The organism is Streptomyces sp. NPDC059008, from assembly GCF_042749045.1.
In the GTDB taxonomy this organism is placed as follows: Bacteria; Actinomycetota; Actinomycetes; order Streptomycetales; family Streptomycetaceae; genus Streptomyces.
In genome coordinates this window covers 1-57,671 of the sequence record NZ_JBHYJC010000029.1, presented here as the reverse complement: position 1 = coordinate 57,671, position 57,671 = coordinate 1, and the positions used below count along the sequence as shown (strand labels likewise).

The 57,671-nt window shown below is 71.6% G+C and carries 42 protein-coding genes; 25 read left to right on the top strand and 17 right to left on the bottom strand.

What is annotated here, in order from left to right:
• Positions 1-73: 73 nt before the first annotated feature.
• Genes ACFWZH_RS27735 through ACFWZH_RS27705 form a run of 7 tightly spaced genes read left to right on the top strand, consistent with a single transcriptional unit; the run spans position 74 to position 9,461 of the window.
• The gene (locus ACFWZH_RS27735) at positions 74-1,267 is read left to right on the top strand and encodes a pyridoxal phosphate-dependent aminotransferase (RefSeq protein ID WP_384436825.1); all 1,194 of its coding nucleotides are present in this window, start codon (positions 74-76) and stop codon (positions 1,265-1,267) included.
• A complete protein-coding gene (locus ACFWZH_RS27730) occupies positions 1,257-1,775 on the top strand; it encodes a DUF6190 family protein (RefSeq protein WP_384436823.1) in 519 nt (172 codons plus the stop codon). Before ACFWZH_RS27735 ends, ACFWZH_RS27730 begins: the two co-directional genes overlap by 11 nt.
• Positions 1,776-1,815: 40 nt before the next feature.
• Positions 1,816-2,631: a dihydrodipicolinate synthase family protein gene (locus ACFWZH_RS27725; RefSeq protein WP_384436820.1), complete on the top strand. Its 816-nt coding sequence runs from the start codon at positions 1,816-1,818 to the stop codon at positions 2,629-2,631.
• Positions 2,628-3,503 (top strand): iron-containing redox enzyme family protein, encoded by an 876-nt coding sequence (locus ACFWZH_RS27720; protein ID WP_384436817.1) that lies wholly within the window; start codon positions 2,628-2,630, stop codon positions 3,501-3,503. The genes ACFWZH_RS27725 and ACFWZH_RS27720 overlap by 4 nt, the downstream gene beginning before the upstream one ends.
• Complete coding sequence (locus tag ACFWZH_RS27715; protein ID WP_384436814.1) at positions 3,500-4,810, top strand: methyltransferase domain-containing protein; 1,311 nt, start codon at positions 3,500-3,502, stop codon at positions 4,808-4,810. Before ACFWZH_RS27720 ends, ACFWZH_RS27715 begins: the two co-directional genes overlap by 4 nt.
• 44 nt (positions 4,811-4,854) lie before the next feature.
• Entirely contained in the window at positions 4,855-8,718 is a 3,864-nt protein-coding gene (locus ACFWZH_RS27710; RefSeq protein ID WP_384436811.1) for a multicopper oxidase domain-containing protein, read from the top strand.
• Positions 8,715-9,461, top strand: coding sequence for a DsbA family protein (locus ACFWZH_RS27705; protein ID WP_384436808.1), 747 nt, complete (start codon positions 8,715-8,717; stop codon positions 9,459-9,461). Before ACFWZH_RS27710 ends, ACFWZH_RS27705 begins: the two co-directional genes overlap by 4 nt.
• A 43-nt stretch (positions 9,462-9,504) precedes the next feature.
• Here ACFWZH_RS27705 and ACFWZH_RS27700 read toward each other — a convergent pair whose 3' ends face one another.
• On the bottom strand, positions 9,505-10,746 hold the full coding sequence (locus tag ACFWZH_RS27700; RefSeq protein WP_384436805.1) for an alpha/beta hydrolase family protein: 1,242 nt from the start codon (positions 10,744-10,746) through the stop codon (positions 9,505-9,507).
• A 308-nt stretch (positions 10,747-11,054) separates the two neighbouring features.
• Here ACFWZH_RS27700 and argJ point away from each other — a divergent pair, with 308 nt between their 5' ends.
• Positions 11,055-12,251 carry a bifunctional glutamate N-acetyltransferase/amino-acid acetyltransferase ArgJ gene (gene argJ / locus ACFWZH_RS27695; protein ID WP_384436802.1) on the top strand — a complete coding sequence of 399 codons (1,197 nt, stop codon included), beginning with the start codon at positions 11,055-11,057 and terminating at the stop codon, positions 12,249-12,251.
• Between the two features lie 127 nt (positions 12,252-12,378).
• On the opposite strand, the gene ACFWZH_RS27690 is transcribed toward argJ, so the two are convergent.
• Together ACFWZH_RS27690 and ACFWZH_RS27685 are read right to left on the bottom strand one after the other, a co-directional pair.
• Positions 12,379-13,740, bottom strand: coding sequence for a (2,3-dihydroxybenzoyl)adenylate synthase (locus ACFWZH_RS27690; protein WP_384436799.1), 1,362 nt, complete (start codon positions 13,738-13,740; stop codon positions 12,379-12,381).
• A 239-nt stretch (positions 13,741-13,979) separates the two neighbouring features.
• Positions 13,980-16,259: a protein kinase gene (locus ACFWZH_RS27685; protein WP_384436796.1), complete on the bottom strand. Its 2,280-nt coding sequence runs from the start codon at positions 16,257-16,259 to the stop codon at positions 13,980-13,982.
• 551 nt (positions 16,260-16,810) lie between these two features.
• Here ACFWZH_RS27685 and ACFWZH_RS27680 point away from each other — a divergent pair.
• The gene (locus ACFWZH_RS27680; RefSeq protein ID WP_384436793.1) at positions 16,811-24,502 is read left to right on the top strand and encodes an SDR family NAD(P)-dependent oxidoreductase; all 7,692 of its coding nucleotides are present in this window, start codon (positions 16,811-16,813) and stop codon (positions 24,500-24,502) included.
• Between the two features lie 19 nt (positions 24,503-24,521).
• Here the strand turns inward: ACFWZH_RS27680 and ACFWZH_RS27675 are convergent, their stop codons facing one another.
• Positions 24,522-25,313 (bottom strand): SDR family NAD(P)-dependent oxidoreductase, encoded by a 792-nt coding sequence (locus ACFWZH_RS27675; protein ID WP_384436790.1) that lies wholly within the window; start codon positions 25,311-25,313, stop codon positions 24,522-24,524.
• A gap of 158 nt (positions 25,314-25,471) precedes the next feature.
• Between ACFWZH_RS27675 and ACFWZH_RS27670 the strand changes: the two genes are divergently transcribed.
• The gene (locus ACFWZH_RS27670) at positions 25,472-26,038 is read left to right on the top strand and encodes a TetR/AcrR family transcriptional regulator (RefSeq protein ID WP_384436787.1); all 567 of its coding nucleotides are present in this window, start codon (positions 25,472-25,474) and stop codon (positions 26,036-26,038) included.
• 25 nt (positions 26,039-26,063) lie between these two features.
• Here ACFWZH_RS27670 and ACFWZH_RS27665 read toward each other — a convergent pair whose 3' ends face one another.
• Positions 26,064-26,885 (bottom strand): SDR family NAD(P)-dependent oxidoreductase, encoded by an 822-nt coding sequence (locus ACFWZH_RS27665; RefSeq protein WP_384436784.1) that lies wholly within the window; start codon positions 26,883-26,885, stop codon positions 26,064-26,066.
• A 95-nt stretch (positions 26,886-26,980) separates the two neighbouring features.
• Here ACFWZH_RS27665 and ACFWZH_RS27660 point away from each other — a divergent pair, with 95 nt between their 5' ends.
• The gene (locus tag ACFWZH_RS27660; RefSeq protein WP_384436781.1) at positions 26,981-27,400 is read left to right on the top strand and encodes a MarR family winged helix-turn-helix transcriptional regulator; all 420 of its coding nucleotides are present in this window, start codon (positions 26,981-26,983) and stop codon (positions 27,398-27,400) included.
• Positions 27,401-27,518: 118 nt separating this feature from the next.
• Here the strand turns inward: ACFWZH_RS27660 and ACFWZH_RS27655 are convergent, their stop codons facing one another.
• A complete protein-coding gene (locus tag ACFWZH_RS27655; RefSeq protein WP_384436778.1) occupies positions 27,519-28,250 on the bottom strand; it encodes a glycosyltransferase family 2 protein in 732 nt (243 codons plus the stop codon).
• Between the two features lie 340 nt (positions 28,251-28,590).
• Here ACFWZH_RS27655 and ACFWZH_RS27650 point away from each other — a divergent pair, with 340 nt between their 5' ends.
• From ACFWZH_RS27650 to ACFWZH_RS27630, 5 genes are all read left to right on the top strand, one after another.
• Entirely contained in the window at positions 28,591-29,304 is a 714-nt protein-coding gene (locus ACFWZH_RS27650; protein WP_384436775.1) for a hypothetical protein, read from the top strand.
• On the top strand, positions 29,301-30,590 hold the full coding sequence (locus tag ACFWZH_RS27645; protein WP_384436773.1) for a sensor histidine kinase: 1,290 nt from the start codon (positions 29,301-29,303) through the stop codon (positions 30,588-30,590). The genes ACFWZH_RS27650 and ACFWZH_RS27645 overlap by 4 nt, the downstream gene beginning before the upstream one ends.
• 730 nt (positions 30,591-31,320) lie before the next feature.
• Entirely contained in the window at positions 31,321-32,541 is a 1,221-nt protein-coding gene (locus ACFWZH_RS27640; RefSeq protein ID WP_384436769.1) for an acyltransferase family protein, read from the top strand.
• A 403-nt stretch (positions 32,542-32,944) separates the two neighbouring features.
• Entirely contained in the window at positions 32,945-35,110 is a 2,166-nt protein-coding gene (locus ACFWZH_RS27635) for an alpha/beta fold hydrolase (RefSeq protein ID WP_384436939.1), read from the top strand.
• A 155-nt stretch (positions 35,111-35,265) separates the two neighbouring features.
• Positions 35,266-35,775, top strand: coding sequence for a Rieske (2Fe-2S) protein (locus ACFWZH_RS27630; RefSeq protein ID WP_384436936.1), 510 nt, complete (start codon positions 35,266-35,268; stop codon positions 35,773-35,775).
• Positions 35,776-35,833: 58 nt separating this feature from the next.
• Here the strand turns inward: ACFWZH_RS27630 and ACFWZH_RS27625 are convergent, their stop codons facing one another.
• The 3 genes from ACFWZH_RS27625 to ACFWZH_RS27615 form a co-directional block, all read right to left on the bottom strand.
• Positions 35,834-36,574, bottom strand: coding sequence for a class I SAM-dependent DNA methyltransferase (locus ACFWZH_RS27625; RefSeq protein WP_384436766.1), 741 nt, complete (start codon positions 36,572-36,574; stop codon positions 35,834-35,836).
• 167 nt (positions 36,575-36,741) lie between these two features.
• Positions 36,742-37,242 carry an RICIN domain-containing protein gene (locus tag ACFWZH_RS27620; protein WP_384436763.1) on the bottom strand — a complete coding sequence of 167 codons (501 nt, stop codon included), beginning with the start codon at positions 37,240-37,242 and terminating at the stop codon, positions 36,742-36,744.
• Between the two features lie 622 nt (positions 37,243-37,864).
• On the bottom strand, positions 37,865-38,512 hold the full coding sequence (locus ACFWZH_RS27615; protein ID WP_384436760.1) for a cysteine hydrolase: 648 nt from the start codon (positions 38,510-38,512) through the stop codon (positions 37,865-37,867).
• 207 nt (positions 38,513-38,719) lie between these two features.
• Here ACFWZH_RS27615 and ACFWZH_RS27610 point away from each other — a divergent pair, with 207 nt between their 5' ends.
• From ACFWZH_RS27610 to ACFWZH_RS27600, 3 genes are all read left to right on the top strand, one after another.
• Positions 38,720-39,184: a pyridoxamine 5'-phosphate oxidase family protein gene (locus tag ACFWZH_RS27610; RefSeq protein WP_384436757.1), complete on the top strand. Its 465-nt coding sequence runs from the start codon at positions 38,720-38,722 to the stop codon at positions 39,182-39,184.
• 166 nt (positions 39,185-39,350) lie between these two features.
• Positions 39,351-40,811: an acyl-CoA synthetase gene (locus ACFWZH_RS27605; protein WP_384436754.1), complete on the top strand. Its 1,461-nt coding sequence runs from the start codon at positions 39,351-39,353 to the stop codon at positions 40,809-40,811.
• Complete coding sequence (locus ACFWZH_RS27600; RefSeq protein WP_384436751.1) at positions 40,804-42,240, top strand: carboxyl transferase domain-containing protein; 1,437 nt, start codon at positions 40,804-40,806, stop codon at positions 42,238-42,240. The genes ACFWZH_RS27605 and ACFWZH_RS27600 overlap by 8 nt, the downstream gene beginning before the upstream one ends.
• A 36-nt stretch (positions 42,241-42,276) precedes the next feature.
• Here ACFWZH_RS27600 and ACFWZH_RS27595 read toward each other — a convergent pair whose 3' ends face one another.
• A complete protein-coding gene (locus tag ACFWZH_RS27595) occupies positions 42,277-43,185 on the bottom strand; it encodes a LysR family transcriptional regulator (RefSeq protein ID WP_384436748.1) in 909 nt (302 codons plus the stop codon).
• A 74-nt stretch (positions 43,186-43,259) separates the two neighbouring features.
• On the opposite strand from ACFWZH_RS27595, the gene ACFWZH_RS27590 reads away from it, so the two are divergent.
• Positions 43,260-44,372 carry an EamA family transporter gene (locus ACFWZH_RS27590; protein ID WP_384436746.1) on the top strand — a complete coding sequence of 371 codons (1,113 nt, stop codon included), beginning with the start codon at positions 43,260-43,262 and terminating at the stop codon, positions 44,370-44,372.
• Between the two features lie 204 nt (positions 44,373-44,576).
• Here the strand turns inward: ACFWZH_RS27590 and ACFWZH_RS27585 are convergent, their stop codons facing one another.
• Positions 44,577-45,908 (bottom strand): aminotransferase class I/II-fold pyridoxal phosphate-dependent enzyme, encoded by a 1,332-nt coding sequence (locus ACFWZH_RS27585; protein WP_384436744.1) that lies wholly within the window; start codon positions 45,906-45,908, stop codon positions 44,577-44,579.
• Positions 45,909-45,943: 35 nt separating this feature from the next.
• On the opposite strand from ACFWZH_RS27585, the gene ACFWZH_RS27580 reads away from it, so the two are divergent.
• A complete protein-coding gene (locus ACFWZH_RS27580; protein ID WP_384436741.1) occupies positions 45,944-46,609 on the top strand; it encodes a pyridoxamine 5'-phosphate oxidase family protein in 666 nt (221 codons plus the stop codon).
• Between the two features lie 9 nt (positions 46,610-46,618).
• Positions 46,619-47,281, top strand: coding sequence for an FMN-binding negative transcriptional regulator (locus ACFWZH_RS27575; RefSeq protein ID WP_384436739.1), 663 nt, complete (start codon positions 46,619-46,621; stop codon positions 47,279-47,281).
• Between the two features lie 73 nt (positions 47,282-47,354).
• On the opposite strand, the gene ACFWZH_RS27570 is transcribed toward ACFWZH_RS27575, so the two are convergent.
• The 3 genes from ACFWZH_RS27570 to ACFWZH_RS27560 all read right to left on the bottom strand — a co-directional run bounded on the left by ACFWZH_RS27570 (position 47,355) and on the right by ACFWZH_RS27560 (position 50,249).
• The gene (locus tag ACFWZH_RS27570) at positions 47,355-48,332 is read right to left on the bottom strand and encodes a DMT family transporter (protein ID WP_384436736.1); all 978 of its coding nucleotides are present in this window, start codon (positions 48,330-48,332) and stop codon (positions 47,355-47,357) included.
• Between the two features lie 176 nt (positions 48,333-48,508).
• Positions 48,509-49,669, bottom strand: coding sequence for a DMT family transporter (locus ACFWZH_RS27565; RefSeq protein WP_384436734.1), 1,161 nt, complete (start codon positions 49,667-49,669; stop codon positions 48,509-48,511).
• Between the two features lie 49 nt (positions 49,670-49,718).
• The gene (locus tag ACFWZH_RS27560) at positions 49,719-50,249 is read right to left on the bottom strand and encodes a Clp protease N-terminal domain-containing protein (RefSeq protein ID WP_384436731.1); all 531 of its coding nucleotides are present in this window, start codon (positions 50,247-50,249) and stop codon (positions 49,719-49,721) included.
• 335 nt (positions 50,250-50,584) lie between these two features.
• Here ACFWZH_RS27560 and ACFWZH_RS27555 point away from each other — a divergent pair, with 335 nt between their 5' ends.
• On the top strand, positions 50,585-51,013 hold the full coding sequence (locus ACFWZH_RS27555) for an SRPBCC family protein (RefSeq protein ID WP_384436728.1): 429 nt from the start codon (positions 50,585-50,587) through the stop codon (positions 51,011-51,013).
• A 74-nt stretch (positions 51,014-51,087) separates the two neighbouring features.
• Here the strand turns inward: ACFWZH_RS27555 and ACFWZH_RS27550 are convergent, their stop codons facing one another.
• Complete coding sequence (locus tag ACFWZH_RS27550; protein ID WP_384436725.1) at positions 51,088-51,714, bottom strand: PadR family transcriptional regulator; 627 nt, start codon at positions 51,712-51,714, stop codon at positions 51,088-51,090.
• Between the two features lie 186 nt (positions 51,715-51,900).
• Here ACFWZH_RS27550 and ACFWZH_RS27545 point away from each other — a divergent pair, with 186 nt between their 5' ends.
• The gene (locus tag ACFWZH_RS27545; protein ID WP_384436722.1) at positions 51,901-52,722 is read left to right on the top strand and encodes a PhzF family phenazine biosynthesis protein; all 822 of its coding nucleotides are present in this window, start codon (positions 51,901-51,903) and stop codon (positions 52,720-52,722) included.
• Between the two features lie 66 nt (positions 52,723-52,788).
• Here ACFWZH_RS27545 and ACFWZH_RS27540 read toward each other — a convergent pair whose 3' ends face one another.
• The gene (locus ACFWZH_RS27540) at positions 52,789-53,604 is read right to left on the bottom strand and encodes a CPBP family intramembrane glutamic endopeptidase (protein ID WP_384436718.1); all 816 of its coding nucleotides are present in this window, start codon (positions 53,602-53,604) and stop codon (positions 52,789-52,791) included.
• Positions 53,605-53,797: 193 nt separating this feature from the next.
• Between ACFWZH_RS27540 and ACFWZH_RS27535 the strand changes: the two genes are divergently transcribed.
• A complete protein-coding gene (locus ACFWZH_RS27535) occupies positions 53,798-55,585 on the top strand; it encodes a substrate-binding and VWA domain-containing protein (protein ID WP_384436715.1) in 1,788 nt (595 codons plus the stop codon).
• Between the two features lie 28 nt (positions 55,586-55,613).
• Here ACFWZH_RS27535 and ACFWZH_RS27530 read toward each other — a convergent pair whose 3' ends face one another.
• Entirely contained in the window at positions 55,614-57,167 is a 1,554-nt protein-coding gene (locus ACFWZH_RS27530) for a glutamate-cysteine ligase family protein (RefSeq protein WP_384436712.1), read from the bottom strand.
• Positions 57,168-57,671: the final 504 nt, after the last annotated feature.

Genomic DNA, 57,671 nt, shown 5'->3' with positions numbered 1-57,671 from the left:
CCGACGGGGCGCTGACGCACCTGCTTGCGCCGCGCCGCCGCGCCCAAGAGCACCGTGTGTGACTGGAGGAAGCATGAACCCGCACGGCACCATGCGCACCACCACCGAACCGCAGCAGGAACTGCTCGACCTGACGCAGCACGAGATCCAGGCGCTGCGCGCCACGTTCAACCTCGGCGACGCCCACACCCACCAGCGGCAGTCCGCGAGCCAGCACCGTATCGTCGGCCGGCTGCCCGAGCTGTGGTACGAGGCCGAGGAGGGCCTGCAGGCCACCTTCGAGCAGAAGTTCACCGAGGCGTTCTTCCGGTTGCACCGGCAACCCACCGCCCTGGCCAAGAACAAGACCCTGCTCTCCTACGCCGCGTCGATCTCGACCATGGTCGTGGGGATGTACCTCAAGCGGCGGCGGATGGCCGTCACGCTCGTCGAGCCCTGCTTCGACAACCTCTACGACGTCCTCGCCAACATGGACGTACCGCTCTACCCCCTCGACGAGGCCGCGCTGCACGACCCGGACCGGATCTACTCCGAGCTCAAGCGCCGGGTCCGGACCGACGCGCTCTTCCTCGTCGACCCCAACAACCCGACCGGCTTCAGCCTGCTCCAGCACGGACGCAAGGGCTTCGAGGAGGTCGTCCGCTTCTGCAAGGACCACCACAAGCTGCTGGTCATCGACTTCTGCTTCGCGTCCTTCACGCTCTTCGACCCCGAGCTGGCGCGGTTCGACATCTACGAGCTGCTGGAGTCCTCCGGAGTGTCGTACCTGGCCATCGAGGACACCGGCAAGACCTGGCCCGTCCAGGACGCCAAGGCCGCGATGGTCACCGCCAGCGACGACATCCGCGAGGACATCTACAACCTCCACACCAGCGTCCTGCTCAACGTCTCGCCGTTCGTACTGAACATGCTCACCCAGTACGTCGAGGACTCCGCCGCCGACCAGCTCGCCTCGGTGCGCGAGGTGCTCACCGCCAACCGCGACGCGGTGCGCAAGGCGCTGGACGGCACGATCCTGGAGTACCAGGAACCGGTCGCCAAGGTCAGCGTGGCCTGGGCCCGGATCGACCACCCGGAGCTGACCGCCACCGAACTGCAGCGGCTGCTGAGCGCCGAGCAGGTGTACGTCCTGCCGGGCCGGTACTTCTTCTGGAGTCAGCCGGGCAAGGGCGAGTCCCATGTGCGCCTGGCGCTGGCCCGGGAGCCCGAACTGTTCGCCGACGCCATGGTGCGGATGCGTGAGGTGCTGGACCGTTATGGCCGCTGACGCCACGTCGGACACGTACGCCGACGCCGCGCTGTTCCTCGGGATGAACAGCGCTGACGACCGGCTCCGGCGCGCCTGCAAGGCGTTCTTCACCACCCGGTTGAACGGCCGGGTGGTGATGAGCCAGGAGCAGGTCGGCCGCTGCGACGACGTCATCTGGCGGTTCGACCGCGAACTCCAGGACGCCTACTACCCGTTCATGGACAATCTGCACACCGTCATGGACATCGCGCGCCCGCCGTACGACGAGGCCGATGTACGACGCGGACTCGACGGGGAGCCGCCCGGCACGCTGCCCGTACACGAGCGGTTGCTGCTGGGCATGGTCCTCAACCGGCACGGACGGCTGCACTCGGCCAGCGCCCGGCTGCTGGACCACGGCGCGCGCGGCGGGCTGCCCGTCGAGGCTCCGGCTTCGGTCAGCGGCCCCGAGCCGTCCTTCCCCGAGCCGCTGGAGAAGCTGTACCAGCAGTCCCTGGCCCTGCGCATACCGGTGGAAGGCCCGTGACGACCCTACGGAAACCCGTACCGAAGGAGGCGAGCGCGGCGTGTTCCCAGGAGTGACCGTCGCGCTGGTGACGCCGCTCACGGCCACCGGAGAGGTATCCGAGCCCGCCGTCGCGCGCCTGGTCGCCTCGGTACGCCCGCACGTCAGCGCTCTGCTGCCGACCCTCAGCACCGGCGAGGGCGGCAGTCTGACGGAGCGTCAGTGGGAAGCGATGGTGTCCGCCACCCTCCGGCACGCCGACGGGCTGCCGGTGGTGGCGGGCGTCCTTCGGCCCACCACGGCCGAGGTCGCCGCCCGCGCGCGGACCGCCGAGCAGCTCGGCGCCCGCGCCGTGGCGGTGACCACCCCGTACGGGCCCGGGGTCACCCAGGAGGAGATGTACCGGCACTACGAGCAACTGGCGCGGGCGACCCGGCTGCCCCTGGTCGTCTACCACGAGTCCGCGGTCTCCGGAAACGCCCTCGAACTCGGCACTCTGCTGAGGATCTGCGCGCTGCCCGCCGTGGCCGGCGTCAAGGACTCGGCGGGCAGCGGCCGGTTCACCCGGCAACTGGTCGCCGCCCGTCCCGGCGTGCCCGTCCTCCAGGGCCTGGAGCATCTGCTGCTGGAGTCCGGGCCCGTCGACGGGTACGTCCTGGCGCTGGCCAATGTCGAACCCGCCCTGTGTGCGGCCCTGTTCACCGATCCGACGGCGGACCGGGCCGCCGAACTCACCGCGGCCTGCGTGCGGTTCGGGCTTGAGCGCGACGACTGGTACCGCGCGCTCAAGACCGAGCTGTGCCGGCGCGGCGTACTGGAGACCGACCGTACGGCCGATGCCGACCCGGCCGTCGATACCGGAGAGATCCCGTCATGAGCATCACGACACCGACACCGACACGGACACCGACACCGACACCGACACCGCAGAAGACGGGCAGCGCACACCGGCGCCTGTTCGTCCTCAACCGCTCGCGCGTCACCTCCGAGGTCCTCGCGGAGATCGAGGAGCTGGAGGAGGGCTGGATCGAGCCACGGATCGCCGGGCTCGCCGCCCGCTCCGAGCCGCTCGTCTCCCGCGCCCAGTGGATCGCGCACCTGGACGCCCTGCTCGCCGAGGAGCGCGCCGGCGGCCCGGCCGGGAAGTATCTCGCCGAGGAGGCCACTCGTGAGGAATTCACCTGTGTGGTAAGGGAGTTCGCCCTCGACGGTCTGACCGAGGCGCAGAACTTCTTCCCCGCGATACCCCGCCTCCCCATCAAGGCGCAGATGGCCGTGATGCGGGTGCTCATCGACGAGTTCGGCTGCGGCAACCTCCAGCAGGCGCACTCGCAGCTCTACCGCGACCTTCTCGCCGAGCTGGGCCTCCCTCAGGAGACGGAGTCCTTCCTCGACACCACCGGCGACGAGACCTTCCAGTTCCTCAACGTCTTCTACTGGCTCACCCAACGCGCCCCGGATGTCGAGTACTTCCTCGGCGGACTGGCGTACCTGGAAGCCAGCATCCCCGACGCCTTCCAGGTCCAGGCCCGCGCCTGCTCCCGCCTCGGGATCGCCAACGGCCGGTACTACACCGAGCATCTGCACATCGACACCTTTCACATGAAGGAGATGCAGCAGGCCGTCAAGGAGTACGAGGCCGTGCACGGTCTCGACCCCACCAAGGTGTGGATCGGCGCCCAGCTGCTCTCCGGCCTGATCGGGGACGCCTTCGACGCCGCCGTACAGCGGGCGAGGGAGGCGGTATGACGGACGCGGTCCTCGAAGAGCTGCCCGGCGACCGGGTCCGCGTACGGGTCGCCGGGCGGGAGTTCGTCATCGACGCTTCCTGCCCGCACCGCAAGGGCCGGCTCGTCCACGGCTTCGTCAACCCGCGCACGCTGCGAATCACCTGCCCGCTGCACCGCACCGGCTTCGACCTGGCCACCGGCTGCCCGGTGGCCGGGCCCGCCACCGATGCGCTCACCGTCCACCGGTCCGGTGTCCTCGGGCAGGACTACGAGCCCGAGCAGATCTGGCTCCCGGCGTCGGAGCAACTGCTGGAGTGGGACGACGGATTCCACGACCTGATGCTGGGCGACCACGTACGGATGGCGGCGTTCCGGGCTGCTGTCTTCGAGGCCGTACGCCCCGGGGACACCGTCCTCGACCTCGGCACCGGCACCGGCATCCTGGCCCGCTGGGCCCTGGAGGCCGGCGCCGACCGGGTCTACGGCATCGACCTCAACGAGAAGATCCTCGACACGGCCGCGGACCGGCTCACCGCCGCCGGATTCGGCGACCGCTTCCACCCCCTCGCCGGGCTCTCCTTCGGGCTGGAGCTGCCCGAGCGGGTGGACCTGGTCATCTCCGAGATCATGGGCAATCTCGCCGACAACGAGAACTTCGCCGCGATCCTCGCCGATGCCCGGCGCCGCTTCCTCAAGCCCGGCGGCACCATGCTGCCGCGACGGGTGGAGAGCTACCTCGTCCCGGTGGCCGCCGAGCGGGCCCATGCCCAGGTGGCCCGAGGGGTGCCCGAGGACGCGGGCAGCGCCGCCGACTTCGCCGCGCTGTTGCGCCGACGCGGGGCCCGGAGCCCGTTCGACCTCTACTACGACGCGGTCCTCCCGGTGGGGGCATACCTCGCAGCGCCCCGGCCGGCCAGGGTGTACGACCTCGGAGACGGGGCGGCGGACACCGACTACCGGCTGCCGCTGGTCTACACCGTCCGCCGGGACGGCCTGTTCACCGGATTCAAGGGCTACTTCGTGGCGACCCTGTCGGACTCCGTCGCCCTGGACATCTCCGGTGACGACACCGGCGGCGCCGACCGGGCCCGTACGACCTCCGACAGCTGGAAGCACTGCTATCTGCCGGTCGCCGAGGCGGTACCCGTACGGCGCGGCGACCGGATCGCGCTGACCTTCAGCCGGGACGCCGGACCGGACGACTCCTTCGGGCAGCGCTACCGCTGGGAGGGTCGGGTGCTCTCCGGCGACACCACCCTCGCCCGCTTCTCGCACAGCACCCGCCCGCACGGAACACCGTCGACGGGAGAACGCCCACAACCCTGAGCACAACGGACACCAGCACGATCAGCACAACGGGGGAGCACATCATGAGCACCGCATTCACACCAGGCGAGCAGACCCGCGACGGCCGTCCCATCAGGACGTACGACGTGGTCGCGCTCCAAGTTCCGATCGCCTACAACGAGTACGGCGATCACGACCGAGACGGGGCGCTGTACACGCTGGCCCGTGACGCCCACGAGCTGCGTGAGGTGGCGGCCACCTGGCCCGAGCCCTTCCCCAGCTACCTGGAGGAGCCCGAGCTGGTACCGCGCCCGCATCCGCTCGCCCGGCCGCTGGTGCTGCGCGTACGCAAGGGCGAGCGGCTGCGGGTACGGCTGAGCAACGAGTTGTCCCGCCCGGCCGGGATCACCATGCAGGGCGTGCGCTACGACGCCCGCGCCATGGACGGGTCGGCGGTCGGCGCCAACCCTGACAGCAGGGTGCAGCCGGGCGAGGCACGGGTCTACGAGTGGGTGTGCGAGCACGAAGGCGTCTTCCACTTCGGCGACATGTCCGACGCCCGGGGTGAGGGGACCCAGAGCCACGGGATGGTCGGCGCGCTGGTCGTCGAGGCGCCGGGAGCCACCTGGACCGACCCGGAGTCCGGCAGTCCGCTGGCGACCGGGCTCTACGCGGATGTGCACCTGCCCGGGCGGAGCTTCCGCGAGTTCGTGGTCTTCATGATGGAGTATCCGAGCAATGCCAACCCCGCCACCGCGCCGCCCATGCCGGGGCACGGGCACGGCGGCGGTCACGGCGGTGGGCACGACGGCGGGCACGATGGTGGACACGACGGCGGGCACGGAGGCGGGCACGATCACGGTGGTATGGGCGATACGGCCGCCCCGGCGCCCGACCGGACGCGGACGCTGCGCATCCCCCGTGCCGACCAGCTCGCCAAGCCCGGGAGGCCCGCGCCGGCCGAGCAGTCCGAAGAGTCCGACAGCCTGGCCGACCTCACCCCGCCCAACGTCGCGATGCTCCCGGTCAACCTCCGCATCGAGCCGATGGAATGGCGGATGTACCGCTACCAGAAGATGGTGAAGGACGGGGTGCTCGACGCGGAGCGTGATGCCACCTACGGCGAGGAGATGCACCACAGCTCCTGGATGTTCGGCGACCCCTCCACCCCGGTCCTCCGGGGCTACGCGGGCGACCCCGCCGTCATCCGGCTCGTCCACGGCGGCATGCGCGACACCCACGTCTTCCACACCCACCTCCACCAGTGGCGGCGCGACCCCGACGACGAGCACTCCCCGATCGTGGACTCAGTCAGCATCAGCCCGCAGGAGGGCATGACCCTGGAGCTGATCGGCGGCCTGGGCTCCACACAGCACGCGGCCGGCGACTCCCTGTGGCACTGCCATATGTACGTGCACTTCCACATGGGCATGTGGGGCATGTTCCGGATCTTCGACACCCTCCAGAACGGCACCGGACGCTACCCGGACGGCAGCCGGATCCAGCCGCTGGTCCCGCTGCCGCACCGCGACGCCCCGCCGCTGCCCACCACCGGACGACCCGGCTTTCCCGGGTTCCTCGCCCAGTCGGCGACCTATCCGCAGAAGAACCCCCGGCCGCCGCGGACGCCGCTGCAGCCGCCGGGCATGGGGCGCGAGCCCACCGCGCTGGAGGCGCTGGCGTTCTGCGCGAACCCGCAGCCCGGCGAGGCGTTCACCAAGATCGGCCCGCCGGACGCACCGGTGCGCCGTTACCACCTCGTGGTCACCAGCGGCATGCTCGTCTACCACGGCGACCCGACGAAGCCGCATGCCGAGACCTGGCATGACCACAACGGCATCTTCTACCTCCTCGCCGAGGAAGTGGAGGAGGCCGGCGGGCTCGACGCCTTCAAGAGCCAACTCGCCAAGGGCGAACGGCGGTTGGAGCCATTGGTGATCCGCGCCAACAAGGGCGAGATCCTGGAGATGACCCTCACCAACGCCCTGCCGTCCGGCCCGCAGAAGGCGACCGTCTTCGACCCGCCGCTGCCGTTCCAGCCCGAGGCCGGTCTCCACACCCACCTGGTGAAGTACGACCCGCTGGTCTCCGACGGCTCCGCCATCGGCTGGAACTACCTCTCCGCGACGACCACCGCCGACCAGGGCAGGGAGGCGTACGGGCAGTACAACTCGTGGACGTACCGCTGGTACCTCGACGAGGAGTTCGGCACCGTCTTCTTCCACGACCACCTGCTCGCCAACTACCGCCAGCGGCATGGACTGTTCGGTGCGCTGATGGCCGAGCCGGAGGGTGCCACCTGGGTCTCCCCCGCCGACCACGCCACCGAACTGCGCCGCGGCAGCCAGGCCGTCATCAAGCTGCCCAACGGCCACGCGTACCGCGAAATGGTCCTGGCGCTCGGTGACTTCGTCCCCCTGGAACGGCACACCGGACACCCGCACGGCGAACCCGTCAACCCGCCGCCGTTCCCCGGCGCCCCCGACGACCAGGGCGGCATGGGCGTCAACTACCGCTGCGAGCCGCTCGGAAGCCGGGAGGGCGAACCGGCCCACTGGTTCTCCAGCGGTGTCCACGGCGACCCCGGCACCCCGCTGCTGCGTGCCTACCCCGGTGAAGACCTGCGCCTCCACGTCCTGCAGGGCTCGCACGACCTCCAGCACAGCTTCACCCTCAGCGGCGCCCGCTGGCGCGAATGGCCCCGCCGCCCCGACACCGCCTGGCGCAACCAGCAGACCCTCGGCATCTCCCAAGTGGCCCAGCTCGCCCTGGCCCCCACCCTGAGCGCCGGCGACCACCTGTGGTCCTTCACCTCCGGCAGTGAGCTGTGGCTCGGCTGCTGGGGCCTGCTGCGGATGCACGGGCGCAGACAGCGGGACCTGCCGGCGCTGCCCGGCGCGCACACCCCGCCCGCCCCGCCCGGCCCCGGCCCCACCCGCCGCTACACGGTCCGCGCCCGCTCCCGCACCCTCGACTACAACGACCGGCGCACCGACCCGTACGGCCTGGTCTACGCGGTCGACGGCGAGGACGGCGAAGGGCCCCTGGTCCTCCGCGCCCGGGCCGGCGAGTGGATCGAGGTCACCCTGATCAACGAGCTCGGCGGGCCGCCCCCGGCCAGCGCGTTCGACCCCAGGCTGATGGGCGAAGAGGACCCCGGCGCCCGCACCGTCTCCGGCCGGGTCTCCCTGCACCCCACCCTCCTCTCGTACGACGTACGCACCGACGACGGCGCCCACGTCGGCCACAACGAGGACAGCACGGTCAAGCCCGGCGGCTCCCGCACCTACCACTGGTACGCCGACGAGCCGGGCGTCTGCCTGCTGCGCTCGCACGCCGACGTGGTCTCCCACATGCGCCGCGGCCTGGTCGGCGCACTGGTCGTCGAGGAGCCGGATGCCACCCCGTACGACCCTGCCACCGGCCGCGAACGCTGGACCGGGGAGCAGGCCGTGGTCCGTCGCCCCGACGCCGAATCGGTGCGCGAACTGGTCCTGATCACCCAGGACGGCCTGCGGCTCTACCACGGCGGCGACCTCACCCAGCCGGTCACCGACCTCTTCTCCGACAGCCCCGACGACTCCGGCCAGAAGGCGTACAACTACCGCACCGCCGCCCTGCACCCCCTGGCTCCGGACCTGTCCGACCCCGAGCCGCCGACCCCGCTGCTGCACTGCCGCCCCGGCGACCAGGTGGCCATCCATCTCGCCATCGGCGCCGCGCGGATGCGCAACCAATGCTTCACCGTGCACGGCCAGGTCTGGGACGCTTCCGAGACCGGCCGCGGCGCCTTCGTCTCCACGATCGGTGCCCTGGCTTCCGCCAGCACCCGCACCGTCCGTTTCCGTGCCAACCATCCCGGCGACTACGCCTACCGCACCGGCAACCTGCACTGGGGCGTCAGCGAGGGATGGTGGGGCCTGATCCGAGTACAGGAGAAGCCGTGACCCCAAAGGACGCAGTCGACGCGACGTCCGCCACGCCCGGCGCCGAGGACCCCCGGCTCCCGGACACCCCGGACACCGTCGCCGTCTTCACCGACCTGAACTGCTCCTTCGCCCATGTCGCCGTGCACCGCCTGCACGAGACCCGCAAGCGGCTGGGCCTGGAAGGGCAGCTGTGGTTCGACTTCCGCGCCTTCCCGCTGGAACTGTTCAACCGCGAGGTCAACGCCCGGCCCGGCGTCGACTCCGAGATCTCGGTGCTCGGCGCCGTCGAACCCGAAGCGGGCTGGCGGCTCTGGCAGGGCCCGGACTGGACCTACCCCGTCACCACCCTGCCGGCCCTCGAAGCCGTCCACGCGGCCAAGGCACAGGGCTGGCACACCAGCGAACAGCTCGACCGGGCGCTGCGCCGGGCCTTCTGGGCGCAGGGGCGCTGTATCTCGCTCCGGCACGTCATCCTCGACGTCGCGGAGCGGACGGGTGTGGTGGACGTGACCGCGCTGGCCGACGCGCTCGACACCGGGTCGGCCCGCGCGGCCGTGATGGACCAGTACCGCGCGGCGAGCGACGGGCGGGTCAACTGCAGCCCGCACGTCTTCCTGCACGACGGGACCAACAGCGCCAACCCCGGTGTCCAGGCCCACTGGGTCAACGGTGACTTCGGCATCGGCTCGCCGGTCATCGACAAGGACCGCGGCCCCGAGGTCTGCGAAGAACTCCTCATCCATGCCGCAGGGCTGAGGTGATGATGGCCCGCCGGCTCGCTCATCGCCACACTCGTCGCCGTACTCATCGGACGAAGCTCATCTCTGGGTAGGACGGGGAAGGCCCGTCCAGAATGTGTCGCGGTCGGCCCCTTAGGTGCTGGTCGAAGAAGGCCGTGATGTAGGCGCGCTGGGCGGTGGTGCTGCGCTCGGGGTCCACGGTGCCGATGTACTGCTCACGGGTCTGTGCCGGGATGTCCAGGCGTTCGTCCAGAGCGGGCACGAACGTCTGGGCATCCGTGTAGCTGAAGTGGCTGCCCCGCTCCAGGCTCAGGTCGAGTCTCCAGCCCGTCGAGTGGTCCCAGAACGACTGCCAGGACGGCTTGTTGAGGTGTGTCTGGCTCGCCTTGCCCATGAGCATGAACGGACGGTCCAGCCCTTCCCGGGCCACCGGAAGGAATTCGCTGCCGCTGTACTGGAGCGTGCCGTCCATGTTGATGCCCGCATCGATACGGCGGTCCACGCGCATGGCTTCGGCCGCGGTGGCGCCGCCGCCCGAGTGGCCGTACATGCCGATCCGGTCCAGGTCGAGCGCCGTGCCCAACCCCTCGGGCAGGCTGCGCCCCTCGGCATCCGGGTTTCGGCCGTCCCGCAGCACAGCGAGCTGGTCAAGGACGAACCGGGTGTCGCGCACCCGGGTGTCCACCGCCTTCTTCAGCCCCTCGACTCCGGACATCTGCTGTTGCCGCTCGATCCGGCCGTTCGGGAATTCCACCGCGGGGGCCTCATAGGTGTGGTCCACGGTGACGACGACATAGCCGCGGCTGGCCAGTTCCACTGCCGTTGAGGTGCCGAGCGTGCGGGAGGTCTGCAGGCCCGGCGAGTACAGCACGATCGGCCGCCTGCTGCGGTTGTCGGCCGGAGCCGCCCTGGCCGCGTCCGTCCGGATGGCGGCCCAGTCCACCTCGCCGGGTCGGGCAAGCCCGAACGAGCCGGATGCGTCCACGGAGCGCGCGACGCCCGGCGGCATGTACGGCCGGCGTGGGTATCCACTCGCCGAACGTGCCGGATACCAGATGCTGACCATCAGCTCCCGGTCCCTGTCGGCGACCCAGGGGTCGCGCCGGCCGTGGTCGACGAGATGGATCTCCGTGCTCCCGACCTGGTGCCGCCCCGTCGGCTCCGGCAACGCAAACCGCAGGCCCCCATGAGCGGTTGAGGGGTGCGCGTCGGACGAGGCGGTGGCCGAGGCCGCAGTCCCCGCCCCTCCGATCGCCAGGGAGAGGGCAAGAACCACCGCGGTGGTGATGGCTGTGTGGATTCGCATGTCAGCAATGTCGCCCGGATCCAGCACCTGGGACATCCGTCGCCGGAGGTAGCCGACCCTGACATTCCACCGAGCGTCTCCCACCCACTCGTCAGGGTCGTGCGGGGCAACGGATCACCGCAGCGTGGGCCCCCAGAAGGCCGTTGCGCCCAGGCCGCCGAGCGCGGCGGGGACGATGACGGCCGCGAAGGGCGGGCTGCGCCTTCCCCCGACAACCGGCAGCCATCACCGGCCGACCGGCCGACCGACCGCGACCACCCCCGCATAACGGATGGACAGCCCGCACCCGAGCTGCAAACATATGCGCCATGACGCATGATCATGCATCAACTCAAGACCCTTCCCCCCTTGCATGGCCGACAGGCTTCCGGGCCTACACAGGGCACGGTGGACTGCGCGAGCACGGCGACGACATCTCCATCGTCACGTCGGACCAGCCGGCCATCAGTGCCGCGATGTTCACCCAGAGCCTCTTCGCCGGTCCGGCCGTAGTCCTCAGCCGTGCCCACGCCGCGGCACAGAACCTGCGTGCCGTGACGACGCTTGCGCAGAACGCGAACGTCGCCACCGGGCGCCAGGGCGCAGAGAACGCCGCCGAGGTCGTCCGCCGCGTCGCCGGGATTCTGGGTATGCCCGAGGACGAGGTACTCATCGGCTCCACGGGCGTCATCGGACGCCCGCTGCCGATGCCCACCATCCGTACGCACTTCGACGAGGCTGCCCGGCGCGGACTCGCGGCGTTCACGGCCGGCCCCCTGGATGTGGCCCGCGCGATGATGACCACCGACACCCGCCCGAAGACCGCCATACGGACCGTCGGGCCGGCCCGCATCGTGGGCATCGCCAAGGGTGTCGGCATGCTGGAACCCAATATGGCCACGATGCTGGCCTACGTGTTCACCGACGCCGGCGTCTCCCCGGCCGACCTCGACAGCGCCTTGCGCACAGCGGTGGATCGCACGTTCAACTGCCTGAGTGTCGATACGGACACTTCCACCTCCGACACGGTGGCGGTCATCGCCAACGGCGCGGCAGGACCGGTCGATCCGGCGGAGTTCTCCGATGCCCTCGCCGACCTGTGCCTGGATCTCACCCGGCAGATGGCCGGTGACGGCGAAGGTGCCACCAAGCTCTTGCGCGTCACGGTCGCCCAGGCCGGCGACTACAAACAGGCCAAACGCATCGCCAAGAGCGTGGTGAACTCTCCTCTGGTCAAGACCGCCGTTTACGGTGCCGACCCCAACTGGGGTCGGGTACTGATGGCCGTCGGCAAGAACACCGACGACACCGACATCGCGCCGAGCAACGTCACCGTGAGATTCGGCGGCGTCGAGGTGTACCCCGAAGAGCCCAAGGCCGACACCCTCGGCAAGCTCGTCGACATCATGCGCCGGGACGAGGTCGACATCGCCATCACGCTCGGCCTCGGGCAGGCCGAAGCCACGGTCTACGGCTGCGATCTTTCCGCCGACTACATCCGCGTCAACGCGGACTACACGACATGACCGGGCTCGACCGTGGCAACGCCTCCAAAGGATCCTCAGCAACATGGCTTTCCTCTAGGCATGGCCCGTGCCGGTTGGTCACCGTGATGGATCGCTGATCACTGCGCAGGATCGCCGAGCAGGTCGCTCAGCTCCCCGTCTCACGCGGAAGGCGGCCGGTCACCACCAGGTTGCCGTCCGAGGTGCGCCGCACGAGGTCGCCGGTGCGGAAGTAGCCGCCGGTGGTGAAGGAGCGTGCGTTGTCGTCGGGCGCCCGGTAGTAGCCCCGCGGGGTGTACGGACCTCGGGCGAGGAGTTCGCCGGGTTCCCCGTCGGGCACGTCCTTGCCGTCGACGTCGACGATACGGATCTCATCGTCGGGCGAGAGCGGGCGACCCTGCGTGGTGAGCACGGTCTCGTCCGGATCGGCGGGATGGGTGAGAGTGAGCAGCCCCTCGGCCGTGCCGAGGACCTGCTGCAGGCGGCAGCCCCATTCGGGACCTATCCGTTCGGCGGTGGACCGGGGCAAGGGCGCACCACCGATCTGCACGAGGCGCAGACTGCTCAGATCCGCCTGGACCGTGGGAAGTACGTCGAGCCAGCGCTGGGCGGCGGCGGGCTCCAGCGAGGTGAGGGTGACCCGCTCTCGCCCGATGGCCGGAAGGCATTCGGCGGGGTCCGGGGTCGCGGCCAGGGCGACGGTGCCACCGGCGGAGAGCGTGCCGACGATGCCGGGGCAGCCGAAGGCGAAGTTGGACTCGGCGGGCAACGCGGCGAGATATACGTCGTTCTCGGTGAGCGACACCAGCTCGGCGGCGGCCCGCGCCTGGTAGGCGTAGTCGTTGTGGGTACGAGGAATGAGCTTGGGCGGCGCGGTGGTACCGCCGGAGAGCAGGAAGAACGCCACCTGGCCGGCGCTCTGCCCGAGCGCCGGCTCGGGCGCGGCGTCGGTGGTGCCCAGCGGGTAGTACTGGCAGCCCGCCGGGTCGGTCGTCAGACCGCCGTACCCCGACGAGGCACCTGGCGCCTCATAGGTGAACACCCGCCGCAGGAAGGGCCATCGGGCCGCGATGTCCGCGGCCATCGCCGTGTGGTCGAAACCCTCGTACGTCGAGGGACCGACGTAGCCGACCGCCTCGGTGACCCGCACGAGGTGGGAGACCTCGGACGCGCGGTACGACACCGGGCAGAGCACGGGGACCGCGCCCGCCCTCATCAGCGCGAACGCGGTGATGACGAACTCGGGGACGCTCGGCAGCTGCACGACGACCCGTTGCCCGGGCCGGAGGCCGCGCAGCCGGAACCCGGCGGCCATGCGGTCCACGCGCCGGTTCAGGTTCGCGTACGTCATGCGGGTGCCGCCGTGCACGAGCGCGGTCCGCGGTCCGTACTGCAGGGCCCAGCCGCGCAGCAGGTTGTCCAGCGTGTTGCCACGCCAGTGCCCGGCCGCCCAATAGCGGTCGACGAACTCCTCGGGCCAGGGCGTGCAGCCGTCGAGCATGGATGTCATGAACTTCCTTCGGTACCAGTTTCCGACCCGGAAGCCGTGCGGGCCGTGTGACGCGGTGACGGGGCCGCTGCCTTGATCTTGACGATCCAATCCGTCGACACCCCTACAAGCAATGTGCTTTCCCGACCATGGAGGGTGAACTCCGTCAGCGGAATGTCCAATGAGCGCTGCTGACCAGGAGAAATGATCGGGGCGCCGAACGGATGAGTGGCTTCGAGGGCCTCCGGTGGGAACGCCTCTCAGTCGTACGCCTTCAGGCACAGCAGCGTCGCGCCGTCGTCCACCTTCGTGGACCAGTAGGTGTTGGGGTCGTACTGCCCGTGGCGGCAGACCTCGGTGCCGGTACCCGGCGTCGCCCGGTAGACGTCCGTGACGACCAGGATCTCGTTGTACGCGGCGGGAACCCTGCGGTCCGTGCAGTTCGGGGACGACAGCATCGCGATGCTGCTGACGTAGTTGCCGTCGTGCTTGGCGAGCAGGCAGTCGCCCTGGCGGTACTGGCCGGTGAGGCAGAGCGCCGTCCGCTCACCGCTGCTGGTGGAGTAGTACGACCAGGTCGCCTTGCCCACCCCGGACGCGCAGTTGTCGGTGGTGCCGGTGACCCTCACGCGCGTCCCGTAGCCGCAGGACGCCGTGTTCGGTTCCGTCTCGCTCCAGTCGTATCTGCGGAGGCCGCCGTACCCGGTGTCGACGACGTCCAGACAGTCCCCGGCCGAGACGGCCTTGAAGGCGTCTTCGGTGGGGTCGGGCTCGGGGGAGCTGGTCTCCGGTTCGGGTTCGGGTTCGGTCGCGGTGTCGTCGGAGCCGCCGCCGGACGAACTGGATGAGCTGGAGGAACTGGACGAGCTGTCGGTGTTGCTGTCACCGAGTGCGTCGCCGCCACCGAGGCCGCTGGTGCTTCCGCCGCCGCTGGACAGGGTGAACCGCGGGGTGGGGCTGCTCGTCGGGGTGTCGTCGCTCTTCTTGTCCCAGGGCTGCCAGATCAGGACCCCGATGACGAGGACGACCAGGAGCAGGCCGCCGCCCCAGCCTTCCGAGGAACTCGACGCCGTGGTGGGTTTCTTGGCCGCTCCGGACTTCGGCGTGGTCGTGGATGTCGGTTTCGTGCCGGTGCTCTTGTTCTTGGTGGAGGTTTCGGTCTTCTCGCGCGCTATGCGCTCACGTTCCCTGCGCTGCCTCTCCTTTCGCTCACGTTCCTTTCGCTCACGTTCCTTCTGCTCCCTCTCCTTCTGCTCCCTTTCCTTCCGCTCGCGTTCCTTCTGATCCTTTTCCCTCTGCTCCTTTTTCCTTCTCTCTTGTTCCTTGCGCTCCCGCTCCCTGCGTCCTGCCTCGTCCCTCCGCGCTTGTTCCCTGCTCCTCCGCTCCTCCTCTTCCCGGCGCGCCAGCTCCCGCGCCTCCGCCTCCGCCTGCTCCTCGGCCTGCGCCCGCGCCAAGGCGTCCCGCTGCTTGCGCAGCGCCTCCAGTTGCTCGCGCATCTCACTGATCGCCTCGCCCGAACCCTCCGGGGCGCCGTCGGGCTTCAGCTCCGTCGGCGCTTCGGTCGCATCGAAGTCGACGGTCCCGTCGCGCAGTTGGCGCCCCTGTTCGGCGTACTCCTCGATCAGCGCGGTCCACGCCGTCGGCAGCCACCGCTCGGCGCCCCCGTCCACCGCCACCTGATCGAGGTCGGCGAGGAGGTCCCGCAGCACGTCGGACGGCGCGGGACGCCTCGCGGGGTCGACCTCCAGCAACGGCAGGATCAACGGTTCCAGTTCCGGCGGCAGCCCGCTCGTGTCCAGCTCGCCGCGCTGGACGAGGGCGAGGACCCCGATGGAGCGGTCGGTCTGCTCGTACGGCGGGCGGCCGACCGCGAGGAAGAAGAGCGTGGCGCCCAGGGAGTACATGTCGGACGCGGCGGTGGACCTCTTGCCGCACGCCTGCTCCGGCGACGTGAACGCGAAGGTGCCGATGGTCGTCGTCGAGCTGGTGTGGTCGTGGGCGTGCGAGATGCCGAAGTCGATGAGGCGGGGGCCGTCGTGGGGAAGCAGGATGTTCAGGGGTTTGACGTCCCGGTGGACGACCCCCAGGCCGTGCAGCTCGACCAGCGCCCGCGCGGCCCCGGCCGCGACCCGGCGCACCGCGTCGACGGGCAACGTCCCGGCACTGACGACGAGTTCGGCCAGGTTGGGGGCCGGTATGAACTCGATGGCGAGCCATGGGCGCTCCGCCTTCGCGTCGGCGTCGAGCACCGTGGCGGTGTACGCGCTGTCGACCCGCCCCGCCAGCTCCACCTCGCGGGCGAACCGCGCCCGGTCCGGCCTGCTCACCATCCCCTCGGCAAGGAGCGTCTTGACCGCGACGAGCCCGTGGTCCACCACGGTGCCGGTGGGCCCGGCGGCGCTGGCGGGTGTGCCCGGCGCCTCCTGGCGGGCGAGGTAGATGCGGCCCATGCCGCCGGTGGCGATCCTCCGCAGCAGCCGGTAGGGGCCGAGCCGGCGCGGGTCGTTGGATTCGAGTGAGTAGAGCTTCATTCCGGCCATGCGGCGTCACTCCCCATGCGCGTCCCCCGTCTGTGCTGTTGTCCGCATGTGCCACGTGCCACCTACGCGGCGGAGCCATTCTGCGGTCAAACCGTGGCATGGCGAAGGGAGTTGGGGAAGTCCGCCGCGGCTGGGGGCACCTGGGGAACCCGGCTCCACGAGGGGGCCGCCCCGGGGCGTGCGGGGCGTTCGTATGGGCCTTTCGGCCAGTAGGAAACCACACGAATCCGCAGGACCAAGAGGTTCGAATGAATTGACGCAGCGCATTTGTTCCATTCGATATCGGCGCGCGTGAAAAGGGCGCCGACGCCCGGCTTTCGAGCTGCTCTCATCGAAATGGGCACGAGCCGTTGACGGAATGCCGGAGGTGTGACTTCATGAGGTGACGGGTTTCCTTGGCACCTCTTCCATGCCGGGATCACCGCACCGGCTCATCTGACGAGTGCCCGCAAGCATGGCCGCGAATACGCGATCTCACCGCATTCCTGAACCAGTTCCTCAGCCATGGTGACCGAAGGCCGCTGGTCTCCCTGCGGGAAAGTGGGTAGTTCATGCCTGACCACACGACGGACAACAGGGCTGCCGACAGGGCTGGCAACAGGACTGACGACGAGGGAGTGCCACCGGACCGGGCGATCGCGATCGTCGGGGCGGCATGCCGTCTGCCGGGCGGCATCAATGATCTCGACGGATTGTGGGCCGCTCTGGAGGAGGGCCGCGATGTGGTCGGCGAAGTGCCGGCGGACCGCTTCGAGGCCCGTCGGTTCGTCGACACCTCGATGCCGCGCGCCGGCAAGAGCTACACGGCCGCGGGCGGTTTCCTTGCCGACATCGCCGGCTTCGACGCGGCCTACTTCGGTATATCGCCGAAGGAGGCCGCGCACATGGATCCCCAGCACCGGCTGCTGCTGGAACTGGCCGTCGAAGCACTGGACGACGCCGGTATCGCCGCCGAACGACTGGCGGGTTCTGATGCGGCCGTGTACGTGGGGGTGTCCGACACCTCTTACGGGGCCCTGCAGATGGGGATGCCGGAGGCCGTCAACGCGTACACGATGACCGGTGGCGCGTCCTCGATCGCCGCGAACCGGCTGTCCCACTTCTTCGATCTGCGCGGTCCCAGCATGGCGGTGGACACCGCCTGTTCCTCGTCGCTGGTGGCTCTGGACCGGGCCTGTCGCACCCTGCTCGACGGCAGCAGCCGGGTGGCGCTGTCGGCCGGTGTCAACGCGCTGCTCAGCCCGTACCACTACGTGGGGTTCTCGCAGGCGGCCATGCTGTCGCCGACCGGTCGATGTGCCGCGTTCTCAGCGAATGCCGACGGGTTCGTACGTGCCGAGGGCGGTGGCCTCGTCGTCCTGAAGAAGCTGGCGGACGCCCTGGCCGACGGCGACCGGATCCACGGGGTCATCCTGGGCACCGCGTCCAACTGCGACGGCAGGACCATGGGACTCGCGCTGCCCAACGCGGACGCGCAGGAGGACCTGCTGCGCTCGGTGTACGCGCAGGCGGGCGTGGCGCCGGACGAACTGGTCTACCTGGAGGCCCACGGCACCGGCACCCTGGTGGGCGACCCGCTCGAATGCCGGGCCGTCGGCCGTGCGCTGGGCAGCCGACGCGCCGGCGGGGCACTGGCGATCGGCTCGGTCAAGAGCAACATCGGGCACCTGGAGCCCGCTTCCGGGATGGCGGGGCTGCTCAAGGCGCTGCTCGTGCTCCGGCACGGGATGATCCCGCCTTCTCTCCACGCCTGTCCGCCCCACCCCGACATCGACTTCGCGGGGCTCAATCTCGCGCCCGTCACCCGCTGTCGTCCCGTGGACGCCGTCGACCGGCCGGTCGTCGGAGTCAACTCCTTCGGCTTCGGCGGCTCCAACGCCCATGCCGTACTGACCTCTTCGCCGGCACCGCCGCCGGCCCCACCCGAGAGTTCCGGTACCGAGGGGGCGGCGGGGCACGCGGAGGCGGCCTACCCGGTGATCGTCTCCGCACGTACGCCGGAGGCCCTGGTCGAGGCCGCGTCGCTGCTCGCCGACCGGCTGCGGACCGCCGCCCCGGGGGAGTTCTACGACATCGCCTACACCACCTGCCGGCGCCGCGGCGTGCACCCGTACCGCGCGGCCGTGCTGGCGCCTCGCCGCATCGCCGCGGAGCGGCTGCGTGCTCTCGCCGGGCCGCGGACCGCCCCCGGCGAGGCGGCGGATGCCCCGCCCACGACGGACGCGCCGCCCACTACGGGCGAGCCGGGACGGCGCGCGCTCACCCCTGCCCCCCGCGACCACGAGCGCGACTGCTCGCTCGGTACGACCGTCCGGGCCGTCCGCGAGGGGCGGATCGCCTTCGTCTTCTCCGGCAACGGCTCACAGTGGGCGGGCATGGCGGCCGATCTCCTCGCGGGCAGTGCGACCTTCCGAAAGGCCCTGACGGCGGTCGACGCCGCCCTGGCCCCGCTGCTGGGCTGGTCGGTCACCGAGGAGCTCACCGTGCCGGCGGACCGAGCGCGTATCGACCGCACCGAGATCGCCCAGCCGCTGCTGTTCGCCGTACAGGTCGGTGTGGTGCGGATGCTGGAGGAACAGGGCGTCCGCCCGCACAGCGTGCTGGGGCACAGCGTCGGGGAGGTGGCCGCCGCCCATGTCGCCGGGGCGCTCGACCTGCGCCAGGCCGCCCAGGTGATCGCCGAGCGCAGTCGCTGCCAGGCGGCCACCGCGGGCAGCGGCCGGATGGCCGCCGTCGCGCTGCCGCCGGCGGAGGCCGAGGAGGCGGTGGCCGCCTTCCCTGGGGTAGAGGTGGCGGCGGTGAACAGCGGCCGCGATGTGACGGTCGCCGGTCCGGCGGCCGCCGTGCGGGAATGCACCGAGAAGCTGACCCGGCGCGGCGTGGGCTGCAAGGAACTCGACCTGGACTACGCCTTCCACAGCGCGGCGATGGACCGGGTCGAGGAGCCGCTGCGCCGTGGGCTGGCCGGCCTGCGGCCCGCGGCCACGAGGGTCGCGATGGTCTCGTCCGTGACCGGTGGCCGGATCGAGGGCCTCGACCTCGGCGCGGACTACTGGTGGCGCAACGTCCGTGAGCCGGTTCGGTTCGCCTCAGCGGTGGAGCGGGTGCTCGACGACGGCACGGACGTCCTCGTGGAGATCGGGCCGCACCCCGTCCTGAGGTCCTACTTGCGCCGGATCGCCAACTCCCGCCCCCGGGCGGTGATCGCGGTGACGGCGACACTGCGGCGCGGTCTCGACGGGCGGGACGCGATGCACCACGCCGTGACCACGCTCATGGCCGAAGGGGCCCGGCTGGACTGGAGCGGGTACTTCCCGAGGCGGGGCCGGGTGGCGCGACTGCCGGCGTACCCCTGGCAGCGCGAGCGGCACTGGAGCGGCACCCCGCAGACCTGGTTGCGGACCAGTGGCCAGGGCGAATTGGATCATCCGCTGCTGGGCGAGCGGCTGCCGTCCCCCGTACCGACCTGGCAGGGGGCCGTCGAACCCGCGCTGGCGCCGTGGCTGGCCGACCACAAGCTGGCGGGCTCGGTCGTGTTCCCCGCGACGGCCTACCTGGAGATGGCGATGGCCGCCGGCCGCCTCACCCTCGACACGTCGGTGGAGGTGGACTGCCTGGAGGTCACCCGCCCCCTGGTCGTGCCCTGGGCGGAGGCCTGCAGTGTCCGCCTCCAGCTGGCCGTCAGCCCGGACGACGGGCTGGTGAGCATCACCAGCACCGACGCGCAGGCCCGACGGCCGCGCCAGCACGTACGCGCACGGGTCCGGGCCCTGGTCGGTCGGCCGCCGGCGGACCTCGACGTCCCCGGCGTACGGGCACGCTGCTCGCGCCCGCTGAGCGGGGCGGAACACTACGAGACGGTGGAGCGCGCCGGTCTCCACTACGGACCCGCGTTCCAGGTGCTGAGCGAACTGCATGTGGGCGACGGCGAGGTACTGGCGGCCTACCGGCACGAGGCGCCCGGTGAGGAGTACGTGGCGCACCCCGCCCTGCTGGACGGGGCGCTGCAGGCGGGCGCGCCGCTGATCGGAGCGGACGTGGCGGCCGGCACGGTGTACCTGCCGGCCGCCGTCGGGGCCGTCCGCGTGTGGCGCACGCCGGCTGCGACCGGGTGGGTCCATGTGCGCCGGCGCGCGTTCTCGGCGGGCGAGGCGTGCTGGGACGTTGTCGTCACCGACCAGGACGGAACGGTCAGCGTCGAACTGCGGCGCTGCCGGCTGCGCCGGCTCGCTGCCGCCGGCCGCACGATGCTGACCACGCATCACACCGAGTTGCGCGCCCTGCCCGGCGGCTGCGAACCGGCCGTGGGCGAGCCGCCCGCGGCCCCTTCGGACATCGCGGCGGCGGCCGGCGACCGTATCGCCGCGCTCCGCGCGGACTGGCACGAGATCCACCGCTCCCCCCGTGAGCACGGTCACGAGGGCGGCTATGCGCGGTTCGTGGCCATGTTCAAACAGGCCGCCGCGCATCGCCATGCGGCCGCCGTCGCGGACCTGCTCACGGACGTCACCGCCCCCTTCGAGGTGACCGACCTCATCGCCGCGGGCATGGCTCCCCGGCGCAGGCCGTACCTCATGTGCATGATCCCCGAACTCGTCCGGCACGGACTGCTGGAACAGGACGGCGAACGGCTCAGGCTCACGCGATCGGTCTTCGACGACCGGGAGCTGCTGCGCCGGCTGACACTGGACTTCCCTCAGGCGTCCGTCGAGAGCCGGCTGGCCATCAGCAGCTTGCGGGACGTGCTCACCGGCGACGGCCGGGACCCCGTCGAGATCCTGGTGTCCGACGGCAGCCTCACCGACGCGGAGCAGCTCTACGACACGGCCGTCACCCTTCGTTTCCACAACCGGGTCGCACAGGCCCTCCTGCGGGAGACGGTACGGAGGTGGCCCGCCGACCGGCCCCTGCGCGTCCTGGAGGTGGGGGCGGGCACCGGCGGCATGACCGCGGCCCTGCTTCCGCTGTTGCCGGCGGAGCGTACCCGGTACGTGTACACCGATGTCTCACCGGCCTTCCTGGCACGCGCCGAACGCCGCTTCGCCGCATACGACTTCGTCACCTACCGGCCGTTCGACCTCGATGCCGATCCGGCCGGCCAGGGGCTGTGCGAGGCGGGCTTCGACCTCGTGATCGCCGCCAACGCCCTGCACACCGCGAAGCACCTCGCCTCAGCGGTGCGCCGCGTCGCGACCCTGCTGGCGTCCGGCGGACTGCTGCTGGGGATCGAGAGCCACGATCCGTACCTGCTGGCGCCCTACTTCGGCACCCTTGACAGTTTCTGGGACCGCGCCGACCTCGAAGAGCGCCCGGACTCCCCGCTGTTGCCCGCGGACCGGTGGCCCGCTCTTCTGGAGCGGTGCGGCTTCACGGACATCGTCCGCACCGGCGACGACGCGGGCCCCTGCCGCGAGGACTTCTCCGTCCTCCTCGCCGCCGCCCCCAGGCGCACGGTCGTGGCGCCGCCGCTCCCGGCGGCCCGGCCGGGCCGCCGGTGGGTCGTCGCCGCGGAGACGGCCGCGGAGCTCGGCTTCGCACGGAGCCTCGCGGCGCTCGTGCCGCCGCCGGACGGCGGCGCCGCAACTCCGGTGCGCCTGTTGGAGGAAGGCCCCGTCGACTGGACGGCGGAGTTCGGGGAGGACGGTGCGGAGGTCTGCGTCATCCTCGGCGAGGCCGCCCGGCCGGACCCCGACCTGGCGGTGGAGCGGGCAACCCGGCGCGCCGCGCTCATGCGTGCGGTCACCGCTGCCTGCGCCCACCTCGCGGACGGCGGACACGCCTCGCTGACCATGGTGACCCGCCCCAGTGGCGCGCTGCCCCCGCCCGAGCGTGCCCTGTCGCCCCAGGACGCCGCCGTGTGGGGCATCGCGCGGGCCCTGGCCAACGAGGAACCACGGCTGTCCGTCCGCGCCGTCTCACTGGACCGCGGCGGCGAAATCCTCACCGCCAACGCCCACCGTGTCGCCCGCGAGCTCCTCTCGGACCACGCCGAGACCGAAGTCGTGATCACCGCGAGTGGTGGCCGGTTCGTGCCCCGTGAGCTGGCGGTGCCCGCCGCCGGCCCGACGAGGGCGGCCGCACCGGTCGCGGACGCGTTCGCGCTGGACGTGCGCTCCCCAGGGCTCTCCTACCAGCTGGCGTGGGTGGAGAACACACCCGTCACGCCGGGCCCCGGCCAGGTCGCCGTGACCGTACGGGCGGCCGCCCTGAACTACCGGGACATGATGCAGGCGGTGGGACTGCTGCCGGCCGAGGCGATCGAAGGGACGTACAGCGAAGCGGGCCTCGGCCTGGAGTGCGCCGGCGTCGTCACCGCCGTCGGCCCGGACGTCACCGGCTTCCGGCCCGGCGACCGCGTGTACGGACTGGCGCCCGCCGCCCTCGCCTCGCACACCGTCACCGTCCACCAGGCCCTCGGGCACATCCCCGAAGGGATGGGCTTCACCGAGGCCGCCACCCTGCCCGTCGCCTTCGCCACGGTGCACTACAGCCTCGACCGACTGGCCCGGCTCGAAGCCGGGGAGACGGTGCTGCTGCACGGCGGCGCGGGCGGAGTGGGACTCGCCGCCCTCCAGTACGCGCACACGTGCGGGGCCCGTGTGATCGCCACCGCGGGCACTCCCGCGAAGCGGGAACTGCTGCGGCACCTGGGCGTCGATCATGTCCTGGACTCACGCAGCCTGGAGTTCGTCCCCGGAGTCATGGCGGCCACCGGCGGCCAGGGGGTCGATGTCGTCGTCAACTCCCTCGCGGGCGAGGCGATCACGCGCAGCCTGGAACTGCTGCGCCCCGGCGGCCGCTTCGTCGAGTTGGGCAAGCGCGACATCTACGAGAACAAACCGCTGCTCCTGCGCCCCTTCCGCAACAACATCGCCTTCTTCGGCGTCGACCTCAGCACCCTTGCCTTCGACCCCGTCCACGGTGCCGCGCTGTTCGCGGCCGTCACCGCACGCGTACGCGACGGGTCCTACCGCCCGCTTCCGCACAGTGTGTATCCCGCCGCACGCGTGGCCGAGGCGTTCCAACTCCTGCAGCACTCCCGTCATGTGGGCAAGGTCGTCGTCGCGTTCGACCCGCTGGACGAACCCGTCCCCGTCGAACGGCGCGTGCCGGCGCCGCGCCTGGACCCGGAGGGTACGTATCTGGTCACCGGCGGCCTCGGAGGCTTCGGCGCCGCGAGCGCGGGCTGGCTCGCCGAGCGGGGCGTGCGCCACCTCGCACTGGTCGGCCGCCGCGGCGCTCAGGCACCCGAGGCCCCGGCCGTGCTGGCCGAACTCGCGGCGCGCGGCGTACGGGCCACCGCGTACGCCGCCGATGTGACCGACCTCCCGGCCATGCGGCGCGTCGTCGAGGACATCGACGCGGGCGGCCACCCGCTGCGCGGCGTCGTCCACTGCGCGATGCAGCTGGAGGACGATCTGCTGACCGAACTCACCGACGAACGGTTCGCGGCCGCGCTGTCCCCGAAGGCGGCGGGCGCCATGGTGCTCGACCAGCTCCTCGCCGGGCGCGAGCTGGAGATGTTCCTGACGTATTCGTCGGGCACGACCGTCATCGGCAACATCCGCCAGGCCAACTACGCGGCGGCCAACCTCTGGCTGGAAGCCCTGGTCCGCCACCGCCGCGGCCGCGGGGCCACCGGGCAGGCGATCGTCTGGGGAGCCATCGGCGGAGCCGGCTATGTCGCCCGCAACGAGCTGACACAGACACTCGCCTCCGCCGGGATCGAACCCGTGTCGCTCCACGAGGCCTTCACCGCTGCCGACCTGCTGACGGGCAGTGGCCTGGAAGTGGCAGGTGTGGGCCGTTACAACTGGGGGCGCCTGCGCCGTCTGCTGCCCGCTCTCGCGGCACCCCGGCTCTCCCTGCTGTTCCCCGAACACATGAAGGAAGCCGACTACACCCGGGAGGAGATCCTGCGGGCACTGGCGGCGATGTCCGTCCAGGACGCGTCGCGCGCCGTGGCCGATGCGCTCGCGCATCTCATGGCCGAGGTCCTGCACATGGACGCCGGGGAACTCGACCACCATCGGCGGCTGGACGAGTACGGCCTGGACTCGCTGATGATCGCCGAGCTGCTGGTCTCCGTCCGCAGACGCTTCGACATCGACATCCCGCCCATGGAACTGCTGCGCAGCGGCGGCACCATCACCGACATCGCCCATCTGATCCTGCTGCGCCTCGGCCTCGCGGGGGATTCCAGGGCGGCCGCCGGCGACGACACGACCGCACCCGCCTCCTGAGCGAGGTGCCGCCCGGCGGCTACCGCCTGTCCCGCTGGGCCGCCACGACCTCGCGGATGGTGCGTTCGGCACTGGAGCCGCGCTGCACCTTCTCCGCGAAGCCGGGGAACTGTCCGGCGATGGCGCTGAGCGCCTTCAGCTCCACCGGCGCGACATTGACTTCGCACAGATCGCGCTCGACGGCCCGAACCACCCCCGTCACCACCTGGTCCGGGGAGACGGTGCGCACACCGGCCGGCGGGGTCGCGCCCGTGGCGGCGAACATCCCCGCGTCGCGTACGGCGCCGGGCTGGACGAGAGAGACCCCCACCCCCGTACCGTGCAGGTCCTGTCGGAAGGCGAGCGCGAAGCCGCGCAGCCCGAACTTGGTCGCGCTGTAGAGCGAGGAGTGCTTGGTGGCCGCCTTCCCGGAGATCGAGCCGACGAGCACGATCTGGCCCCGCCCCGCCGCGACCATCCGGGGCGCGAGGGTGCGGGCCAGCATGACGGGGGCACGCAGGTTCACGGCCAGTGCGCGGTCGATCTGCTCCGGCGTGTAGTCGAGCAGATCGCCGCTGGAGGGCAGCGCGGCGTTGGCGATCAGGATGTCCGGGTCGGGGCATTCCGCGGTGAGGTGGTCGACCTGGTCCGGGTCGGCGAGATCGGCGGCGACCACTCGGGCACCGAGTTCGTCGGCGAGCGCCTCCAGGGCATCGGCGCGGCGCCCGGAGAGGACCAGCTTGGCCCCCTTGGCCGCCAGACCGCGGGCGACGGCCTGACCGATGCCACCCGCGGCCCCGGTCAGGAGAACGGTTGATCCTGCGATGCGCATGGGGCGCCCCTTCCCGAGGACTGTTCGTTCGAACGAACAGTATGGAGGGTGGACGGCCGTGTCAACGGCGGAACCTCCACTGGAGGGCGGTGTGCGCGGTCGGAGCGGCCCCGGCCCTTCCTCCTTGCCGGAAGGGCGCCGCTGGCACAATGACTGCCATGTCCAAGCACCCCGGAACCCGGCAGAGCATCATCGACGCCGTCCTGCGCGTCATCGGTGAGGACGGCGTCGCCGGGGTCACCAACCGGCGGATCGCCAAGGAGGCCGGGGTCTCCCTGGGTTCGGTCACCTACCACTTCGCGACCCAGCACGAGATGCTGCGGGAGAGCCTGCTGCACTTCGTCGCGGAGGAGACCCGGCGCCTCACCGAGCTCGCCGCCCAGTGCCAGACCGACGGAATGGACGCCGATCGGGCCGCCGCCACAGTCGGCCAGGTCGCCGGGGGGACGCCGTTCGACAGCAGGCACATCGCGCCGTTCGAGCTCTACATCCAGGCCGGCCGCGACGAACGCCTGCGCACCGCGGCCGACCAGTCCTTCGCCGCGTACGACCAGTTGGCCGCCCGGGTCCTCACCGGTCTCGGCGTGCCCGACGCCGAGCGGCTGGCGAGCAGCGCCGTCGCGCTGATCTTCGGACTGCAACTGCGCAGCCTGGCCACCGGCCTGCCCGCCGAGGAACTCGTCGACGCGCTCATGCTGCTGGCACGCGGGGCGCAGCACTCCTGACCCCCGGAGACCGAAGAGACACCCCCTAGGCGACCCACGCGCCGGTCGCGGTCTGCACGGCCGCACCGTCGAGGTCCTTGAGCTTCGCCCGGACGAAGTCGCGGGCGGCATCCGAGGTGAGCACCCGGAAGGCGGGCCGCTCGGCCGCCAGCAGTTCGACCATCAGCGCCGCCACGTCCTGCGGCGGCTGCGCGTTGGCGAAGGCGCCGCGGGTGCGGTCCAGATAGGCGGACAGTGCGGGGGCGTACGGCCCGGCCTGTTCCAGTACGTCGTCGCCGACGCCCACATTGCTGACGAACTCGCTGGCCACCGCCCCCGGCTCGACCACGCTGACGGACACGCCGGCCGTGGCCGCAACCGGCGCGAGGGACTCCATGAAGCCCTCGACCGCGAACTTGGCGGCGCAGTAGGCCTCGTTGAAGGGCTGGCCGATCACGCCACCCACACTGGTCACGGTCACCACGCGACCGCCGCTTGCCCGCAGCAGGGGCAGGGCCGCCTTGGTGACGTGCAGCACGCCGAAGAAGTTGACCTCCATGACGGCGCGCACGTCCTCGACGCTCTCCTGCTCCAGCGTGCCGAGGTGGCCCGCGCCTGCGTTGTTGACCAGTGCGTCCAGCCGGTCGAGGCCGGCCAGGCAGGCCGTGACCGAGGCCGGGTCGGTGACGTCCAGCGTCCGGACGTCGAGGGCGACCCCGGCCTCCTCGGCCGCCGCCAGCAGCGCGCCCGCCTTGGTGGTGTCGCGCATGGTGGCGATCACTCGCCAGCCGCTCCGCGCTGCGGCGACGGCGGTGGCCAAGCCGATACCGGAGGAGGTGCCGGTGATCAGGACGGTCTTGGTGCTCATCTTCAGCGCCCATCTACTTATGCTTCATAACTAAGGTTGTCCATAACTATGAGGGCGACTATTTCACTTGTCAAATACATCGGTAGACTGGTGCCATGTCCCACGCACCGGATGAGCTGACCAGGCAGATCGTCGGCCTGTTCGCGGCCATCAACCGCCGATACAGCCAGGAGTCGGAGGCCGCCGCGACAGCCCACGGCCTGACCCCGCTCCAGGCCAAGGCGCTGCTCGCCGCCGAGGAGCCGGCCCCGATGCGCCACATCGCCGACCGGCTGCACGCGGAGCCCTCCAACGTGACGACGATCGTCGACCGGCTGGAGTCGCGGGGCCTGGCCGAGCGCAGCCCCGATCCGGACGACCGTCGCGTCAAGCGCGTCGCCGCCACCGAGGCCGGCCGGACCGTCGCCGTCGACCTCCGCACCCGCATGCCCTTCGCCGCCGCCCCGCTGGCCCGACTCACCGCGCAGCAGCGCGAGACCTTGCGCGAGTTGCTGCAGCTGGTACTGGACACGTGACGAGCGGCGGCCCATGGTCGGGTTGCTACTGAAGGTGGAGCGCCCGACGACCTACTACCGGAGGCGAGCCGTCACCCACTCGCCCCCGCCCCGGGACGCGCGCCCGGTAGCGGTGTTCCTACTGCCACTTCCAGCCCGACTCCCGCAGGGCACTGGCGCGTTGCAGGAGCGCTTCGATCCGGGTGGCCGCTTCGGTCGGTTCCCAGTAGCGATCGGATGCGGTCGTCTGCTGGGGATGCTTGCGATAGAAGACGCTCGGCTCCGCTATGAACTCACCGGGCGCCACAGCCTCCGCGGCAAGGAGCAGCGCGACCGTCTCGGCTCCGGACAGCGCCTGCCAGCCACCCAGCGCCAGCACCAGGCGACGGTGGGCGGCGAAGGTGGTCGCCTGAACGGACAGCCGGCGCTCCAGCATCTCGCGATAGAAGCGGGCGGGCTCCAAGGGGCCGTCCGGAGGGTCGTACGGACCTGGCGCCGTGCTCCCGTCCTCGTGGAGGTCGATGCAGGCGGATACGCACCATGGCACACGTTCCAGGGTCTCGATGTCCCGCTCCAGCGCCCCCGGCAGCAGCACGTCGTCCGCGTCCAGCGTCCGGACGAGGTCGCCGGTCGCACGCGCGAGGGCGTGTGTGCGCGTCACCGCTATGCGCGCGCGCAGTCCCGTCCCGAGTCTGATCCGGGGGTCACTGGGCAGGCTGCTCGCAGGGATACCCGAGGTGCCGTCCTCCTGCACACACCACTCCCATTCCCAGTCGTCGGGGAGCTTCTGTTCGCGCAGGGATTCATAGGTGTCACCGATGAAGTGGTGGCCGCCCTCGTGTACGGCGGTGATGACGCTGATGGTTCGCATGGAACGGGTCCTGTCGGAGAGGGGTTATCCCGCCCGCGATCATGACATGGCCCATGGCCATGGTTTCACTCTTGGTACCCCTCGCATCCTCCCCGCCGCGAGCCCGAAGAGCCTCCGCCCAACGCCCCCCACCCGACAGGGATGCCGATCGCCGGGCGGCGCCGGGCCAGCCGACGGGGCACGCCTCCAGGGCCGCACAACTCGAACGGGCGACCGAATCGGCAACGGCACTGTGGGGCCATCTACGGGACACCGTTACGCAACCGTCGGATTGCCGTAATGCGGGGCAGGGAACATCATCGTCCCCGTGCACTGCCGCCCCGCGCTGTCTGGAAGTCCCGTGCTCCTGCTCCGTTCCCTGCCGTTCCCCCGCCGGGTACGGCCCGCCTGGTTCGCTCTTTCGGCGGCGGGCGCGGCGACGCTGCTGGTGGCGGGGTGTACGGGGACCGGGCAGCCGAAGAGCGCGGGGCAGACCCCGATCGCCTCGGCTCCCGCACGGCTGTGGCCCGACCGGCCGCCCGCGCCCCCGCCGCCGCCCGACAAGAGCGGCCAGGACGGACCGTCGCCCCTCCCCGGGCTTCCCCGCGTCCCTTCCGGCAACATCCGTACGCTGGGCGCGATCGACGTCGTCAAGGCGCAGATCGCCGAGGACGCCCGCCAGCAGACGCCGGCCTTCGACAAGGCCACCGAGCGCAGGATCGCCCGGTGCGCCGCCGAGCCGAAGCGCTGCCCCGTACGGGCCCCCGAATACCAGGACCTGACGCACGACGGAAAGGACGAGCTGATCGTCGGTATCGAGGGGAGCGAGCACACGGTCGCCATATGGGCCTACATGATCCGGGGCGGGGTGGTGAACCGGATCCTGGACACTGCCGGCACACCGCTGTCGGTGGAGGTGTCGGACGGCGACCTGATCATGCGGGAGCCGACCAGTTCGTCCGGGTACGAGATGCGCACCGTCCACTCCTGGGACGACAAGCAGCAGACCATGGAGATCCGGGCGATGGAGTTCGACCGGGCGGTCTCCTCCCCCGTGCCGAGGCGTACGCGGTGAACACCGCCCGGCGGCGGGCCGCACTGCGGCTGCCTTCCTGGACGGCGACCCTCTACTGGAAGTTCGCCGTCTTCATCACCGTCATGTGCTGCACCCTCGCCGCGCTGCTCGGCATCCTGGTGCACGTCCTGGTCGGCCAGCAGACCGAGAGCCAGGCCCGCGGCGCCGCCCTGGACGAACTGGACGGCGCGGTGGCCACCTACGTCGCCGGGGAGCCCCTCGGCCGCAATGCCGCGGTGGATCCGCCGGACCTCCCCCACAACCTCCGCGAGATGGCCGTACACCACAAGGAGCGCGGCACGCAGCTCGCGGACCACCAGGGCCGGCCGGTGATGTGGGCCGTCGCCCCCGTCGACGGCGGCCGGGTGCTGGCGGTACGCCTGGACTACGGCGACCGGGCCGCCGCCATCCGCGGACTGGACCGGGCCATCATCGGCTCCTCCGCCGCCGCGATCGGCGTCACCCTGCTCGTCGGGCTGTTCGGCGTCTCCCGCATCACCCGCCGGCTGCACCGCACCGCGCGGGTCGCCCGCCGGATCAGCACCGGCGACCTCGACGCACGGGTGGGCGACCCCCGCGCCCTGCGGCCCGACCTCGCCCAGGACGAGGCCGCCGCGGTGGCGGCCGCGCTCGATGCGATGGCCGCCACCCTGCAGAACAAGCTGCACAGCGAACAGCGCTTCACCGCCGACGTGTCCCACGAGCTGCGCACCCCGCTCACCGGACTGCACGCGGCCGCCGAGCTGCTGCCTCCCGGCCGTCCGACGGAGATGGTGCAGGAGCGCATCCAGACCATGCGCCGGCTGACCGAGGACCTGCTGGAGATCTCCCGGCTCGACGCCCAGGTCGAACGCGCCGACCTCGACATCCACCAGCTGGGTCCGCTGGTCGAGCGCGCGGTGCGGGCCACGAGGCTGGCGGCGGACGTCGACGTCATCCGGGACGCCCGCGTGGAGACCGACCAGCGCCGGCTCGAACGCGTCCTGGGCAATCTGATCGCCAACGCCCACAAGCACGGCCGCCCGCCGGTGGTGCTGACGGTCGACGGTCCGGTCGTCACCGTGCGGGACCACGGCGACGGCTATCCGGACGACCTCCTCGACCACGGCCCCCAACGGTTCAAGACCCGCTCGGGCGGCAGCCGCAAGTCCGGCCACGGCCTGGGCCTGACCATCGCCGGCGGCCAGGCCCGGGTCCTCGGCGCCACCCTCTGCTTCTCCAACGCCCCCAGCGGCGGCGCGGTCGCCACCCTGCGCCTGACGCCCGAGCGGCAATCGCAGGAGTAGGGCACCACTACGCGCTCCCCCGGTCCTGGGTGACGATGACGCGAACGGCGCAGCCGTGAACGCCGATGAGCGCGGCGCGCTGCCGGGAACCGAAAAAACCTTCCCGGACTGAACCGAATGCCTGGGCTCCCCGTCTTCCCACGCGGCAACCGAAACCGATGAATCGCCTGACCCGACGAACCGCATGTATTTCCCCGAACGCACCACAGCGGGGATCCCTGTCGGCGCTCTCTGACCGCCTTCACGGCGAGGGAACTCCCCCACGTTCCGCGCCATATGACCCCGCGTTAACCCCCCACTAAAGGTAGCCCGATGCAACGAGCGTTTCGACGTGTGAGCGTCGCCGCGGTCCTTACCACACTCGCAGCCGCGATGCCGATACTCGTAGCCAGCCCGGCGGAAGCCTCCGCCAAACCCTGCGCCGCCTACCTGAAGTCGCAGGGATATGCCGTAGGGTCAAGAATTCACCATGCCTGTCAGCCTGGGAACGGCTGGTTGGCGAAGCCGGCCTGCGTCGTGCAACTCAGCCGGTTGGGCGTGACGATGCGGCAAGCCGTCAGCGCCTGTGACAGAGCGACACATTAGCGAATACCGAGCTGGCCCCCAGGGGATGCAGCGGGACTCGTGCCCGAGTTCCCGTCTCGCCGGCCATGGCGTGACCCGCCATCACGGCATCAGCACGCGTCCCCTCTTGCTGAAGACGCTTTGAGAAAGAACAAGGAATCGCTGTATGCGCTTCGTCGCGCTATCCGCCTCTCCGGCAACCTTGGAAAAGGGGCCGGGGCCGCCCAGACTCTATGTGCTCGACGGGTTGCGCTTCGTGGCGTCGCTGATGGTTCTGTGCTACCACTACATAGCGCTTCGCGACGGTTGGGGCCGAGATCCCAAGGCCTTCTCACCGGAGCTCTACCACGTCGCGCAGTTCGGCTGGCTGGGCGTTGAGGTCTTCTTCCTGATCAGCGGATTCGTCATCTGCATGAGCGCATGGGGACGTCCGCTCGGCGATTTCGTCAAGTCACGGGTCGCCCGCCTCTACCCCGCGTATTGGGTCGCCGTCCTGATGACGGCGACCGTCCTGACGTTGTGGCCACGCGTGCGCAGTGCGGACAGCCTGGAGACCGTACTGACCAACCTCACCATGCTGCAGCAGGGTGTGGGAGTGTCCGACGTGGATGACGTCTACTGGTCGCTTTTCGTCGAGCTGAAGTTCTATCTCCTCTTCGCGCTCGTCGTGTACAAGGGGGTCACCTACCGCAGATGCGTACTGTTCTGCGGCCTGTGGACGGTCGCCGGCGTCATCGCGTTCAAGGCCGAGAGCAACTTCTTGTCCGTGTGGGCGGTCGCCCCGTACTCCCCCTACTTCATTGCGGGAATCGCCTTCTACCTGATGCATCGCTTCCGGCCGACCCTGCTGCTGTGGGCGATCGTCGCCGTGGAATTCCTCCTGGCCCAGCACTACGTGCGAGGGCGACTGGTGATGAACCTGGGCGACAAGGCCGCGGTGACGGACACCTGGCCGGCGCGCCTGGGAATCATCGTCGCTTTCGCTCTCATGGCGGCCATCGCTCTCGGCGCGTTCGACAAGGTGCGCTGGAGCTGGCTGAGCACGGCCGGATCCCTGACGTACCCGCTCTACCTTCTGCACATGTACATCGGATTCACGCTGATCGGCCTCCTGCGGGATCGGATGTCCGCTCCCGTTCTCCTCACGGCGATCGTCACCCTCATGCTGCTGCTCTCGTACGCCGTCAACCGACTGGTGGAACGACCCGTGGGCAACTGGTTGCGCAACGGGATCGAAAAGGGAATGCAGGAGATGCGCCGCGGCTCCCATAAGGAGCAGACCGAAGTACGGTCCTGGCGGCGGGGGGACCGGCAGGTCGGCGCCGTGGAGAACGGGGGCGCCGGCGTCGCGGAGAAGGAGGGCGCAGGCGTCGGCACACGTACCTGACGGGACTGCCTCGCGGCATCCTCTCGTCGGCTGGGTGATCCGTGCTGGGTGATATAAGTACCGAGGTCGTCGACCTCGAAGACGCCCCGGAGCGATCTCGACGGTTCCCGGGGCGGTCCGCCCGTACACAAGGGCGTGACACGGCGGGTCGTCATGACGTCGGTCGACACCCCCGCAGGCCACGGCGGCTCTCCGCCGGTCGCTTCCCCTCTTCCGCCCCGGTCCGGTACCGGCCCGTTGTGCTGCGCGGATACGGATCGGATCCCCCCTTTTCCAGGGATCTTCTCCGTGCCTACGTTGTCTCGGGCGAGCGCGGGTGCGAGCGCCTGTCGGAGCGCACTACCGGTACACCGCAGAACCGGATCCCACTCCCTTGGAGGACAGCACCTTGGACGCCAGCACCGTGAACCCCGCACCCCCCGTGAACCCCACGGTCTCTTCGAAGTCCCCCGACTCCGCTGCATTTCCACGGCAGTTCGCCCGCACGCGTCGGTTCTCCCTGGGAGTGCCCCGGCACTTCACCGTCTCCCCCGACGGCCGTCGCGTCCTGTTCGTCCGTACGGGCTCGGGCACCGACCCGGTGGGCCGGCTGTGGCAGTACGAGGACGGCACGGAATGGCTGTTGGCCGATCCGGGGCTCCTGATAGGAGCGGCGGCCGATGCCGTGCCGGAAGAGGAGCGGCTGCGCCGGGAGCGGGCCAGGGAGCGTTCGGCGGGGGTGGTGTCGTACGCGACCGACGACGCCGCCCGTCTCGTGGCGTTCGCGCTGTCCGGCGCCCTGTGGGCGGTGCGCACGGACGGCGGTGCACCGTTCCCGGTCCCCGCGGCCGGCCCGGTGGTCGACCCCCGGCCCTCCCCCGACGGCCGGCACATCGCTTATGTGAGCAGCCGCTGCCTCCACGTCGTCGGCCTCGCCGGTGACGACCGCCGACTGGCCCGTGCGGAGGGGCCGGACATCTCCTACGGGCTGGCCGAGTACGTCGCGGCCGAGTCCATGCACCGGATGCGCGGCTACTGGTGGTCGCCGGACAGCACCCGCCTCCTGGTGGCCAGGGTCGACACCGGTCCCGTGGCACGGCGCTACCTCGGCGACCCCGCCGACCCGGCGAAGCCGCCGCGGGCGGTCGCCTATCCCGCGGCGGGGACCCCCAACGCGGAGGTCACCGTGCAGCTGCTCTCCCTGGCGGGCGAGCGGGTGGACGTGGCATGGGACCGCGGGGCGTACGAGTACCTCGTCGACGCGGGCTGGGACGCACACGGCCCGTTCGTCGCCGTCCAGAGCCGCGACCAGCGCACCCTTCGGACGCTCGCGGTCGACCCGGCGACCGGGGCCACCGGGGTGCGGCACGAGCGGACCGATGCGGCCTGGGTGGAGCTGGTGCCGGGCACTCCCGCCCGTACCGCCTCCGGCGCGCCGGTGCTGCCCGAGGACGACGGCGGCACCCGGTTCCTGACCGTCGGCGGTCGGCGGGTCACCCCGGACGGGCTGCAGTTGCGCGCGGTCCTGGGGGTCGAGGGCGAACAGGTGCTGTTCACCGCGAGCGAGGACCCGTTGGAGACCCATGTGTGGCGCTACGTTCCCGACCACGGCATCCGGCGGCTGAGCCGGGGCCCCGGCAGGTACTCGGGCGTGGCGCGGGGTGGCACGGTCGTCCTGGAGGGAGTGACGCCGCACGGCAACGAGGTGCGGGTGGTCCGCGGCGCGGATCCGGTGGCGGATGCGGGGACGGGCGACGGCGCGCCGGGCGGGGTGATCACCTCGCTCGCCGAGGAACCGGCCCTCGCCCCGCGGCCGCTCCATCTCACGCTCGGCGAACGGCAGTTGCGCGGGGCGCTGTTCCTGCCGTCCTGGCACCAGGAGGGCACAGGCCGGCTGCCGGTGCTGCTCGATCCGTACGGCGGGCCCGGTATGCAGCTGGTGGGGCGGGCCCGGGGGTGGTTCACCTGTGTGTCGCAGTGGTTCGCCGAGCAGGGCTTCGCGGTGCTGGTGGTGGACGGACGCGGAACGCCCGGGCGGGGTCCGGCCTGGGAGAAGGCCGTGCACGGCGACCAGCTCACGCCGGCGCTGGAGGACCAGGTGGACGCCCTTCAGGCGGCCGGGGCGCGGTGCGCCGACCTGGATCTGACGCGGGTGGCGATCCGCGGCTGGTCCTTCGGCGGGTTCCTGGCGGCGGCCGCGGTGCTGCACCGCCCGGACGTCTTCCACGCCGCGGTCGCCGGCGCCCCGCCCACCGATCAGCGGCTGTACGACACCCACTGGAAGGAGCGGTTCCTGGGCCACCCACAGGAGCGGCCGGAGAACTACGCGCGCTCCTCCCTGGCCGGCCATGGCCACCTGCTGAGCCGTCCGCTGCTGCTCGTCCACGGGCTCGCGGACGACAACGTGGCGGCCGCACACACCCTGCGCTTCTCGGCGGAGCTGCTCGCGGCGGGCAAGCCGCACAGCGTGCTGCCGCTGCCCGGCGCCACCCACGCCCCGGCCGACGACACGGTCAATGAGCAGCTGCTCCACTTCCAGCGGGACTTCCTGCTCGACGCACTCCGCGGGCGCGCGGGAGAGCCCGCGTAGGCAGGGAACGCGTACGGCGTTGAACGCCCGCGGCCGCCCCTCCGTATGGATCTGTGCAACGTCCTTGGAGCACCTCGCACACCGAAGGCCCCACCAGGAACCGGAGGCACACCATGGCCGGACACGCGGCATCACGACAGATCCAGACCGAAGCGATGACGGAGGAGGCGGGCGCGGCGCCGGCCGGTCAGCAGACGGCGAGGCGTGGGGCGACCCGGCGCAACGTGGTCGCGGCGGTCGGGGCGGCCGGGCTGACGGCGGCGCTCGCGGCCTGCGGCAACGGCATGGCGGGCGGCGGCTCGGCGGACCCGGGCGCGGGCGGCGGCGCCCCCGCGGACCCGGGCGCCGGCGGCAGCGGTACGGCGGGTGCGGGTGCGGGCGGCGCGCTCGCCAAGACCTCGGAGATCCCCAAGGGCGGCGGCAAGATCTTCAAGGCCGAGAAGGTCGTGGTCACCCAGCCGCAGGACGGCGAGATCAAGGCCTTCTCGGCGGTCTGCACCCACGCGGGCTGCCTCGTCGGCGAGGTCGCCGGCGGCACCATCAACTGCATGTGCCACGGCAGCAAGTTCGACATCACCGACGGCAGTGTGAAGGACGGTCCGGCCACCAAGCCGCTGGCGCCCGCCAAGGTGAACGTCAAGGGCGGCTCGGTCAGCCTCGGATGAGGGCGCGGCGGCCCGGCCCGCCTGGGCTCTGGTGGTCGCCGCGCGACGAGGGGCCGCCTCAGGCCGGCTTGCGCCACACGGAGATGTGCTTGGCGGAGTCCTGGGTGAACGGCGCCCCGTCCCAGTCCGCGACCCGACGTTCCCGTTCGAGCCCCGCGATCCGTGCCATCAGGTCGAGCTCCGCAGGCCAGGCGTACCGGTGCCGGGAGGCACCCCGGCGGTAGCGACCGTCGTCGCCGTCGCGCGTGAGGTGGTGCGAGACGAGCATCTGCTCGACCAGGTCGAAGGTGTCGAAGCCGAGATGCCGTTCGGAGACGTCGAACGGCACCGCGACCTGTCCGGGAGGCAGGAACCGCAACGGCGGCACGCCCAGCTCGATGACGAATCGTCCGCCGGGCGCCAGGTGACGTGCGGCGTTGTGGAAGCACGCGACCTGCTCGTCCTGCGTGAGCAGGTTCGTGATGGTGTTGTAGACGAGATAGACCAGGGTGAACTCGCCGGGAACGGTGGTCGTGGCCATGTCCCCGATGACGACCGGGAGCGTGTCCTCGTCGATCTTGCGGCGCAGGACCGCTGCCATGTGCTCGGACAGTTCGATGCCCACTACCGGCACGCCGTGTTCCCGGAGCGGGATGCCCACGCGTCCGGTCCCGATGGCGAACTCCAGCGCCGGGCCGTCTCCGGCGAGTTCGGCGAGGAAGGCGATGGTCCGTAGGAGGACGGGGGCCGAGGACATCTCGGTCTCTTCGGTGTCGTAGCGGTCGGCGGTCGCACGGGTCCACAGCTCACTGCTCGTCACGACTCGCCACCTTGCCGGGCGCGGCGGGTCGCTGTCGACTCGTTTACGAGGCGGGCCCCGAGCCGCATCCGGCCCGGGGCCCGCCCCTGTTCACTGCCCACTGCCCTTTTGCGCGGCCCCCGCCGGCGAATCCGGCTGGTTTCCGCTTTTTCGCCCGCGCTCTCCTGCTATCCGATCAGCGGAATCCACCGCTGCGCGTCGGCCCCGGTGCACGGCGCGAGCGCCACGCTGTTGCGCTCGCCTTCGTCGGCAATGCAGCCCCGGGCGAACTTACGGCTGATGAACGTGGAACCCTCGTCCCTGTTGGCGTAGTCCCAGTACTGCGCCTGTACGGCAGTGTTGCAGTTCTCCAGCGCCACCTGCCGCCCTATGCCCTTGGCCGTCACACACCGGCCGGCGTGATGTGCGCTCTCCAGCTGGTAACCCTGGAATCTTCCGATGCGCAGGTAGAAGTCCTGAGTTCCGGAGGCGTCCGCCGACCAGGCCTTGATGGTGTCGTTTCCCCACGCGTCGAGATTTCGGTCGCTCCCGACGTTCTGGAACGTGTACCGGATGTCCGGACGGAATGTCGCGGGGGCTGCCGCTTGGGCACTGCCGCTGGTCAGCAGCCCCGTGCCCAGCAGAGCCGATACGGACAGAACGACAGCGACGGCCTTGCGAGTTGCCACGATATCCTCCTGGTTCGTGACGTCTGCACGTCACACGAGAGGTTGACTGTGCACTGTGTTTGCACTTCCCCGAGGCGTGTGCCTCGCAAAGCAACCTACGGCCGGTCATATCCCTCCGGAAGGTGGAATCCGGACGCCGCACAGACCCGGATGTCCCGGGTTTTCAAGGAATTTGCATTCCCGCAGGATCGGGCCGCGGTCAAGCAGGCCATGAGACCACTTGTGCGGTGTCCGTAAACGGCACAGGGGGTCAGGCCAAAGAGCCTGGAATTCCCGCCACTACCCGGACGTCAGTAGACGGATACACCGGGACGCCGATAGGGGGCCGACACGGACGGTGGCGAACACAGGGCAGTGGAAAGGCCGGCCCGTAAAGCCGGAGCACGACCCGCCCCTCCCCCGTTCTCCGCATCAGGCCACGTCCCCTCTCCCGTTCACCCGGCACTTCGGCGCGTTTCGGCGAACCGCCGCATGGCCGAATCCCCGCAGGATGCCCACGGCCACGATCACACCCCGACAAGCATGTGCCCGCCATCCGCCACGGCGGCGCACGGCCGACTTCCGCGCCCACCGAAACGGCGGCGAGGACAGGGGCGTTGGCGGGAGTTCGGCCCGGCTGCGGTCAGCGGCTCCGGCGCGGGCGCTTCCAGCCGGCCAGGACGTCCTGGGTGGTGGTGATGGTGGCGACCAGGGCGAGGGTGTTGCGGACCATCGCGGGGGTGTAGTCGGCCGGCACTCCGGCGATGGCGTCCGCCGGCACCACGGCCGTATAGCCGAGGTTGACGGCGTCGAACACCGCGTTGGGGATCGCGACGTTCGCCGACACCCCGGTGATGACGAGCGTCCGGCACCCGAGGTTGCGCAGCAGCGCGTCGACGTCGGTGCCGGCTATCGGTGACAGGCCGTGCAGTCTGCGCACCACCAGGTCGGCCTCCGAGACCGGGATCGGGTCCGCGACGCGGACCGCCGTGGACCCGATGATCTGCTGGACGGGCAGCCGCTCGGCCGCCTTGAACAGGCGGGCGTTGCGGCTGGCGCCACGGCCGTCCGGGCGGCGTTCGGCGACCGCGTGCAGCACCTGGATGCCGGCGTCGTGCGCGGCCGCCACCAGGCGGGCGATGTTGGTGAGCGCCCCTGAGGTGCGAGCCGCGTCGGCGAGTTCGGGCAGCGCGCTGTCCGGGCCGACCACACCGCGCTGGCACTCGACGGTAAGTAGCACCGTCGAGGCCGGGTCCGGTTGCTCGCTGAGCCGTGCGGTGTCCGGTGGCATCGCGTTCCCCTCTGCGGGGCCCTGGCGGGCCCGGTCTGCCGGCGGGCCGGTCCGAGGCGGGCGAGGGTACCGGGCATTGCGCCCACCAGGAAGAGCGCCCATGATTTCTGACACACCGTCAGGAGTCGGTGCGGCCGGCGCAGCCGGGTGTTGCGGCAAGTCGTCGGGGTCAGGCAGGCAAGCGGTACGCAGCGGAGGCGATGACGGATGACCGACACACAGCGGCGCGGGCGCCGGATCATGATGACGCGGGGCGAACTGGACGCGTTCCTCACCGAGCAGCGCACCTGCCGGGTCGCGACGGTCGGCGGGGACGGGGCGCCGCATGTCGGGGCGTTGTGGTTCGTCTGGGACGGTTCGGCGCTGTGGCTGTACTCGATCACCCGCAGCAGGCGGTGGGCCCAGCTGCGCCGGGACCCGCGGCTCGCGGTGGTCGTCGACGACGGGCAGGAGTACGGCGAACTGCGCGGCGCCGAACTGGCGGGCCGCGCGCAGTTCGTGGGCGAGGCGCCGCGCACCGGTGAGAGCTGCCCCGAACTGGACGTTCCGGAGCGGCTGTTCGCGCAGAAGTACTTCGGGGCGGCCCGGATGCCGCATGACGGCCGGCACGCCTGGCTGCGGCTGGCTCCGGCTTCCGTCGCGTCCTGGGACTTCCGCAAGCTCCCCGGGTGAGGGCGCGCGGGCGGCGGTGGACCGCGCGGTGCCGGCCTCGCGGTGATCGCGTTGTCGGTGGTCTCTGCGAGAGTGGGGTGGTCAGCCCGCCGCGCACCGCGCAGGTGCCGGAGCGGGACGGCCCGGCCGCTCGGTGCCGGGCGCCGACGAGGACGAAGGAGATCCGGTGAACGTGCTCTTCCCCGCACTGCGCGACGGTTCGCCCGCACCCGCGCTGCGCTTCGGCGACCGCGCCCTCAGCCATCGCCAGTTGGCGTCGGTCGCGGGCGCACTCGCCGAGCGGATCGCCGGGGTGACCCGGATCGCGATCTGGGCCACGCCGACGTTGGAGACCTCGGTGGGCGTGGTGGCCGCGCTGCTGGCCGGGGTGGCCGCCGTCCCGGTGAATCCGAAGATCGGTGAGAGCGAGCTGGCGCACATCGTGGCGGACAGCGCGCCGTCGCTCGTCCTGGCCGAGCCGGGCGCCACGCTCCCGGGTGCGCTCGCGGCGCTGCCCCGTATCGACATCGAGGCCGCCGAGCCTCCCGAGGAGACCGAACCGGCCCCGCTTCCGCTCGAACCGGGCGACGAGGCACCGGCCCTGATCGTCTACACCTCCGGCACGACGGGCCCGCCCAAGGGCGTGGTCCTCCCCCGCCGCGCCATCGCGCACACCCTCGACGCCCTCGAGGACGCCTGGCAGTGGACCGCCGACGACGTGCTCGTGCACGCCCTGCCGCTGTTCCACGTCCACGGCCTGATCCTCGGCGTCCTCGGGCCGCTGCGGCGCGGCGGCAGCGTCCACCACCTCGGGCGCTTCAGCACCGACGCGGTGGCCCGGGAGCTGCTGGCCGACGGCACGATGCTGTTCGGCGTGCCGACGATGTACCACCGCCTGGCCGTCGAGGCGGGCCGTGATCTCGAGCTGGCCAAGGCGCTGTCCCGCGCCCGGCTGCTGGTCTCCGGTTCGGCGGCGCTGCCGCTGACCGATCAAAAGCGGATCGCGGCGGCCTCGGGCCGGCGGGTGATCGAGCGCTACGGCATGACGGAGACCCTCATGAACACCAGCGTGCGGGCGGACGGCCCGGATGCCACGGGCACGGTGGGGGTGCCGCTGCCGGGGGTGTACGTCCGGCTGGTCGACGACGCGGGCCGGGTCGTCGAGGCCGGCGACGACGAGACGGTCGGCGAGATCCAGGTCCGCGGTCCGAACCTCTTCGTGGAGTACCTCAACCGCCCCGATGCCACCGCCGCCGCCTTCGACGGCGGATGGTTCCGTACGGGCGACATGGCCCTTCGCGACGCCGCCGGGAACTACCGCATCGTCGGTCGCAAGGCCACCGATCTGATCAAGAGCGGCGGCTACAAAATCGGCGCGGGCGAGATCGAGAACGCGCTGCTGGCCCACCCCTCGGTCGCCGAGGCGGCCGTCACCGGTGAGCCCGACGAGGACCTCGGCGAGCGGATCGTCGCCTGGATCGTGGCGGAGAGCGGCCCGGACGCCGGTCCGCCACCCTCCGGCGAGGAGCTCGCCGACCATGTCGCCCGCCAGCTGGCGCCGCACAAACGCCCCCGGACCGTCCACTTCCTGGACGCGCTGCCGCGCAACGACATGGGCAAGATCATGAAGCGAGAGCTCCGTGCGTGACGGCCCACTGCCCTGCAGTCGACTGACGGCCCGTCAGGCCCTCGCGGCGGTCGCGGACACCTACACCGAGCTCGTCGCGCCGGACGGCGCCCCAGGAGCGTCGCGCACCGCGTCCGGATCACGGGCCGAGGCCTCGCCCCGAGCGCCCGTGGCATCGGACGGCCCGCTCGGCTGGCACGGCTACGACGACGCGCGCAGGCGCGCCCGCGAGCGGACCGGCGAGGACGAGTCGGTGGTGACGGCCCTGGCCACGATCGGCGGCACACAAGCGGTCGTGCTCTCCTTCGAGTTCCGCTATCTGGGCGGCTCCCTGGGCGAGCGCACCGGCGACCGTCTGGAGGCCGCGTACACCGAGGCCCGGGAGCGGGGCCTGCCGGTCGTGTCGCTGATCGCCACGGGCGGCAGCCGGATGCAGGAGGGCATGCGTGCACTGTCCCAACTCCAGCGGGTGTCACGGCAGTCGGCGTACAACCGCGCCGCGGGGCTGGCGCAGATCGCCGTGCTCCGCGATCCGACGACCGGCGGCGGCTGGGCCACCCTCGGGGCGGGCGCCGATGTGATCCTCGCGCTGCCGGGGGCGCAGATCGGCTTCGCGGGCTCGCGGGTGCGTCCCCCGGACGCCGATCCCCGTGCCTACTGCGCCGAGGGGCAGCTGGCGTCCGGCCAGATCGATGCCGTGGTCCCGCCCGACCGGCTGCGCGGCACGCTCCAGCGGTGGCTGCGGCTGCTGTGCCCCCGGGCGGAGTCCGGGGGCCGCACCGCGGAACCGGCGCTCCCGCCGGAGGCACTGGGCGCGCCGGGGCTGCCGGAGAGCGGCTGGGGCGCGGTGGTGCGTGCCCGCGACGCCCGGCGGCCGCGCGCCGAGGCCTATCTGCGTGCGTACTTCGACGACTGGGAGGAGATCAGCGGCGACCGCTGCGGCGGCGTCGACCCCGGCATACGCTGCGGCTTCGGCCATCGCGACGGCCGCACCATCGCCTTCGCCGCGCAGTGCGGGACGGCCACCCGCCCGGCCGGATTCCGTACCGCCGCCCGTCTCGTCCGGCTGGCCGACCGGCTCGGCTTCCCGGTCCTCACGCTGGTGGACACCCCGGGCGCCGCCAATGACGCGGCCGCCGAGCGGGCCGGCGCCGGTGCGGCGATCGCGGACGCCTTCGCCGCGCTCGCCACCGCCCGGGTGCCGGTGACCTCCCTGCTCATCGGCGAGGGCGGTTCGGGCGGCGCCCTGGCGCTCGCCGCACCGGACCGACTCTGGGCGACACCGGACAGCTACTTCTCCGTGATCGCCCCGGAACTGGCCGCCGCGATCCTCAAACGCGACGAAGGGCAGGTACGGGAGACCGCCGACCAACTCCGCATCCGCCCGCAGGACTTGCTGGAGCTGGGCGTCATCCGCGCCATCGTCCCACCGGCGCCGGACCGGGAGTGAGCGGGGGCTGCCGACGCGGCGGCCGCCGCCATCGCGTCAGCAGCCCTCCAGATCCTTCCCGGCCGCGCGAAGCGCTGCCACCGCGGCCCGGATCGAGGGTCTGCGGTCCGCGTCCGCGCGCCAGATGGCGTACACATGGCGGCGCATGGTATGGCGTACGGGTACCACGCTCACCCCGTCCGGCACCGGCCCGCGGCCGAGGCGCGGAGCCACCGCGACCCCCAGCCCGGCCGCGATCAGGGCGAGCTGGGTGCCGTGCTCCTCCGCCATGTGCGCGATGCGCGGCTCCACGCCCTTGCTGCGCAGGGTGAACATCAGCCATTCGTTGCAGAACTCGCCCTGCGGCCAGGAGATCCACTCGTCGTCCGCGAAATCCTCCAGCTCCACCGACGTGCGCCCGGCCAGCGGATGCGTCGAGGGCATCGCCACATCGGCCGGATCGTCCAGGAGCGGGGCCTTCGCCAGCCCTTCGGGCAGGGACAACGGCCGGTTGTACCAGTCCAGTACGACCGCCAGATCGATATCGCCGCGCACCACTTGGCGTACCGACGCATCGGGGTCCAGCTCCGTCAACCCGGCGCGCAGCTGGGGGTGTTCGGCGCGCAGGGCGACGAGCGCGGACGGGAACAGCCCCCGGGCCGCGGTGGGGAAGGCGCCCATCCGCAGCTCGCCCACCGCTTGACCGCGATGCGCCTCCAGCTCCGCCTGCGCCAGTTCGACCTGGGAGAGGATGCGCACCGCATGGTCGGCCAGCAGCCGACCGGCGTCGGTCAGCCGCACCCCCCGGCCGTTCTTCGCCAGCAGCTGCTGACCGGTCTCCCGCTCCAGCTTGGCGATCTGCTGCGAGACGGCCGACGTCGTCACATGCAGTCCCTCGGCGGCCGCGCTCACCGACCCATGACGGGCGACCGCGCTCAGCGTCCGTAGGCGATCAAGGTTCAACATGTAAGCAATGCTAATCGATACCCCCCACAGAATTTCGCTTGTGCTACGAATTTGTACGCCGCATCGTTGACGCCATGAGCACCGCCACCGGCGCACCCACCGCCTCCGCCCGCACCGCGAACTCCCCCTCGTCCCCTACCGACCCCGCTGCCCCGCAGCCCGTCGGCACCCCCTCCCCGGCCGCCTCCGCCGCCCCGGTCTCCCCCGAATCCGGCAACCGGCCCGCGCGCCGCCTTCGCGCCTTCGGCTGGCAGGCCCGCTTCGCCGTCCTCGTCCTGATCTGGGGCTTCAGCTTCCTCTTCATCAAGGTGGGAACGCAGAGCTTCGCGCCGCTGCAGGTCACGCTGGGCCGGGTGGCGTTCGGTGCGCTGGTACTGCTGACCATCCTCGCGATCAGGCGCGAGCGACTCCCTCGCTCCCTGCGCACCTGGGGCCATCTCGCCGTCGCCGCGTTCTTCCTCAACGCGCTGCCGTTCTCGCTCTTCGCCTACTCCGAGCTGACCATCCCCTCCACCCTCGCCGGCATCTGCAACGCCACCTCCCCGCTGTGGGGCATGGCGCTGTCGGTCGTCGCGCTGTCCGAGGACCGCCCCACCCGGCGCCGGGTCGCGGGCCTGGGCATCGGCTTCCTGGGCGTACTGACCGTGCTCGGCGCCTGGCAGGGCTTCGCCGGCACGGATCTGACGGGCACCGCGATGGCGCTCGGCGCCTCGCTCAGCTACCCCATCGGCTGGATCTACGTCCGCCGCACCCTGGCCGGCGCCGGGCAGTCACACCTCTCCATGTCCAGCGCCCAGCTGCTGCTCGCCACCGCCCAACTGGCGGTGGTCACCCCCCTGTTCACGTCCGCGCCGACCGGCTACCCGATCGTCCCGCTGCTCGCCGTCTTCGCGCTCGGCGCCCTGGGCACCGGTTTCGCCTTCCTCCTCCAGTACGGCCTGGTCGCCGAGGTCGGTCCGACCACGGCCCAGATGGTCACCTACTTCGTCCCCGTGATCGCCACCGCCGCCGGAGTCGCCCTCCTGGGCGAGCAGCTGAGCTGGCACACGCCCATCGGCGCCCTGATCATCCTGTTCGGCGCCGCCCTCACCCAGAGCAAGCCCCGCCCCACCCGTCCCTCAACTCCGGTCGCCACCTCCACCACGACCACCACGATCACCACGGACCGCTCTGGCCGTCGGGCCTGACCATCGGGTCGGGGCCGGACGGGCCGCCCTGACGCCCGGCCCGTGCCCCGTGCCCCGTGGCCTGTGCCCCGTAGGCCGTGGCCTGTGCCCCGTAGCCCGTAGCCCGTAGCCCGTAGCCCGTGAGAACGGCGCCCGGCGCCCGACCGGCTCGGCCGACGAGGCGATGTTCGCCCACCGGCCAGCAGCCGAGCGGCCGGGCCCCGCTCACTCGTACCTCCGGGCCTCCCCCACCCCTGTGGCCGCGGCGACCGCGTCGGCCACAGGGGCGATGTCGTGCTCGCCGAGGCCGGAGACGGTGATGCGGATACCGGGCGGGGAGTGCAGACGGAAACGGGCGCCGGGGGCCACCGCCCAGCCGGAGTGCAGCAGCCGGGCAACCGCACCGGTCTCGTCCGGGACGGGCACCCAGACGTTCATACCGCTGCGGCCCCGCGCGGGCACTCCGCGCTCGGCCAGGGCGCGTATCAGCGCGTCCCGACGCCGGCCGTACGCAGCGGCCACCGTCTTCGGGTCGATCGCGGACGTCCGCCACAGATGCAGGACCGCGTCCTGAAGCAGATGGCTGACCCAGCCGGGGCCCAGGCGCTGCCGGCCCCGCACCCGGTCCACCGTCAGGGCGTCGCCGGTGAGCACCGCCAGACGCAGGTCGGGGCCGTAGGACTTGGCCGTCGAGCGGACCAGGGCCCAGTGGTCGGTGACGCCGGAGAGCGGGTGGAGCGGGAGGTCGACGATGCCATGGCCATGATCGTCCTCGATGAGCAGCACTCCGGGGTGGTCCGCCAGGAGCGCACGCAGCTCGCCGGCGCGGGCGGGGCTGACGGCGGCACCCGTCGGGTTCTGCGCCCGGTCGGTGATGACGACCGCACGCGCGCCGTCCTGAAGAGCGCCCGCCAACCGGTCGGGCAGCGGGCCGTCGTCGTCCACCCCGACCGGCGCGGGGCGCAGTCCGAGCGCCGGGATGAGATCCAGCAGGCTGCCCCACCCCGGATCCTCCACCGCGACGGTGTCACCGGGCCGCAGATGGGCGGCCAGCACCCGTTCGATGGCGTCCAATGAGCCGCTGGTGACGGCGATCGGGCCGTCGGTCACACCGTCCGCGGCGAAGGACGAGCGGGCCACGGCCGCGAGGTCCTCGTCGACGGCCGGTGCGCCGTAGAGCACCGGGCGTCTCGCGGCGCGCGCCGCGGCCTCGGCCAGGGCACGTTCGAGCGGAGGCAGCAGGGCCGGGTCGGGGTTGCCGTCGGAGGCGTCGCGGACGCCCGGCGGCACCTCCACCCGCAACGCCTCACGCGGGGTGCTCGCCGGGCGGGGGCGCACCCGGCTGCCACGACGGCCCGCCGTCTCGATCACACCCCGGTCGCGGAGCGTGCGGTACGCGGCCGCGACCGTATTCGGATTGACCTCCAAGTAGACGGCCAACTCCCTGAGCGGGGGCAGGACTTCACCCGGCTGGAGCTCGCCCGCACCGACGGCTCGCTCGACACTGGCGGCAATCTCCGATGCGCGCCGCCCTTCGATCCGATACTCTCCTAGCACAAACTTGATTATGCACTAGTGCAATGGAGTTCGCAATGTCCGCAGCAGAGTCGTACGAACCGACCGGCCGCACGACGCCCACCCGCGCCCGCGAGCGCGCCGCATACGACCACGAGACGGTGCACGACATCCTCGACGCCGGGTACGTCTGCCATCTGGGCTTCGTCCGCGACGGCTCCCCGGTCGTGCTGCCGACGCTCTACGGCCGGGTCGGCGACCGCCTCTATCTGCACGGCTCGACGGGCTCCCGCCCGCTGCGGATGGCCGGCGAGGCACCCGACCCCGGACTCGCGGTCTGCGTCACGGTCACCCATGTCGACGGCCTGGTGCTGGCCCGCTCCGCGTTCCACCACTCCATCAACTACCGCTGCGTCGTGGTCCACGGCACCGCGTATCAGGTGACCGGAGCGGAGGAGAAGACGGCCGCCCTCGACGCGCTCGTCGACCATGTGCTGCCCGGGCGCGCCGCGGACTCCCGCCCCGGCAACGCCAAGGAGCTGGCCGCCACCTCCGTGATCCGGCTCGACCTGCGCGAGGTCTCCGCCAAGATCCGCACCGGCGGCCCCCACGACGAGCCCGAAGACCTCGCCCTGCCGTACTGGAGCGGCGTCCTTCCCGTGGCCCCGGCGTACGGCGCCCCCATACCGTCCGACGACCTCGCGCCCGGCGTCCCCGAGCCGGCGTACCTCCCCGCCCGCTGAGGAGCCACCGTGCTGATCCACCCCTGGGACGCGCCCCGCGACGACACCGAGTGGCAACACTGGCTCGCGGCGCACGACTTCGGCCAGCTGGCCGCCAACGGACCGTCCGGTGAGCCGCCGCTGGTGCAGCCGCTGCACTTCGCCTACGACCCGGAGCGCCGCGAGGCCGTCACGCATCTGGCCCGCCCCCACCCCCTCTGGCACGCGCTGGCCGACCACCCGACGGTCCTTTTGAGCGTGGTGGACGACTACGCCTTCATCCCCGGCCCCTGGCAGGCGGCGGAGGACCAGCCGCCCGAACACGGCGTCCCCACCAGCTTCTACGCCGCGGTCCAGCTGACCTGCACCGCCCACGTCGTGGACGACCCGGAGGCCAAGGCGGCGCTGCTGCAGCGCCAGATGGGCCACTTCCAGCCGGACGGCGGCTCGGCTCCGGTCGCCGCGGGCGAGGAGCCGTACGGGCGGCTGCTGTCCGGCATCCGCGGGCTGCGCCTCGAAGTGCGGGAGGTACGCGCCAAGTTCAAGTACGGCGGCAAGCGGAGCGAGGCCGTCCAGCACCGCGTCTCGGAGCGCCTCGCCGAGCGCGGCGGCCCCGGGGACGCGGCGGCCCGCGGCCACCAGCAGCGTCGCCTGGCAGCGGCCTCGGCCACTACGGGAACGCCCTCGCCCTGAAGAGCCTGGGTGCCCCTTCCGTCCCCGGTGTGACGGGGGTGCCCGGCCGAGGCGACCGGCCGGGCACGCGTCCTCAGCCCGCCGCCGGAGCCGCCGACCCGGTGGCCGCCCTCGCCCCGCGCGCCTCCGTCACCGCCAGCGCGGCGACCGCCGTCAGCAGCACGCCGGTCCCGACCGCCGTGGCCATGGTCAGCCGCTCCCCCAGGAGGAGCACCGCGATGGCCGCGGCCGACACCGGCTCGATCAGTGAGATCACGGAGGCGGTCGCGGCCCGTACAGCGGCCAGCCCGGCGAAGTACAGCCCATAGGCCAGCGCCGTCGGCACCGCCGCGATATAGCCCATCAGCCACAGGCTGCGCCCCAGATCGTGCGTCTGGGGCCACAGCCCCTCCATCACCGCGAGCGGCAGCAGGCACAGCGCGGCCACCGCGAACGCGCTGATCGCCGAGGCGTACGGATCGCTGCCGCCGCCCTTGCCCAGCCGCCGGGTGGCCAGTGTCATCGCGGCGCAGCCGGTCGCGGACAGCAGGGCGTAGCCGACACCGGCGGGACGGACGGTCGCGGCGCCGTCCCCGCCGAGCACCAGGATCAGCAGCCCGGTCAGCGCACCGGCGACGGCCAGTGCTCCGCCCGCACCGAGCCGTTCGCCCATCGTCACGCGCGCCCCGATGGCGATGAGGACGGGTCCCGCCCCCATGGTGACGACGGTGCCCACAGCCAGGCCCGTGGCCTCGACGGCCGCGAAGTAGGCGGCCTGGAAGACGGCGAGGGCGATGCCGGTCACGGCGAGGCGCATGGCGCGCCGACGGATCGGCTCGTACGGAGCAGGGGCGACGGGGGCGCCGGACCGGCGGCGCCGCAGCGCCCGTACGGCGAGCAGCAGAAGCAGTCCGCCGAAGGTGCGCCAGAAGGTGAGGGCGATCGGGCCCAGTCCGCTGCCCCGGTAGAGCAGGGCCGCGGCCGCACCCGCGGTGCCCCAGGCGGTCGCGGCGAAGGTGACGTACAGCAGCCCCCGGCCCACGGGCAGGGTGACGGCAGAAGTGGCATGCATGGGAGGTGTGCTCCGGGAAATCCAGTACGGCGCGATGCGCCGTGGAACGGTCGCGTGATCCCGTATGCAGGCAGCGACGAACAGCCCGGGTACTGCCCGGGTCTGGGTTTCCTCGGAGGTCGCGCCCGCCTTACGCGGCGGGCGGGGGCAGCACGGTCGAATGCATGATCGCCACCCTACGTGGCGCGTGATCCGGCGGCCAAGTCGTCCTCGGAGCCGGCCGGAGGCGCCGCGGCCACCGGCGCTGCGGCGTCCGCCGGAGCACCCGCCCCCGCGAGGTCCCCGCTCTGCGCACCGGCTCCCGCGACCACCACCGTCTGCGTCGACTTCGGCTTGGCCGACTGCGCGATGAAGGCGCCGCACAGCACCACCGCCCCGCCCGCGATCTGCGGCGCGGAGAGGTGCTCACCGAGCAGCACCCAGGCCAGGACGGTCGCGATGACCGCCTCCAGGCAGGCGACCACCCCTGCCACCTGGGGCGAGAGCCGACGGATCGACACCACGCCGGTGAGGTAGGCGGCCACCGTCGCGACCAGCACGATCCAGGCGAGCAGCGCGGCGGCGGGCAGCCGGACGCCGTTCATCTCCGCGCCGCCGCCGAGCACCGACCAGTCCATGCCCCAGGGGCGGGCGATCACCGTGAGGACGACGGCACCGATGAGCAGGCCGTACGCGATCACGCCGAGCGGGTCGGCGGAGTCCTCGTCGTCGGCGCCGTGGTCGGAGAGCACGAAGTAGCCGACCTGGCAGCAGGCCGCGCCGAGCGCGAGGGCCAGACCGACGACGTCGAAGCTCAGCCCGGACCAGACCTCCACGACGCAGGCCAGGCCGCTTACGGCGAGCACGACCCCGACCGCGGCGGCGCGGGTGACCGGCCGCTTCTGGACGAAGCGGACCCAGCCCAGGACGAGGGCGGGAGCGAGGTATTCGATGAGCAGCGCGACGCCGACGGGGATGCGGGAGATCGCGGCGAAGTAGCAGGCCTGTACGCCGGCCACGGCGAGCAGGCCGAAGCCCGCGAGCAGGGCGGGCCGACGGCGCGGCAGGTCCCGGTGGCGCCAGGCGATCGGCAGCATCACCAGCGCGGCGCCGGCCACCCGCAGCCAGGTCACATGCAGCGGTTCGAGACCGGCCTCGATCAGCGGCTTGGCGGCCACGCCCGAACCGCCGAAGGCGAGGGCGGACAGCAGGGCGAGGCCCAGGCCCGCGCCACGTCCCCGGGGCGCGCTGCGGCCCGGCCCGGAGCCGGATGACGGCTGCCCGGCAGCCGGGGACGCTGGAGTCGCCTGCCCCGGGCCGGTCGCTGGACCTGCCGGGCTTCCCGAAGACGCGTGCATCGGGTCATCATGACAGCCGTCGTCAGGAGCGTCACCCCCGATACCCCTGTCAGTCCTGGCCCGGGCGCTCCCCGTCCAGACGAGCGGCGAGCGCGGCGGTGTCGACGGAGGCCCGGTGCAAGACCTCCACGGCCCGGGATTCGGGGTCGTCCACCAGCGCGGCGAGGAGATCGAGACAGCCGGCGCGGAGGGCGTAGCGCGCGTGCGCGCGGTCGAGGGCGCCGTCCATGGCGGCGGCCGCGGCCGGTGACCACCCGGGGACTCCGCCCTCGGTGACCATGGGGACCGCGCCGGAGTCCTCGACGGTGCCGTGCCATTGGAGTCCGTAGCCGATGCTGCGCTGGACCAGGTAGCCGAGCAGCCGCGCCACCTGCGGCCCGCCGTCGAAGGCCGCGCGTACGGCGGGGTCCGATTCCAGCAGCCCGTGCAGCAGATGTGCGGTGTCGACCTGCCGGTCACCGTCGCGGGTGGCCCGCCTGCGGGCAGCGGAGACCACCGACGCGAGCTCGACGGTGAGCTGACTGTCGAGGTCCTCCTGGGCGGAGCCGTCGCCGCCACTGTACGCAGTACGGTTTTGCACAGCTCCCACCCCACCAGCCCCCATGGCCGGGAACATCCCCGGCGGGAAGCATTTGCGCATCCCACGCTGGTTGGGGATGCCCGCACCGGATCTCCTCCCTAGGGAGGAGACATCCCGCGGAGAAAATGCGGGGGAACCATGAAGATCGGACATACGGGGCGACAGGCCCCACGTCATAGCCACATGTCACGCCCCCTCCCGAACCTGCCGCCGAAACAGGCCACTCCCGACACCTGACGAGCCATCAGCCGGAGCGTCCCTCACTCTTGAACCTTCACCCCCGTGCGGCTACGTTCCGCGGCACCAGCCAGGACCGTCACCGAAGGGGTGATCGCATGGCCGAAGTCACCGCCCAGACCCGTATCGAGGCACCGGCCGGGAAGATCTGGGACCGGCTCACCGACTTCGATGCGTACGGGGAGTGGAACGCCACCCACACCGCCTTCCCCAAGGGCGGACCGAAGACGCTCGAGGCGGGCGCGTCCTACGAAGAGCACATGAAGCTGATGGGCTTCCCCGCGGAGGTCACCTGGACCGTCCGGGAGCTGGAGCCGGGACGACTGCTCGACATCCAGGGCAAGGGCCCGATGGGCGTCAGCCTGGGCATGCGCTATGCGCTCACGCCGAACGGCGAGGCGACGGCCGTGCGGATCGACGGCACGTTCACCGGCGCGGCGGTCTCACTGATGACCGGCAAGCTCAAGGACTCGGCGAGCGCCGCACTGAACGAGTCGCTGCGCAAGCTCGCCGGCCTGGTCTCCTGACTCTCCGGGGGCCGCCGCCCCTTCCGTCCGGCCCCCGGAGACCGCCGACCACCCCTCTCACCGTCCACCGCCGCTCAGTCCTCTTCGGCAAGGATCAGATACAGCTCCTTGCGGGCCTTGTTGACCACCGCCATGGCCTTCTCCCGCTGCTCGGGGCTGCCGGTGGCCCACACCTGACGGAACGCCTCGACCAGGCCGCCGCCCGCCTTGCGTATCTCGTTCATCGCCTCCCAGTCGACGCCCCGGCCGGCGTCCTCCCAGGGGGCGTCCGAGCCGCTGTCCGCCTCGGCGCGCCCGGCGTCGGTCAGCGAGAACAGCTTCTTGCCCCCCTCGCTGGCGCTGGCGATCAACCCCTCGTCCTCCAGGAGCTGCAGGGTCGGATAGACCGAGCCGGGGCTCGGCTTCCACGCCCCACCGCTGCGCTCGGCGATCTCCTGGATCATTTCGTAGCCGTGCATCGGGCGGTCCTTGAGCAGCGCCAGTATCGAGGCGCGCACATCGCCGCGGCGCGCCCGGCCGCGCGGTCCGCCGCGCCCTCGGCCGCCGCCGAAAGGCGGGCCCCCGAAGGGCGGACCGAAGGAGCCGAAAGCGGAGCGCCGCCGCTCCCAGCCGCCCCCGAACTCCCCGCGACCGCCGGAGCGGCCGGGTCCGCAGTAGTCATGGCGATGCTCGTGCCCGTGGTCGTGTCCTTGGGAACGCATGTCGTTCTCCCTCTCGATCGTTGAGCTGTCGCGAATCTATCGCGATGCCTCAACGATATATCGGGACTGTTCGTCGAAGCAAGACCCCGAGCTACCTCCGCAGGCGATCGGCCGGCCACCATCCATAGCCAATTTTCTGGAATTGGCCTTGGCCTGCGGCTTTGTGGCACCTCTACGCTCGCGGCCATGAGGATTCGTATCGTCGACGCCTTCAGTGCGCGTCCGTTCACCGGCAACCCCGCGGGAGTCGTGCTCCTCGACTCCGACGCGTTCCCCGACACCGCCTGGCTCCAGCAGGTCGCCACCGAGGTCAACCTCTCCGAGACCGCCTTCGCGCACCCGCTGCCCGAGGGCGGGGACGCCGACTGGGCACTGCGCTGGCTCACCCCGGCCGCCGAGGTGAACATGTGCGGGCACGCCACTTTGGCCACCGCGCACGTTCTCCACACCACAGGGGCGGCCACCGGTACGGTCCGCTTCCGCACCCGCAGCGGGGTGCCGACCACGACGGCCGGCGACGACGGCACGATCACCATGGACTTCCCGACCGCGCCGCTGACGCCCGTAGAGGTGCCGCCGGTCGTCGCGGACGCACTGGGCACCGAGATCCGCTCGGCCCACGACACCGGGCCCGATGTCGGCGACCTCCTGGTCGAGCTGGCCGACGAGAGTTCCGTACGCACGCTGTCGCCGGACCTCAGGTCGCTCGCCGGGCACGGCGGCCGAGGGGTGATCGCCACCGCGCGCGCCGAAGACCCCGTCGGCGGCTACGACTTCGTCTCGCGCTGCTTCTTCCCGGCGCTGGGCATCGACGAGGACCCGGTGACGGGCAGCGCGCACACCGCGCTCGCCCCCTTCTGGTCGGCCCGTATGGGCCGCGACTCGCTGATCGGGCTGCAGGGCTCGGCCCGTACCGGCTACGTCCGTACCGAGCTGCGCGGCGACCGTACGCTGCTCACCGGGTCGGCGGTCACGGTGATCGACGGCGAACTGCTGGTCAAGGACTGAGCGAAGAGCAGCCGACCGAGCCGCGGGAAGTAGATGAGGGCGAGGGCATCGGCCCTCGCCCTCGCCTCACCCCGTAGGCAGCCACCCCACCTTGCCCGCCAGCAGCGCGAACCCGACGAACGCCACGATGTCTATCAAGGCGTGCGCGGCGACCAGCGGTCCGACCCGGCCCCACCGCCGGTAGAGCAGGACGAAGATCACGCCCATCACCATGTTGCCGAAGAAGCCGCCGATGCCCTGGTAGAGGTGGTAGGAACCGCGCAGCACCGAACTGGCCGCCAGCGCCGCCATCGGAGACCACCCCAACTGCCCCAGTCTGCGCAGCAGATACCCGACGACGATGACCTCCTCCAGGACGGCGTTCTGCACCGCGGAGGCGATCAGCACCGGGATCTTCCACCACACCTCGGGCAGCGCCTCGGGGATCACCGTCAGATTGAATCCGGCCGCCCGCGCACCCAGATAGAGCAGCAGACCGCTGCCCCCGATGGCGGCCGCCAGGGCGACACCCCGGCTCAGGTCGAAGCCGGGCCGCCGCCGGTCGAAGCCGATCACCCGCAGCCCGCCGGCCCGTTCCCGCAGCAGCAGATGCGCGACCAGCGCCACGGGCACCAGTGCGCTCGCGATCCCGAACAGCTGCCAGGCGAGATCCAGCCACGGCCGGCCCGGCGCATGGGAGGCGTTGAGCGTCGCCGCCTGGTCCTTGAGGCCGCCGGGCTTGGTCACCGACCCGATGAAGCTGATGAGCGCCGACAGCGCGCTGGCACCCAGCGAGAGGGCCAGGACGATCAGTGTCTCGCTGCGCAGGACGCGCCGGGACGGCTCCTCGGCCGTCCCCGCCCCCGCACCGGGCCCTCGCCCCGGAACGCCCCCATCGGCCACGGGACTTGTATCCGACTGCACGCTTCCTCCACTTCCGCATTACCGCCTCTTCGCCACCACCGCCCCGCTAGGGTCTCGACAGCAGGTACGAAGATCGCGCGCGACAGGCCGGGGACGGGCGCCATCCACGTGGCGCGCGGTCCCTCTTCTCATCGAACCCGATCGAGCTCCGAGAAGGAGAGGCGCTACCGCAATGGGACGACACAGCTTGCCGGACGCCCCCGCACCGCGGCGCATCGGGGCCCGCCCCGATGCACGTCGTCGCACCCTGGTCGTCTCCACCAGCCTGGCCCTCGCCGTCGCCGCCGGCTCGGTCGTCGCCCTGCGCAGCGATCTGCTCCCCTTCGGCGACCCGTGCGACGGCGCGTCGGTACGGCTCGACGTGGCCGCCTCGCCCGATATCGCCCCGGCACTGGCGGCGGTGGCCAAGACGGCCCGCGAGGACGCGACCCGCACCGACGGCCGATGCCTCGACGTCAGGATCACCGCACGCCCCTCCCGCGAGATCGCCGACTCCTTCGGCCAACGGCCGGTCGACCCCGAGTTCCAGGTGTGGATACCGGATTCGCACCTGTGGGTGGACCGGGTCGACGCGGAGCGCGGCACCCCGTTGACCGCCGCCGACACCATCGCCTCCTCGCCGATCGCGCTGGGCGCCGTCCCGAAGACCGCCAAGGCACTGGGCTGGCCGAAAAAGACCTACACCTGGGCCGAGCTGACCCGGACCGCGACATCCGGCGACGCGCTGCGCCTGGGTATGGCCGACCCGGCCCGCAGCGCCACCGGGCTGCTCGCCCTGGCCCGTATCCACGCCGTCGACACCGCGGAAGCCAAGGACGACGACGAGGCCGAAGTCCGCACCGCCGCCACGGCGAAGCTCCTCGCCCAGCGGGTCGCGGACGGCGACGGCCAGATACCGGCCACGTTGCCGCGCGACGGCTCCGGAGCCGAGCAGGGCAATCCGCGCCGCAACCAGGCGCTGCTGCTGTCCGAGCAGGCCGCCTACGCCCACAACACCCGTGCCGACGGCGGCCCGCGACTGGAGCTGTTCTACCCCAAGGACGGCGCCGCCCAGCTCACCTACCCGTACACCCTGGTCGACGACGGCGCGCTCAGCCCCGAGCAGACCCGCGCCGCCAACCGCTTCCTGACGCTGCTGGGCGAGCCGGGCGGGCAGCGCACGCTGCGCGCACGCGGCTTCCGACCCGGCAACGGCGCCGCGGTCGCGAAGGTGGTGGACACGGCCGGCGGGCGCGCCGCCCAGCCGTACGCGGTCGCGCCCGCCGATCAGCCGACGGCCAAGGAACTGCGGGCGCTGCTGGGCATGTGGACGATCACGGTGCAGAGCGCCCGGATCTGCACCGTCGTGGACGTCTCGGCGTCGATGGGCAGTCAGGTTCCGGGCCGGGGCGGCCAATCCCGTATGGACCTCGCCAGGAACTCCCTCCTCCAGGCGCTGGCCACGTTCACGCCCGAGGACGAGGTCGGACTGTGGAAGTTCGCCACCCTTCTGGACGGCGGCAAGGACTACGTGGAGCTGTCACCCACCAGCCGCCTCGGCGACCGGGGTGAGGACGGCGCCACCCACCGCGATGCGCTCGCCGCCGCGTTCGGCTCGCTCGCCCCGGCCCCCCACGGCGCCACCGGTCTGTACGACACCACGCTCGCCGCCTACCGAAGCGCCCGTGCGACGTATGCGAGCGGGAAGTTCAACGCGGTGGTCGTCGTCACCGACGGCGCCAACGACGACGTCGGCGGCATCTCCCTCGGCGCCCTGGTCGGCGAGTTGAAGAAGCTCTCCTCCCCGGACCGTCCGGTACCGCTGATCGCCCTCGCGATCGGCCCGGAGGCGGACGAGTCCGCCCTGGAGCGCATCGTGGCGCCCACCGGCGGCTCGGCGCACCGCGTCGGCGACCCGTCCCAGATCCACCAGGTGATCCTCAAGGCCATCATGGCGGCGGGCGGCACCGGAAGGCGCTGAGCGGCCCCGCCCGCACCCCAGCCGGGCCCTACGCGCCCCCGGTCGCCGCCTGCCGCGGTCCCGGCACGGCCCACCGCTCGCCGAGCGCCCAGGCCACCGGCCAGGTGTGCACCGGCTGGCCGGCGTGCATCAGCTCGCTGTAGCGCCGGGTCATCGCGGCGAGCGCGGCCTCCCGGCCCAGGCCCTGCCGCCGGGCGTGGTGGAAGGCCGCGGCCTGCCAGGAGGCGCCGTTCACCCGACGCCGGCAGCGCTCCTCGATGATGGCCAGATAGCGGTCGCGGTCGGCCGGTTCCACGCCCCAGGCGTCCAGCCCGCGGGCCGCCAACGGCAACAGCTCCTGGCGTACGAGCCGTACGGCCGGTATCTCCGCGAGCGTGCCGGCCCGCCCGGGACGCGGCCAGAGCAGGGTGGCGTCGATGCCGTGCCGGCAGGCGGTGTCGAAGTTCCGGGCCGCGGTGTCGAACGGAAGGCGCGACCATATGGGGCGCGGCTCCTCGGCCAGCGCTCGCACCACGCCGTAGTAGAAGGCGGTGTTGGCGATCACGTCGGCGACAGTGGGGCCGGCCGGCAGCACCCGGTTCTCGACCCTGAGGTGGGCGACGCCGTCGGTGACGGCGTAGACGGGCCGGTTCCAGCGGTAGACCGTGCCGTTGTGCAGCACCAGTTCGGCGAGGTCGGGCACTCCGCCCTCGTCGAGGACGCGCAGCGGCTCCTGCGGGCCGCACAGGGGCAGCAGCGGCGGGAAGTAGCGCAGGTTCTCCTCGAACAGGTCGTATGCGGAGCTGATCCAGCGCTCTCCGAACCACGTCCGGGGACGTACGCCCTGGGCCGTCAGCTCGGGCGCGCGGGTGTCGGTGGCCTGCTGGAAGACCGGCGGCCGCGACTCGCGCCACAGCTCACGGCCGAAGAGGAACGGCGAGTTGGCACCGACCGCCACCTGCACCGCGGCGATGGCCTGGGCCGCGTTCCAGACGGCGGCGAAGCGGCCGGGCGTCACCTGGAGGTGCAACTGGACGGACGTGCAGGCGGCCTCCGGCGCGATCGAGGGCGAGCGGGCGACCAGATGCTCGACACCCTGGATGTCGAGTGCGAAGTCCTCGCCGCGGGCCGCCCTCATCTGCTCGTTGAGCAGCACATAGCGGTCGTTCTCGGAGAGACTGGCCGCCGTGAGGTCACTGGCGTGCAGGGTCGGCAGAATACCGATCATCACGATCCTGGCGGCGACCTCGCGGGCCTGCCTTTCCGCGTAGGCCAGCCCCGTACGGAGTTCCTCGGCGAGCTGGTCCAGGACATGGCCGGACAATCGGTGCGGCAGGATGTTGACTTCCAGGTTGCACTGGGCGAGTTCGGTCTGGAAATCACGGCTGGCGATGCGCTCGAGAACCTGGGAGTTCATCATGCGGGGCAGACCGTCCGGGCCCGCCAGATTGAGCTCGATCTCCAGGCCCATGAGATTCCTGGGCCGGTCGAACCGCTTCTCCGCCAGCAGCCTCTGCAAGCCCTCGAGACACTCGTGAAGCTTTCTTCGATAACGCTCCCGGTCCGCCAGGTCGATCCCGCCCGCGGCGACCTTCTCCCCCATCGAAGGGTCCTTCCTTGAGTGAACGTCCCGCGACCACGGGCCGCTTGGGGCCGTCCCCGACACGCCGGGGCTCGCGCTACGGTCGATGATGCCCCGGCAATCTGATCGATAACGCCTCAGGGGCGTGCCGGTGCCGATAGGCTCGAAGTGGTGCGGCGTCCGGCACATTCCCCGGGCATATCCAGGTGGCCATCGCCGTTCGCATTTCGCTTGTGAAATTCACCGACGAGATCCGGCCTACCGCACCGGCTTGGAATTACGAGGTGACATCGCAAAGGCACCGTACAAAGCGGTGAAAAACACCTCGCGCGAGGGTCTGGATTCTACCTTGCCGTAAATCCGCAAGACAGGTAGCCGAAACACTTTCAGAACATACGTCGTATAAACTCCCGCTTACGAGGCAGAGAGTCGACGCCCAGCGTCGTGGTGATTTCGCCGGTGCTGGGGCACAGCGGCCAGGGCGTGCCCGGTGGGTCTACGCGGATCGATCCCGCGTAGACCCAC

Bases quoted from the DNA above. Each gene is read 5' to 3' on its own strand.
- ACFWZH_RS27595 (WP_384436748.1), bottom strand. From the start codon at position 43,185: ATGTTGAACCTTGATCGCCTACGGACGCTGAGCGCGGTCGCCCGTCAT.
- ACFWZH_RS27550 (WP_384436725.1), bottom strand. From the start codon at position 51,714: ATGCGTTCCCAAGGACACGACCACGGGCACGAGCATCGCCATGACTAC.
- ACFWZH_RS27730 (WP_384436823.1), top strand. From the start codon at position 1,257: ATGGCCGCTGACGCCACGTCGGACACGTACGCCGACGCCGCGCTGTTC.
- ACFWZH_RS27735 (WP_384436825.1), top strand. From the start codon at position 74: ATGAACCCGCACGGCACCATGCGCACCACCACCGAACCGCAGCAGGAA.
- ACFWZH_RS27545 (WP_384436722.1), top strand. From the start codon at position 51,901: ATGAGGATTCGTATCGTCGACGCCTTCAGTGCGCGTCCGTTCACCGGC.
- ACFWZH_RS27530 (WP_384436712.1), bottom strand. From the start codon at position 57,167: ATGGGGGAGAAGGTCGCCGCGGGCGGGATCGACCTGGCGGACCGGGAG.
- ACFWZH_RS27680 (WP_384436793.1), top strand. From the start codon at position 16,811: ATGCCTGACCACACGACGGACAACAGGGCTGCCGACAGGGCTGGCAAC.
- ACFWZH_RS27665 (WP_384436784.1), bottom strand. From the start codon at position 26,885: ATGAGCACCAAGACCGTCCTGATCACCGGCACCTCCTCCGGTATCGGC.
- ACFWZH_RS27720 (WP_384436817.1), top strand. From the start codon at position 2,628: ATGAGCATCACGACACCGACACCGACACGGACACCGACACCGACACCG.
- ACFWZH_RS27640 (WP_384436769.1), top strand. From the start codon at position 31,321: ATGCGCTTCGTCGCGCTATCCGCCTCTCCGGCAACCTTGGAAAAGGGG.
- ACFWZH_RS27630 (WP_384436936.1), top strand. From the start codon at position 35,266: ATGACGGAGGAGGCGGGCGCGGCGCCGGCCGGTCAGCAGACGGCGAGG.
- ACFWZH_RS27615 (WP_384436760.1), bottom strand. From the start codon at position 38,512: ATGCCACCGGACACCGCACGGCTCAGCGAGCAACCGGACCCGGCCTCG.
- ACFWZH_RS27570 (WP_384436736.1), bottom strand. From the start codon at position 48,332: ATGCATGCCACTTCTGCCGTCACCCTGCCCGTGGGCCGGGGGCTGCTG.
- ACFWZH_RS27655 (WP_384436778.1), bottom strand. From the start codon at position 28,250: ATGCGAACCATCAGCGTCATCACCGCCGTACACGAGGGCGGCCACCAC.
- ACFWZH_RS27565 (WP_384436734.1), bottom strand. From the start codon at position 49,669: ATGCACGCGTCTTCGGGAAGCCCGGCAGGTCCAGCGACCGGCCCGGGG.
- ACFWZH_RS27675 (WP_384436790.1), bottom strand. From the start codon at position 25,313: ATGCGCATCGCAGGATCAACCGTTCTCCTGACCGGGGCCGCGGGTGGC.
- ACFWZH_RS27670 (WP_384436787.1), top strand. From the start codon at position 25,472: ATGTCCAAGCACCCCGGAACCCGGCAGAGCATCATCGACGCCGTCCTG.
- argJ (WP_384436802.1), top strand. From the start codon at position 11,055: ATGACGCATGATCATGCATCAACTCAAGACCCTTCCCCCCTTGCATGG.
- ACFWZH_RS27610 (WP_384436757.1), top strand. From the start codon at position 38,720: ATGACCGACACACAGCGGCGCGGGCGCCGGATCATGATGACGCGGGGC.
- ACFWZH_RS27690 (WP_384436799.1), bottom strand. From the start codon at position 13,740: ATGACATCCATGCTCGACGGCTGCACGCCCTGGCCCGAGGAGTTCGTC.
- ACFWZH_RS27590 (WP_384436746.1), top strand. From the start codon at position 43,260: ATGAGCACCGCCACCGGCGCACCCACCGCCTCCGCCCGCACCGCGAAC.
- ACFWZH_RS27660 (WP_384436781.1), top strand. From the start codon at position 26,981: ATGTCCCACGCACCGGATGAGCTGACCAGGCAGATCGTCGGCCTGTTC.
- ACFWZH_RS27710 (WP_384436811.1), top strand. From the start codon at position 4,855: ATGAGCACCGCATTCACACCAGGCGAGCAGACCCGCGACGGCCGTCCC.
- ACFWZH_RS27580 (WP_384436741.1), top strand. From the start codon at position 45,944: ATGTCCGCAGCAGAGTCGTACGAACCGACCGGCCGCACGACGCCCACC.
- ACFWZH_RS27685 (WP_384436796.1), bottom strand. From the start codon at position 16,259: ATGGCCGGAATGAAGCTCTACTCACTCGAATCCAACGACCCGCGCCGG.
- ACFWZH_RS27535 (WP_384436715.1), top strand. From the start codon at position 53,798: ATGGGACGACACAGCTTGCCGGACGCCCCCGCACCGCGGCGCATCGGG.
- ACFWZH_RS27715 (WP_384436814.1), top strand. From the start codon at position 3,500: ATGACGGACGCGGTCCTCGAAGAGCTGCCCGGCGACCGGGTCCGCGTA.
- ACFWZH_RS27555 (WP_384436728.1), top strand. From the start codon at position 50,585: ATGGCCGAAGTCACCGCCCAGACCCGTATCGAGGCACCGGCCGGGAAG.
- ACFWZH_RS27700 (WP_384436805.1), bottom strand. From the start codon at position 10,746: ATGCGAATCCACACAGCCATCACCACCGCGGTGGTTCTTGCCCTCTCC.